Annotated in this window: 55 protein-coding genes and 2 pseudogenes (2 of these 57 cut by a window edge); 24 read left to right on the top strand and 33 right to left on the bottom strand. The window is 43.1% G+C overall.

Translation table 11 applies throughout. The annotated features are described in order from the left end of the window. Nucleotides 1-226: the 5' portion of a hypothetical protein gene (locus AC1TPC_RS15960; protein ID WP_482067813.1), read on the bottom strand. It extends 158 nt beyond the left edge of the window; the window shows 226 of its 384 coding nt (coding positions 1-226); its start codon is at nt 224-226; the stop codon falls past the left edge of the window. Nucleotides 227-342: 116 nt separating this feature from the next. Continuing rightward, nucleotides 343-924 carry a hypothetical protein gene (locus AC1TPC_RS15955; protein WP_482067812.1) on the bottom strand — a complete coding sequence of 194 codons (582 nt, stop codon included), beginning with the start codon at nt 922-924 and terminating at the stop codon, nt 343-345. Nucleotides 925-1346: 422 nt separating this feature from the next. On the opposite strand from AC1TPC_RS15955, the pseudogene AC1TPC_RS15950 reads away from it, so the two are divergent. Next, a pseudogene (locus AC1TPC_RS15950) lies at nt 1347-2528 on the top strand (IS256 family transposase). A gap of 286 nt (nt 2529-2814) precedes the next feature. Here the strand turns inward: AC1TPC_RS15950 and AC1TPC_RS15945 are convergent. Both AC1TPC_RS15945 and AC1TPC_RS15940 read right to left on the bottom strand, forming a co-directional pair. Further along, entirely contained in the window at nt 2815-3048 is a 234-nt protein-coding gene (locus tag AC1TPC_RS15945) for a hypothetical protein (protein ID WP_482067811.1), read from the bottom strand. A gap of 95 nt (nt 3049-3143) precedes the next feature. Beyond that, nucleotides 3144-3911, bottom strand: a pseudogene (locus AC1TPC_RS15940) (Fic family protein); the annotation flags it as partial. 12 nt (nt 3912-3923) lie between these two features. Between AC1TPC_RS15940 and AC1TPC_RS15935 the strand changes: the two are divergent. Next, entirely contained in the window at nt 3924-4331 is a 408-nt protein-coding gene (locus AC1TPC_RS15935) for a site-specific integrase (protein WP_482067810.1), read from the top strand. Between the two features lie 274 nt (nt 4332-4605). Here AC1TPC_RS15935 and AC1TPC_RS15930 read toward each other — a convergent pair whose 3' ends face one another. From AC1TPC_RS15930 to AC1TPC_RS15910, 5 genes are all read right to left on the bottom strand, one after another. Then, a complete protein-coding gene (locus AC1TPC_RS15930; protein ID WP_482067809.1) occupies nt 4606-4890 on the bottom strand; it encodes a hypothetical protein in 285 nt (94 codons plus the stop codon). Nucleotides 4891-4920: 30 nt separating this feature from the next. Continuing rightward, nucleotides 4921-5607 carry an ABC transporter ATP-binding protein gene (locus AC1TPC_RS15925; RefSeq protein ID WP_482067808.1) on the bottom strand — a complete coding sequence of 229 codons (687 nt, stop codon included), beginning with the start codon at nt 5605-5607 and terminating at the stop codon, nt 4921-4923. A 10-nt stretch (nt 5608-5617) separates the two neighbouring features. Next, nucleotides 5618-7189 (bottom strand): hypothetical protein, encoded by a 1572-nt coding sequence (locus AC1TPC_RS15920; protein ID WP_482067807.1) that lies wholly within the window; start codon nt 7187-7189, stop codon nt 5618-5620. Between the two features lie 25 nt (nt 7190-7214). After that, nucleotides 7215-7976, bottom strand: coding sequence for a hypothetical protein (locus AC1TPC_RS15915; protein WP_482067806.1), 762 nt, complete (start codon nt 7974-7976; stop codon nt 7215-7217). A gap of 252 nt (nt 7977-8228) precedes the next feature. Beyond that, nucleotides 8229-8618, bottom strand: a complete 390-nt coding sequence (locus tag AC1TPC_RS15910) for a hypothetical protein (RefSeq protein ID WP_482067805.1) — start codon at nt 8616-8618, stop codon at nt 8229-8231. Between the two features lie 363 nt (nt 8619-8981). On the opposite strand from AC1TPC_RS15910, the gene AC1TPC_RS15905 reads away from it, so the two are divergent. Next, complete coding sequence (locus AC1TPC_RS15905; RefSeq protein WP_482067804.1) at nt 8982-9407, top strand: hypothetical protein; 426 nt, start codon at nt 8982-8984, stop codon at nt 9405-9407. Nucleotides 9408-9974: 567 nt separating this feature from the next. Here AC1TPC_RS15905 and AC1TPC_RS15900 read toward each other — a convergent pair. Genes AC1TPC_RS15900 through AC1TPC_RS15890 form a run of 3 tightly spaced genes read right to left on the bottom strand, consistent with a single transcriptional unit; the run spans nt 9975 to nt 12065 of the window. Further along, nucleotides 9975-10115 (bottom strand): hypothetical protein, encoded by a 141-nt coding sequence (locus tag AC1TPC_RS15900; RefSeq protein WP_482067803.1) that lies wholly within the window; start codon nt 10113-10115, stop codon nt 9975-9977. Then, nucleotides 10097-10900 carry an endo-1,4-beta-xylanase gene (locus AC1TPC_RS15895; protein WP_482067802.1) on the bottom strand — a complete coding sequence of 268 codons (804 nt, stop codon included), beginning with the start codon at nt 10898-10900 and terminating at the stop codon, nt 10097-10099. The genes AC1TPC_RS15900 and AC1TPC_RS15895 overlap by 19 nt, the downstream gene beginning before the upstream one ends. Next, on the bottom strand, nt 10854-12065 hold the full coding sequence (locus AC1TPC_RS15890; RefSeq protein ID WP_482067801.1) for a carbohydrate binding domain-containing protein: 1212 nt from the start codon (nt 12063-12065) through the stop codon (nt 10854-10856). The genes AC1TPC_RS15895 and AC1TPC_RS15890 overlap by 47 nt, the downstream gene beginning before the upstream one ends. 222 nt (nt 12066-12287) lie before the next feature. Between AC1TPC_RS15890 and AC1TPC_RS15885 the strand changes: the two genes are divergently transcribed. The 3 genes from AC1TPC_RS15885 (at nt 12288) to AC1TPC_RS15875 (ending at nt 15850) form a co-directional block, all read left to right on the top strand. Next, nucleotides 12288-13928, top strand: a complete 1641-nt coding sequence (locus AC1TPC_RS15885; RefSeq protein WP_482067800.1) for a helix-turn-helix domain-containing protein — start codon at nt 12288-12290, stop codon at nt 13926-13928. A gap of 129 nt (nt 13929-14057) precedes the next feature. Further along, the gene (locus AC1TPC_RS15880) at nt 14058-15053 is read left to right on the top strand and encodes an ABC transporter substrate-binding protein (RefSeq protein WP_482067799.1); all 996 of its coding nucleotides are present in this window, start codon (nt 14058-14060) and stop codon (nt 15051-15053) included. 14 nt (nt 15054-15067) lie between these two features. After that, nucleotides 15068-15850: a hypothetical protein gene (locus AC1TPC_RS15875; RefSeq protein WP_482067798.1), complete on the top strand. Its 783-nt coding sequence runs from the start codon at nt 15068-15070 to the stop codon at nt 15848-15850. 237 nt (nt 15851-16087) lie between these two features. Here the strand turns inward: AC1TPC_RS15875 and AC1TPC_RS15870 are convergent, their stop codons facing one another. Next, nucleotides 16088-17209: an acyltransferase family protein gene (locus tag AC1TPC_RS15870; RefSeq protein ID WP_482067797.1), complete on the bottom strand. Its 1122-nt coding sequence runs from the start codon at nt 17207-17209 to the stop codon at nt 16088-16090. A 344-nt stretch (nt 17210-17553) separates the two neighbouring features. On the opposite strand from AC1TPC_RS15870, the gene AC1TPC_RS15865 reads away from it, so the two are divergent. Genes AC1TPC_RS15865 through AC1TPC_RS15855 form a run of 3 tightly spaced genes read left to right on the top strand, consistent with a single transcriptional unit; the run spans nt 17554 to nt 19231 of the window. Beyond that, entirely contained in the window at nt 17554-18000 is a 447-nt protein-coding gene (locus tag AC1TPC_RS15865; protein WP_482067796.1) for a hypothetical protein, read from the top strand. Between the two features lies 1 nt (nt 18001). Further along, entirely contained in the window at nt 18002-18220 is a 219-nt protein-coding gene (locus AC1TPC_RS15860) for a helix-turn-helix transcriptional regulator (protein WP_482067795.1), read from the top strand. 36 nt (nt 18221-18256) lie between these two features. Continuing rightward, a complete protein-coding gene (locus AC1TPC_RS15855) occupies nt 18257-19231 on the top strand; it encodes an NAD(P)-dependent alcohol dehydrogenase (RefSeq protein WP_482067794.1) in 975 nt (324 codons plus the stop codon). Between the two features lie 170 nt (nt 19232-19401). On the opposite strand, the gene AC1TPC_RS15850 is transcribed toward AC1TPC_RS15855, so the two are convergent. The 5 genes from AC1TPC_RS15850 to AC1TPC_RS15830 all read right to left on the bottom strand — a co-directional run bounded on the left by AC1TPC_RS15850 (nt 19402) and on the right by AC1TPC_RS15830 (nt 24745). Continuing rightward, nucleotides 19402-21897, bottom strand: coding sequence for an ABC transporter permease (locus AC1TPC_RS15850; protein WP_482067793.1), 2496 nt, complete (start codon nt 21895-21897; stop codon nt 19402-19404). Further along, nucleotides 21894-22658 carry an ABC transporter ATP-binding protein gene (locus AC1TPC_RS15845; protein ID WP_482067792.1) on the bottom strand — a complete coding sequence of 255 codons (765 nt, stop codon included), beginning with the start codon at nt 22656-22658 and terminating at the stop codon, nt 21894-21896. The genes AC1TPC_RS15850 and AC1TPC_RS15845 overlap by 4 nt, the downstream gene beginning before the upstream one ends. A 537-nt stretch (nt 22659-23195) precedes the next feature. Then, nucleotides 23196-23855, bottom strand: a complete 660-nt coding sequence (locus AC1TPC_RS15840; protein WP_482067791.1) for a PspA/IM30 family protein — start codon at nt 23853-23855, stop codon at nt 23196-23198. A 36-nt stretch (nt 23856-23891) separates the two neighbouring features. Beyond that, on the bottom strand, nt 23892-24089 hold the full coding sequence (locus AC1TPC_RS15835; protein WP_482067790.1) for a PspC domain-containing protein: 198 nt from the start codon (nt 24087-24089) through the stop codon (nt 23892-23894). Between the two features lie 347 nt (nt 24090-24436). Further along, entirely contained in the window at nt 24437-24745 is a 309-nt protein-coding gene (locus AC1TPC_RS15830) for a DUF2628 domain-containing protein (RefSeq protein WP_482067789.1), read from the bottom strand. Between the two features lie 366 nt (nt 24746-25111). Between AC1TPC_RS15830 and AC1TPC_RS15825 the strand changes: the two genes are divergently transcribed. The 6 genes from AC1TPC_RS15825 to AC1TPC_RS15800 are packed head-to-tail and all read left to right on the top strand — an operon-like array spanning nt 25112 to nt 29464. Further along, nucleotides 25112-25846 carry a DUF4386 domain-containing protein gene (locus AC1TPC_RS15825; protein WP_482067788.1) on the top strand — a complete coding sequence of 245 codons (735 nt, stop codon included), beginning with the start codon at nt 25112-25114 and terminating at the stop codon, nt 25844-25846. Nucleotides 25847-25881: 35 nt separating this feature from the next. After that, nucleotides 25882-26622, top strand: a complete 741-nt coding sequence (locus AC1TPC_RS15820) for a hypothetical protein (RefSeq protein ID WP_482067787.1) — start codon at nt 25882-25884, stop codon at nt 26620-26622. Between the two features lie 7 nt (nt 26623-26629). Further along, nucleotides 26630-27007 (top strand): GntR family transcriptional regulator, encoded by a 378-nt coding sequence (locus tag AC1TPC_RS15815; protein WP_482067786.1) that lies wholly within the window; start codon nt 26630-26632, stop codon nt 27005-27007. A gap of 1 nt (nt 27008) precedes the next feature. Continuing rightward, nucleotides 27009-27698 carry an ABC transporter ATP-binding protein gene (locus AC1TPC_RS15810; RefSeq protein ID WP_482067785.1) on the top strand — a complete coding sequence of 230 codons (690 nt, stop codon included), beginning with the start codon at nt 27009-27011 and terminating at the stop codon, nt 27696-27698. 49 nt (nt 27699-27747) lie between these two features. After that, nucleotides 27748-28440, top strand: coding sequence for a DUF4386 domain-containing protein (locus AC1TPC_RS15805; RefSeq protein WP_482067784.1), 693 nt, complete (start codon nt 27748-27750; stop codon nt 28438-28440). A 37-nt stretch (nt 28441-28477) separates the two neighbouring features. Next, entirely contained in the window at nt 28478-29464 is a 987-nt protein-coding gene (locus tag AC1TPC_RS15800; protein ID WP_482067783.1) for an NAD(P)-dependent alcohol dehydrogenase, read from the top strand. Between the two features lie 402 nt (nt 29465-29866). Here AC1TPC_RS15800 and AC1TPC_RS15795 read toward each other — a convergent pair whose 3' ends face one another. Further along, the gene (locus tag AC1TPC_RS15795; RefSeq protein ID WP_482067782.1) at nt 29867-30388 is read right to left on the bottom strand and encodes a tubby C-terminal domain-like protein; all 522 of its coding nucleotides are present in this window, start codon (nt 30386-30388) and stop codon (nt 29867-29869) included. A 205-nt stretch (nt 30389-30593) separates the two neighbouring features. On the opposite strand from AC1TPC_RS15795, the gene AC1TPC_RS15790 reads away from it, so the two are divergent. Continuing rightward, nucleotides 30594-30917, top strand: a complete 324-nt coding sequence (locus AC1TPC_RS15790; RefSeq protein WP_482067781.1) for a 2Fe-2S iron-sulfur cluster-binding protein — start codon at nt 30594-30596, stop codon at nt 30915-30917. Nucleotides 30918-31079: 162 nt separating this feature from the next. Here AC1TPC_RS15790 and AC1TPC_RS15785 read toward each other — a convergent pair whose 3' ends face one another. The 4 genes from AC1TPC_RS15785 to AC1TPC_RS15770 form a co-directional block, all read right to left on the bottom strand. Beyond that, on the bottom strand, nt 31080-31535 hold the full coding sequence (locus tag AC1TPC_RS15785) for a hypothetical protein (protein WP_482067780.1): 456 nt from the start codon (nt 31533-31535) through the stop codon (nt 31080-31082). 104 nt (nt 31536-31639) lie between these two features. After that, on the bottom strand, nt 31640-33472 hold the full coding sequence (locus AC1TPC_RS15780; RefSeq protein ID WP_482067779.1) for an ABC transporter substrate-binding protein: 1833 nt from the start codon (nt 33470-33472) through the stop codon (nt 31640-31642). Nucleotides 33473-33596: 124 nt separating this feature from the next. Continuing rightward, a complete protein-coding gene (locus tag AC1TPC_RS15775; RefSeq protein ID WP_482067778.1) occupies nt 33597-35105 on the bottom strand; it encodes an ABC transporter permease in 1509 nt (502 codons plus the stop codon). Between the two features lie 14 nt (nt 35106-35119). Further along, complete coding sequence (locus AC1TPC_RS15770) at nt 35120-36562, bottom strand: ABC transporter permease (protein WP_482067777.1); 1443 nt, start codon at nt 36560-36562, stop codon at nt 35120-35122. Nucleotides 36563-36771: 209 nt separating this feature from the next. On the opposite strand from AC1TPC_RS15770, the gene AC1TPC_RS15765 reads away from it, so the two are divergent. Continuing rightward, complete coding sequence (locus AC1TPC_RS15765) at nt 36772-38508, top strand: ABC transporter ATP-binding protein (RefSeq protein WP_482067776.1); 1737 nt, start codon at nt 36772-36774, stop codon at nt 38506-38508. Between the two features lie 312 nt (nt 38509-38820). Here the strand turns inward: AC1TPC_RS15765 and AC1TPC_RS15760 are convergent, their stop codons facing one another. The 7 genes from AC1TPC_RS15760 to AC1TPC_RS15730 all read right to left on the bottom strand — a co-directional run bounded on the left by AC1TPC_RS15760 (nt 38821) and on the right by AC1TPC_RS15730 (nt 45881). Continuing rightward, the gene (locus AC1TPC_RS15760) at nt 38821-39828 is read right to left on the bottom strand and encodes a FecCD family ABC transporter permease (RefSeq protein ID WP_482067870.1); all 1008 of its coding nucleotides are present in this window, start codon (nt 39826-39828) and stop codon (nt 38821-38823) included. Next, nucleotides 39828-40832: a FecCD family ABC transporter permease gene (locus AC1TPC_RS15755; RefSeq protein WP_482067775.1), complete on the bottom strand. Its 1005-nt coding sequence runs from the start codon at nt 40830-40832 to the stop codon at nt 39828-39830. Before AC1TPC_RS15755 ends, AC1TPC_RS15760 begins: the two co-directional genes overlap by 1 nt. Nucleotides 40833-40942: 110 nt before the next feature. Next, the gene (locus tag AC1TPC_RS15750) at nt 40943-41902 is read right to left on the bottom strand and encodes an ABC transporter substrate-binding protein (protein WP_482067774.1); all 960 of its coding nucleotides are present in this window, start codon (nt 41900-41902) and stop codon (nt 40943-40945) included. 369 nt (nt 41903-42271) lie between these two features. Next, entirely contained in the window at nt 42272-44227 is a 1956-nt protein-coding gene (locus tag AC1TPC_RS15745; protein WP_482067773.1) for a M56 family metallopeptidase, read from the bottom strand. Nucleotides 44228-44231: 4 nt separating this feature from the next. Next, nucleotides 44232-44597: a BlaI/MecI/CopY family transcriptional regulator gene (locus AC1TPC_RS15740; RefSeq protein WP_482067772.1), complete on the bottom strand. Its 366-nt coding sequence runs from the start codon at nt 44595-44597 to the stop codon at nt 44232-44234. A gap of 89 nt (nt 44598-44686) precedes the next feature. Further along, the gene (locus AC1TPC_RS15735) at nt 44687-45613 is read right to left on the bottom strand and encodes a hypothetical protein (protein WP_482067771.1); all 927 of its coding nucleotides are present in this window, start codon (nt 45611-45613) and stop codon (nt 44687-44689) included. Next, nucleotides 45603-45881 (bottom strand): hypothetical protein, encoded by a 279-nt coding sequence (locus AC1TPC_RS15730; RefSeq protein ID WP_482067770.1) that lies wholly within the window; start codon nt 45879-45881, stop codon nt 45603-45605. Before AC1TPC_RS15730 ends, AC1TPC_RS15735 begins: the two co-directional genes overlap by 11 nt. A 124-nt stretch (nt 45882-46005) precedes the next feature. Between AC1TPC_RS15730 and AC1TPC_RS15725 the strand changes: the two genes are divergently transcribed. The 4 genes from AC1TPC_RS15725 (at nt 46006) to AC1TPC_RS15710 (ending at nt 51037) form a co-directional block, all read left to right on the top strand. Continuing rightward, on the top strand, nt 46006-46941 hold the full coding sequence (locus tag AC1TPC_RS15725) for a LytTR family DNA-binding domain-containing protein (protein WP_482067769.1): 936 nt from the start codon (nt 46006-46008) through the stop codon (nt 46939-46941). 138 nt (nt 46942-47079) lie between these two features. Beyond that, nucleotides 47080-47925, top strand: a complete 846-nt coding sequence (locus AC1TPC_RS15720) for an ABC transporter ATP-binding protein (protein WP_482067768.1) — start codon at nt 47080-47082, stop codon at nt 47923-47925. Beyond that, nucleotides 47922-48632, top strand: a complete 711-nt coding sequence (locus AC1TPC_RS15715) for an ABC transporter permease (protein ID WP_482067767.1) — start codon at nt 47922-47924, stop codon at nt 48630-48632. The genes AC1TPC_RS15720 and AC1TPC_RS15715 overlap by 4 nt, the downstream gene beginning before the upstream one ends. A gap of 128 nt (nt 48633-48760) precedes the next feature. Beyond that, nucleotides 48761-51037, top strand: coding sequence for a preprotein translocase subunit SecA (locus AC1TPC_RS15710; RefSeq protein ID WP_482067766.1), 2277 nt, complete (start codon nt 48761-48763; stop codon nt 51035-51037). 236 nt (nt 51038-51273) lie between these two features. Here AC1TPC_RS15710 and AC1TPC_RS15705 read toward each other — a convergent pair whose 3' ends face one another. After that, complete coding sequence (locus tag AC1TPC_RS15705) at nt 51274-51408, bottom strand: hypothetical protein (protein WP_482067765.1); 135 nt, start codon at nt 51406-51408, stop codon at nt 51274-51276. Between the two features lie 480 nt (nt 51409-51888). Then, a complete protein-coding gene (locus AC1TPC_RS15700) occupies nt 51889-52644 on the bottom strand; it encodes a hypothetical protein (RefSeq protein WP_482067764.1) in 756 nt (251 codons plus the stop codon). Between the two features lie 137 nt (nt 52645-52781). Between AC1TPC_RS15700 and AC1TPC_RS15695 the strand changes: the two genes are divergently transcribed. From AC1TPC_RS15695 to AC1TPC_RS15685, 3 genes are read left to right on the top strand one after another with little or no spacing between them, the layout of a single operon-like run. Beyond that, a complete protein-coding gene (locus AC1TPC_RS15695; RefSeq protein ID WP_482067763.1) occupies nt 52782-54047 on the top strand; it encodes a hypothetical protein in 1266 nt (421 codons plus the stop codon). Beyond that, a complete protein-coding gene (locus tag AC1TPC_RS15690; RefSeq protein ID WP_482067762.1) occupies nt 54028-54564 on the top strand; it encodes a hypothetical protein in 537 nt (178 codons plus the stop codon). The genes AC1TPC_RS15695 and AC1TPC_RS15690 overlap by 20 nt, the downstream gene beginning before the upstream one ends. After that, a complete protein-coding gene (locus AC1TPC_RS15685) occupies nt 54552-56468 on the top strand; it encodes a hypothetical protein (RefSeq protein WP_482067761.1) in 1917 nt (638 codons plus the stop codon). Before AC1TPC_RS15690 ends, AC1TPC_RS15685 begins: the two co-directional genes overlap by 13 nt. 556 nt (nt 56469-57024) lie before the next feature. Here the strand turns inward: AC1TPC_RS15685 and AC1TPC_RS15680 are convergent. Further along, nucleotides 57025-57671, bottom strand: partial view of an ExeA family protein gene (locus AC1TPC_RS15680; protein ID WP_482067760.1) — the 3' portion only. The gene runs 154 nt beyond the window's last position; only the last 647 of its 801 coding nucleotides appear in the window; its start codon lies beyond the right edge, outside the window; its stop codon occupies nt 57025-57027.

The following is a 57671-nucleotide window of genomic DNA, read 5'->3' as shown; positions in this document are numbered from 1 at the left end:
ACACGCCAGAACGTACTTTTCCGCCAAAAAAAATGCGAATATTCGTAGAACCTACGCCAAGCTTGAGCAGCATGCTAAGAACACGGTTGTTTTTGTCGCAGTTTTGTTCCTTAGAGCCATTACTGCCCTGACTGCGGCTTTCTGTTTTTTTACTTCCATGACTCTGGTTCTTAGGTTTCCCATGGCCCCTCTTTCCAGAGCTTTTGCATCCTCCTCTGTTAGTCATTCCTACCATCTCCCTTTTATTAAGAATTGCTATTATTGTATGGAGAATGATAGATTTCGGTGTGTATATTTTTACTAGATTGCTAGATTAAATATAAGGCTGCATAGCCCTCCAAGTTAGCTTATCCCAGTTGCAGTGGCTTTGGTCACTTGCCATTTCCCATCCGCGTATTCAACAACGACTCTTGTACCGACCCCGCCCTTGGCCGATTTATAAACAAAACCCCTAACGACGACTTTATTGTCTGTGACTTCTGTACTCTTCACTCTAAGCAGCACACCTTTAATAGAACTCGCCTCACCCACTCGTCCTTCTTGCTCCAATTGCTCTAAAGTGGTATCTAATACGTCAACGCCATACTTGTTAAAATCGTTCAAAATGTCCTCTTTATCTTCAGCGGAGATACCCTCTAAGTTGTTTAACTCCAAGGCGAGATATTTCATGTGATGCGTAAGTCCGTCACCAAGCGGCATAAACGCATCCAAAGCGAGTCTGTAGACGTCGTTCATGTCTTGCTTCGCATTTTGCCTCGAAACATGCAGCAAATCAGGCTCCTCCAGCTTTAACTTTTCCGTGCTGCTCGCTTGGGTGGTTTTATAGCTTAATTGATCCGCAGGTTTGCTTTCACTGTCTTTTTCAGCTGTACATCCGGCAAGCAGTGCAATACTCAGAACGATGAGCAGCAGGTTGACTTTCATATGATGCCTCCTTCTGAAATCCCATTATTATACTTGGAGACGGCAGAAAGGGCAGTAATGTTGCGCTGGCTTATCTAGTTATGGGTTAGGTCTTAATTACTCGTGTTTCGGCACATAAAAAAAGGGGCTGTCTCAAAAGTGTTCGCACGGATTGGGAAAATCCAAGTTTGAAATAAAAGGCTATCTCAAATCATTTCAGTTTTATGGAATTAACAGGAAAAAATCCATCTATTTTCCTAATAAGACGCCTGTTCGTTCATGTAGCTGGAAAAACTCCCGTTAATCGGAGCACTTTCACCGAAATAGGGTCAAAAGCGGATGACGTACAATTAGTTGTGTACCAAGTTTTGGAGTCTATCCAAAACATAAAAAAGTAGGGTATCCTCGGGATTGCTGACATCACCAAGAAGGAGCCCTACTCGATGACTAATATACCCGAAAATGCGTTCAATGATCTACTTGAAAATACTGTAACGAAACTGCTTCAAGAAAAGTTGGAGCTGTTATTGCGTGAAGAAATTAATAATTACCTGACGGTGGAGCAGCCCGCCCAGCGCAACAGTCGCAACGGCCATTACAAGCGGTCATTTCAAACGCGATACGGAACGATCAATGAACTCCAAGTGCCTCGCGATCGTAAAGGTTCGTTTCAAACGCGATTATTCCAGCCTTATCAGCGCAGGGAAGGTTGGCTGGAAGAAGCCATTATCCACATGTACAAAGGCGGAATGAGCACACGCGAGGTTGCCAAGTTCGTGGAAAGCATGTTCGGCACACACTACTCCCCAACTACCATTAGCAATATTACGCAGACGGTTATGGAGGACATTGAGCAGTGGCAGAACCGTCCGCTGGAGAAACGCTACTCGGTCATCTACTTGGATGGACTATACGTCAAACTCAAGCGTAACTCGGTGAGCAGTGAGGCCGTCTATTTGGTCATGGGAATTGACGAGAAGGGTATTCGCCAAATCCTTGGCTTTTATGTCGGCGGTCACGAAAGCTCGAATGGCTGGCGGGAGGTACTTAAAGACCTCAAGCATCGTGGCGCTACGGACGCTCCTTGGCGTGTTTGACGGCTTGCCTGGCCTTGAAGAAGCGTTTCGCGAAATCTATCCGAAGGCCGATGTCCAGCATTGCGTCGTTCACAAGGTACGAGCTACTTTCCCGAAAATCCGTGTGTCGGATAAAACCGAATTTCTAGAAGACTTGAAACAGGTATACACGGCAATTGACGGAGACGTCGCACGGGCTGTATTTGATGGTTTAAAGACAAATGGAGCAAACAGTACCCGAAAGAGGTAAAGTCTTGGGAAATGCAGCTCCCGACGCTTTTGACTTTCTACAAGTTCCCGCCGTTGACCTGGCCTGCTATCTATACAACAAATCCGATTGAGCGGATGAACAAAGAATTGCGTAAACGATTGAAGCCAATGAACAGTCTGACTAACATTGAAGTTGCAGAGAAGATCATTTACTTGCAAGCACTGGACTACAACGAAAATTGGTGCGGTAGAGCCATACGTGGCTTTGTAGATCAAGATACAAAGACTGTATTTGAAGAGATGTACATCGAGCGTTATGGCCCACAACAGAAGTCTTAATGAACCTTTGCAGGGGCTATGCCCCTTGCAATTCAACAACAAATAACATCCATTAACCTGATGGATAATCTTACTACACAAACTACTTGACGCTACCGTAGTATTCTACGGCTTCGTTCACTTTGGGCTCATACGCGTTTTTATTTGGTAAGCCTATTTGGTCAACATCAATCCAAAATGCAACAGTCTGGGCGTTATTTTCTAAAGAAAATATCTTACTTTCAAGTTTTGCGACCTTTTTCTCGAGTTTTGGCTTGATCGTTTGTAGTTCACTTAAAGCATTTTTTTAGATAGCACTTGATCTGATTTCTAATTTCTTATCTGCAGCGTGCTCTAAATGAATTGCAAATATTCCGATTTCACCTTCAACTATGCTCATTGGTAGATCTAATACTGGAACGCCGATGACATATACTTCTTTTCCTAGCAGTTCATCATTACTCAGATTTTTTGCTAGTTTATTATAAATTTTCTCCCTTACTATTACAGTGTAGTGAATGGGATCCGAGTCACTAATCATTATTGCTCTCAACTGTTGGTGAGTATTTTTCATGCTTTTACAATCAATCTCAAGGCACATTATAATTTTGTCGTTTATTTTTTTCTGGAAATGCCTTTGATCTCACCGATGGCTGTCCGATCTCCCATACCCAGCAGTATAATGATTTCCGTTGTCGTAATTTCATCTTGTCTAAATACCAATTGCCTAAATAACTGCCGCTGCTGAATATCCAGTTGCCTAATGAGTTCCGGTTCTACCCGTAGCAGCTCTGTATTCTTCTCTTGAACAATTTGCACTGCCTGCGTGTAAACCTCTGCCAGACCATTCAAGAAGTATTCCAACCAAACCGATAAATCCGCATCATGACGGCCAAAGTAGTAGTTATGTGACAATCCCATTTGAAGCGCCTTGTAATAATCGTTTAGATTTCGATCATAGAAGTTTTCGAGCACGAATTATCCCTTTAATTCGAAGCTCCCCCGCCGCAAAATGCAGGTCGCAATCATCCTGGCCGTCTGTCCATTACCGTCCATATAAGGATGAATGGTTAATAACTGCCTCATGCCGATGCCCGCCCGAATAGGTACCGGCAGTCCATACGTATCCGGAGAATTGAGCCATGCTACAAAGTCCTCCATTAAGACAGGAACATCCGTATACTCTGGCGGCATGTAAAACCCTGATTGATTTCGATTCCCTACCCTGTTTTGCTCTATGCGGTATTCGCTCAACCTTGGCCGCCTTCCATGTGAAATACGGATAATCGCATGAAGCTTTTTAATCCATTCTTCTGTAATTGGTAGGCTTCTACGCTCTGAATCCTCTAAGAACTCAATAGCTTTCATTAGGTTATATACTTCTTGCTCTGCATCGCTTTCGTTGGGAGTGTTGTTGTGGGAGTACAAGAAGTAATTCTTAATGAAAATATAAAGAGATATATGCTGTTGGATGAGGTAGGTATTCCAGTTGTTCCTGTGATGAAGTATTTAAAGCACCTGGATCAGACAGGTAAAAGCAACAATACACTGAAGACTTATTGCTATGCATTAAAACAGTATTTCACTTATCTTGAAGAAAGGAAGATAGATTACAAAGAAGTAGGAGTTAAGGATCTTGCTGACTTTGTAGGGTGGTTGCGTAATCCGTTTGAAAGCGGAAAAGTTACTCCATTACAACAGATTGAAGCGAAAAGAACGGAAAAATCAGTGAATCTAATAATCACAGTGGTAACAAGCCTATATGATTACTTTTTCCGTATTCAAGAGATCCAAAACGATATGGTAGGTAAACTGGTAAGATAGGTATTTAGAGGTGGTCATAGTAAATATAAGGAATTCCTACATCATGTCAATGAAGGAAAACCGACGAATAAGAACATTTTAAATTAAAACACAAATGGACGGGTGAGCCATACCGGCACATCTTCCGTCCATCTAAAGCTTTCTTATACCCCTATTCATCTTGAGCAGGAGTTGTTTTCTTTTCAGCATTTTTCTTCCTTGCTTCTTCTAATTGAACAGCTTCTGACGGCCAATCTGATTCAATAAAAAATCCGATTACTTCTCTTCAGAGGAGTTACCGGGTTTTTATTTCAGCCTGAAGATCATTCCAGGAATCAATATCATTAATGAAATTGTAGGCAGTTCCTTTGTAATCACCATCTCCAAATTCTCCGTATTCAAACAATTCATAGCCTTGCCGTTTAAACCAGTTAATTACATCCACCTTCCGCTTATAACCCTTTTCTGCAAGGACGGCTTCAACGACATGTCGATCTGCTGCTAGATGGCCAATTTTAAAATCATTCATACAGAGTTTGCAGATCCCAACATTACCTTCCTGAAAAAAATGATGCGCCATTTCGTCATATCCAATAGATTACCATATTCTTTATTTAACTGACATTTGAAGATACTCCTGTTTAATCTCATCCGTTAGTTTTTCAAGGGTAGAATCAATAATAATGTAAGATTCATTACACAACTCTTCAATATCGGAATGATTATGACTTGTTAACAAAATTGTATGTCCTTTTTCTTGTAGCTGCCTGATTATATTTTTGATATCTTTATATGTTTTCAAATCCAACGCGTTAAATGGCTCGTCCAAAATAATGATGTTCTGATCCTCCATAATCGCTTGAGCAAAGCCAAGTTTTTGCTTCATTCCCATAGAGTAGTTTCTAACCTTTGTGCGATCATCAGGACTTAATCCAACCAGATGCATCGTGCTTTCAATTTTATTATTATCAATTTTATTTTTGATTCCAGCGAGGAATTGTAAATTTTTAAATCCGTTATAAATTTCAATGAAACCTGGCTTGTTAATTAAAACACCCATATTCTCCGGAAAATCAAAATCTTTACCTAACTTTTTACCGCGAACATATATTTCTCCACTATCCGGTCGGGTGAATCCAGCAATGAGTTTGAACAAAACTGATTTTCCACTCCCATTTGACCCGACTATGCCTACCGTTTGCCCCTTCAGTATATTCAAATTAACCTTTTGTAAGATCGGTCGTCCTTTATAACTTTTAGATACAGCTTTTAGCTCAATTTCGTATTCTTGTTCCATACTTAGCACCTCAATCAAAGATTTTTTTGTATTCCCCGCCACGTAGAATAACATATAAGCCACCAGTTGAAACTAGCAAAACACTCAATATCAGAGTGTAGGATATTCCATCATTTCCTGAAAATTCACTAAATCTTGATAGGGACGATATCCCGGTCGGAATATATTTCACAATTGGAGAATCTGACAAACAAATCATGTATGAACCTATAAGAAAGATAAAGCCTATTGTCACTCCTCGAGTCCAACAAAAAAGTAGTAACATAAAAAGAAAGCTGAACGATAATTCAAGTATTTTGCTACTAATTATCATGAAAAGTAAGTCAACGATCGATACTTCAGGCAAACCTTTGGCTTGAAATAACTGATTTGTATAATTGTAACTATTGAAATCTAACCCGGTTATCCACCCTAACAAAAGACATAATACTAAAACTAGAATAATATACGAAAAGATAAAAATGAGAGAGGTATTTATTATTGAAGCAAACCATATTTTTTTTTGTCGTAATCGAATGGTAACAAATGAGCTTCTTTCAACGCTCTCCCTCTCCAAAAAAAAGCCTAATAAATATATAGGGGTGCCATTAAAAATAATTAGCTGTATCATATCCTGGACGTTCAAGTGTCCTGTTCTATGTCCATAGAACAGGAGGACAAGTAAATCATTAAAAGTAATACTGTCATGCTTCACAACTAGTGACACAACCATAAGTAAAGATACCACACTAATAATCCAAAAGTTTCTTTTCGAGAACAACTTAGTTAGTGCCCATGTGCCTAAAAGACTTTTATTACTATCTCGTTTCCATGAGACTTCAAACGTCCTATACCAATATTTTTTGATCACAAACAGTATCCCTCCAAGTAGGATTACTTCTGTAATCAATACTATATAATACTGTCGTTCAAAGATTTCTAGGGCATGATGTAAAATAATATAGTTATTGATAAATATTAAAGGATATATTGAATCAAGATCCGAACGGATACTTAATAGCATTAAAAAATATAAAATTATAGTAATAAAGAGAACAAGTCTCTGATTAAAAAATCTACTTAAAAACGCAATGATTGTGGCAAAAAAAGTGCAGCCGATTATCAAGTAGAAGACTATAAAGCATATTGCCAGCAATGGAATTGAATAGTTTTGTCGCAATACATCCAAAATAAATCCTCTTGTATTACCGGTTAATACAACAGAAAAATTATGTTCCATCGGAAGACTAAATCCGGCTGATAAAGCAATAATAAAATGTATCAATACTATTATAGAAGATGAGATAAAAAAAGAAGTGATTTGTGAGATGAAATAACGAATGTATGTATTTGAACGCACCCAGATCAAGTGCTCATCTTCTCGAATAATGGAGAATACATAAAATACGAGTGAGAGGATCAATACATATAAAATGTAATAATGATCGGTAAGTGATAGTACGACAAACTCCCAATAATTTATTTGAAAATCTGAAAGATTAATTCTCAAATAAGCCACATACAACGAGTAGATTACTATTATTATTGCATACTTACCGGTTAATAATTGATCTATATTTTTTTTAATTACACTAGGCAACATGATACTTGGCAACCTCTCTTATCATCTATATCTGATAGACACTTTCTTTCTTCGGTATGACAAAAAAGATAAGTAATATAGCAATAAAAATAATCAACAATATCGGTCCTACAATTAATCTTCCTAGAGAAATAGCATCCGGTGTTAGGGTACTCAAATCAAATGATGTAGACAACCTGAAATATGGCATACTAATAACGGACAATATGAAATTCTCTAAAACACTGTAGACAAAAGGGCCTGTTAATATAATGAAGATGTTATTCACGAATAAAGACAATACAAATCCTAGTGAAGCAATCAAAAATCCAATAAAGCCTTTCCATAAACTCAGAATAAACCCGTACATAAAAGGAGTCTCAACAAAATAATAACCGGCAAAATTATTAGCGGCGAAATTATTTATTGAAGGGTTAATTTTAGGAATGAAATATAAACAAACAATAAGTCCCATTAACGAAACCAAAAAAACAATTAGTGCACCACCAATGGAGGAAACTAACCATTTAGTAACAATATATTTTTTTGGTTCAACTCTGTTAATGGAATAGGTTACAAAATTATTTTTCCTTTCATAAAACATGAGCCAGCAAGTAGGTATAGTCGCAAAGAGTGGGAAAAAAAATGTGAAAGTCCCCCCTGACTCTATCCATACTTCAAGATTATAGTTGTATTGATAACCTGAAAGTACGGAGTTAATCGATATTGCGCAATATATTAATGATAATAATATGCATATAATATAAGGGAATCTTAATTTTCGAATTTCTAATCGAACTAATTGCATCTTTATGATTACCTCCCTCAGTTGTTACCGCTGTATAATCGAGTGTTTTCAAAAAGCACAAAATGCCTTAGGTTGCTTTGACACCAAAGGTACTGCGTATGATATATGATATGTCCTCCTAACTTCCATGTACGATTGAGTCTAAGAATTCATAAAACCTATAGTTAAAGTTAGAAGAAGCTCGTTAAGAATTTAATTATAAGGAGCACCTGACTCCCTAAAGTTAGATAATCAGGTGCTCCCTTTAGATGTTTAATTACTTTTCCAAGTTCCAGTCACTTGAACATCAACAATAGTGTTAAAGTCATTTGAAAACTCTAATCGAACACTGCTGCCAGATGTTAGCGAAGTCGTTCCATCTACAAGATAGGTCGTTGAATCCGTAACATTACGAGTCCAGCTTCCGGAACCTGTGCCATTCCACAATTGTTGTCTAACATCCACCACATAATCTCCACCTACAGAAGTCGAACTAAGATTTGCAGCGGATCCTACAGTTGACTTTGTTTGGTTAGCAGAATAACCACTGCCATCCCAGGCACCTACAGTTGTGCTATAGTTCTCATGAGTAGTACCTGCGTACGCACTGACTGATGCCGCTAGGGCAATCACTGCACCCAATGCTACAATTTTCTTCTTCATCTTACATCATCCCCAATCGATTAGTTTTGATATTGATAGATTGTGATTAGACCTATTCACCTAGATAATCCTACCATTACATAATTCTGGGAACATCGTCCTGAGGACATGTTTTTTTCGTATTTTTTATGAATTTTTTTGGTTGAATGTTTCATTATGTCGTATGCTGTCGCTTTTCGCCTCAATTGATTTTCAATTTAAGTGACCTAAAATATAATCGAATCAAAGTAACCTAAATTCGAGGGGGTACACCAAGCCATCTCCACTTGACCGTCGAAATCAAGGTGCACGGCAGCCAGTAGGCTGGGGCCGTCCGTCGCTTGGATCCACAAAAAAAGTCTCGCTGACATTGACTGAAGACGAATGGGCAGAAATCGAAGCCTCCGATCTCACCGTCGCCGCATTTCTGAAAGAGAAAATGAAAGAAGCCCGGTTGCCGAAGCCACGACGGTCGCATCCGCTAGCGATTCGAGCGAGACGGTCAACTACTCGCGTCGTTATGTCGAAGAGCGTTGGGACTTGTATCTGAGTAATCTGCGCATAGAAAGCGAGGAATTCCATCCGGACGATATCATCGAAACCGCAAAAGCCTCCATGTTCGACATTATATACCTGAAAGACGCGGAAAACGCAGTTGTCCGGACGCACCTGCAATACGAGTGCCCATTCACCGGCAATCGCTACGGTTCTATGGACAAACTCGTTCGGACGGCTATTCCACATCTCATTGCGAGCAAGATCGCTTACAAATATCACCAAACCGAACTGGCCGCGATCCGCGATCCGTGAGCGCGAGAAGGCCACCAAATACCTCATGGACATGCGGTAAACTCCCGCGCCTACGCAAGAACCTGACGCAGCGTGAGAACAGGGGGCCACGGACGCAAAATATCCCCCCGGCCCCCCTGTGGAAAAGATTTAAAGCCTACCGCGCCTTCGGCTTGCTTCACCGTGCTCGAATAGGACCGATCAAAAACCGATCCTCCTATTCTCCGCCGGTCACTGTTCTCCAATCTCTCTTCGTCGCTGTCCGATCAGTCCGTTTTTTCTTCTTGCTACACTGACCTAATCAGTTAGGCTAGTGCTGTGGACAACCTCTAGCCCCAAGGCCGCTAGAGAAGGTAGGTTCGCTACGCGAACCCCAAGGCATTGAAATCATCCTACCCGCCCCCGCCCCTTCATTTGTCTGCTTCGCTTTGGAACTTTTTTCAGGTTTAGTCTTTTTTTAAAAGGTGGAAAGCCGAGGATATCCGAGGCATATCGCTCGGGGAATCGCTTGCTTCGCTTTCAAACGGTGATTTTTTTCTTTTGACCATCTCTATTTGATGGATCCGTCTTATGACATGCATAAGATGGTTACTCATTATCAGTAGCCGGCTTCGCTTCTAATTGTTCCTTCAGGGCTTTATCCAATTCTACCGCCTCTTTTTCAAGAAGCTCCCTATAATACTCTTCTTTGTTATCTTCAATAAATATCATCAGCTCATTAAATTCCATAGTAACACCCCTCCATCCTTCACAAACAATTCGACCTTATCGCCAGCTAGCTTCGATTTGTCTGCCACAATTGCTTTCACATAAAGCTGTTCTTCGTCCCACAATATTTTCATCCCAGCTTCCAAGACGCCGCTCTTCTCAAGCGGAATAGCCGGAACGGTATTCCAAAAGAGATCATCTATGCTGCTAAGATTCGGACTTCCATGAACAGCGTTTGCTGTTTTCTTAATGGCCGTCAGCTTCGATGCGTCAACCATCCCCCAATAAGCAGGCTTGGCTTGAAAATTCCGATCGAATGCAATTGGCGTATCTTGACGAGTGACCGGACGGTTATGAAGCCAGGTATGGTCATCGGCAATCCCCCAAAAGGTTACTTTGCTTATCCACCCCTCAGGATTATCGGCCGTCCTGCGCGTTTCAGTAAAGGCGACTTTAATAAAGTCCTCGCCGGTTAGCTGATACCAAAGGCTATCGCGCATCCCATTCGGTCTGCCTTCGTCAATAACCTCGTTCACAACGTCCCAATCCGTCGCCACATCTGCATATCTCGGCACGACTATGCCAAGATAATCCTTAAGCCGCTGAAGCACGAGCTCTTTATTTGCCGGGCTTGGCGTTAGCGCTGAGCCATCATCCGCCAAGAACATCCAGTCTGCTGCTTGCTGATGCCACACGAGCGTATGGAAGCGCATGTTCACTTTGTTGTCCCGGGCAAACTTAGCAAGCCGGTCCGCGCTCTCAAAATGGTATGTCCCTTTGACCGAGTAAATGGAACCCGGTTTCATCGCATTCTCTGCTCTTTCCTTCCAGCTGGTTCGGCTCCAAAGCGGCTCCAATTTTGAAATAGTTATCATAAACTTCTCGCAGCTTTGCGAGATCCGTTTGAACCGGAGGCGATGTTGCCGGAAGCTCTGTCATCTTCAACCGTACATCGTCAATATAGTAGGAATCCGCTGCGTTCGCGCTTTCAATATAGAAGCTTAAATCGGTCAGATTCGAGTTGAAGCTGAAGGTCCCCTTAAGTTCTACCCAATCTGCCGTCGATACTGCTGCCGAGGCAACACTCACCCAGCTTTTGGAGCCGCTAGCGTCCAGCTCTGTTGAAATTTTAAACGAATGGGTCGAAGTAGGAGCATCTACAAGCTTAACGAAAGCGCTCACCTCATACTTCGCGTTTTTCGTCAGCTTATCGAATACGTTGATCGTTGGCCCATGCCAATCGCTCGATCGTCCTGTCGTCTTTAAGCTGTATGAGCCCGATCTTTTCTGTTCCTCAGATACCGCTACGACAACTCCGTCACCTCTTGGTCCCCAGCCCTCTGCCGTACCGCCATCAAATGTGTAGCCAAATTCCGATGGTCCTAGCGAAGGTGTTCCCGGTTCTTCCGTTCCATCCGGCGGCGTATTATCCACGATCAGAACATCGTCGATAAATACATCAGCAGTTGATGCTGCTGTCTCTATATACATCGTCAGCGAGGTTGTTCCTGCCGGCCTTGTATATGAGGTTTTCGAAAAAGTGGTCCACCCTTGATCATTAATGCTTTGGTTGCCCATAATCCAAGCATAGTTGTTGCTTTGATTTGTCATTTTCATCGTGACATGCGCTTGGTCAGAGCCTGCTCCCAGCTTTGCCTTAAACGAGATATCATAGCTATGCCCTTCTTGAAGCAAGCCGTTTAAATCTATGCTCGGACTACAGCTCACGGCGCTTCTGCCGGATAACTGCAAGGAGCCGGTTCCCGTTGCTGCATGGTCTGTAGATACTGCCGCCTTAGCTGTCCCCCCGCTGCAATTAAAAGGCTGCCAATTCCCTACAAGCCCATCTTCAAATCCGTTCTGAAGCACGGCAGCCGCTGCCGCTTGCACAGTGTTTCCGTACCTTCCGAGTGGGATCAACAATCCGAACAATAGTAAAAAAGCTAACATTAGACTCAACTTGCTTCGCATATCCATCCTCCTTAAATCTATTGAAATGAAAACGATTACAAATAATTCTAGCAAGACGCCAAGGAATAAAATACCTATGGAAATATAGATTGTACTCTAAAAACAATAGATGATTATCTATCGTTAGGATTACGTCGCAAGTGTCACATCTCATTGAAATTGCGAAGAGTATCATTGTGGTCTAAAATGTTCCTTAGCTAGTCATAAGGGCGGTGAGCTTGCTTGTTTGATATAAATAAGAATATAAAAAATAACGATTACACCTCACTCGAAGGCATGTGTTTTAAGCTTCGGGAAATGGAGCATATCCAGAACCACACGAATGAATGGGAGCTGCGCCTTCAATTTATCGAGTCCCACATGATTCTTGTTGCTGCAAGCGGTCAAGGCTGGCTGACCATCGATGGGCAATTCACCGAACTCCGACAAGGCAGCGTGTACGTTTGTTTGCCCGGCCAACTCGTAGAAGCAGCCGCTCATTCCTTTGATGAACGCGGGTTTTATCATATGCGGTTCGATGTTATGGAGGCTGACGGATCATCTGTGCATGCGATGCAGATCATCAAGCGGAATAGCCCGTTTCCGGTAAAAGGGGAAGTTATCGTTATATCTCCGGTTTCCATTCATGCCATGTGCGAAACCATTTACTATTGCTTGCAGAATGAGGATCGCCTAAAACGATTTCGCGGCCAAATTCAGTTTCAAGAGATTCTGCATACCATTCTACATGATGCACTTCATGTACAAGGGGACGATTCAAAAACGGTACTGGAAAATGTGCGGGGCTATATCGAGCAGCATTATCAGCAAGAGCTGACGATCGATCATTTGGCGAAGGTGGCAGGGATTAGCACTCGTCATTTTATGAGGTTGTTTAAAAAGAGGTATGGCTGCGGCGCGATCGACTATTTGGCGACCTTCCGAATTAAGCAGGCGCAGCAGCTTATGCGAATAGGCGGGCAAAATCGTCTCAGGGATATCGCAAGGCATGTAGGCTACCACGACGATATCTATTTTCGACGCAAATTCAAACAGATATCGGGTATGCCTCCAGCGGCATTTATGAAGAACAGCAAGCAAAAAATAGTGGCTTACCATGCCTCCAACATTGGACAACTGATTGCGCTGCAAGTTAATCCTTACGCTGCACCTGCCGATCACCCCTGGACCGATTATTACAAACGAAAGTATCACATGAACACACTGCTGCCTCTAAGCACGAATGCGTTAATAAAGAGAGAAGAGATTCGGCTTGCTAACCCGGATTTCATTATTGGGGTTGATATTCTTGTGCCTGCGGAGGAACAGGCCATGCTCAAGGAAATCGCACCTGCATACTTTGTGCCATGGATGGAGAACGATTGGCGTATGCATTTGCGCCTAGTTGCACAGTTTCTGGACAAGACTGCAACTGCAGAAGCTTGGCTTGAAAATTATGATCGAAAGGCCCTCTTTGTAAGAGAACAGGTGAAACAAGCCTTCAAGGATGACAGTCTTCTCATTCTGAGAATCACTAGAGACCGGTTCCATGTTTTGAGCAACAGAAGCTTGGACACGGTGTTTTATGATGATCTACAGGTTGTTCCCGCGCGTGGCGTCGATCGATTGAAGCCGGATCAGCAGGTGACACCAGATCAGCTAGCGGATTTTGATGCGGATCGTTTATTGCTCATCGTGGATGAGGATGCCCTATCACAAGCGAGCTGGCGAACACTCATGAACGCTGAGCAATGGCTCGGACTGAAAGCCGTTAGAAACAGCCGGGTGGACTTCATCCCTTCCTATCCTTGGGTCGAATATACGGCTTTCATCCATGAGCTTATGCTTGATGAAGCACTGAAAATTTGGCGGGATCGTGCATAAAAATTTGTCGTTATCGTCACTATTCCAAAGCCTTTAATTCATCTATACTCCTGATATGTGATAATGATAATCAATTTTAATAGAAGATTGTCATTTGTAAAATTAGATTTTCAGGAGGGTCATCAGAGAATGAAGCAGCAAGGACGTTTGATTGCAGGATTTGTTATCGTATTATTAGTCATGTTAAGTACTGCCTGTGGAGCTGATAAAACGGAGACGAATAAGGCGGGCACTACCGTTGAGAATGCCATCAACACAAACACAGAAGCAACCGATAAACAGCGTGTGATTACAACTTTAAAAGGTGACATCAGTATCCCCGCTGATCCCCAAAGGGTCATTGGACTTTCCGTCGTCTACCCGGAGTTTTTGTTTGCGCTTGGCGTTACGCCGATTGCCGTACAAAACTATCATCAGGATTTCCCGTCCTATCTCAAGGAGCCTTTTAAAGATACCGTAAAGATGGGAATTGCCCAAACGCCTAATTTTGAAGCTATTCTGGCCGCTGCGCCTGATTTAATTATTGCCCCTACGTGGTGGTCTGATAAGGATTATGATCAGCTTTCAAAAATCGCACCAACCGTGCTTTTGCCGCAGCGGGACAATTGGCGTGATGAGCTGCGGGATATTGGCGATGTTCTTGGCAAGGTAGATCTGGCTGAGACGATTATTCAAGATTTGCAAACCAAAGAGGGCGAAGCCAAGACGAAGCTCGATTCCCTTGTTCACGACGAGACGGTCATGTATATGATGATTATGGCGAAGGAAATCGTTATTTACGGAGAAAATATCGATCGGGGCAAATTCATTCATAAGACGCTAGGTTTAACGCCGGTTAAAGAATTCCCGCAGAGCGAGCTCAGCCTTTCGATTTCACTCGAAAAAATACCGGAATATAACCCTGACCATATTATTTTGCAGCTGGATGATGAGTCCAGTGAAGAAGTGAAGAGCAGATACGACGAAATGATCAATAGCTCTTTGTGGAAAAACATGACGGCCGTCAAGAAAAATCAGATTTACATGATGGGAGGCAAGGAATGGTTTAGTCTGGGCATGTCTCCTCTGGCAGACATTCATGCGATTGACGACGTCGTTCATGCTTTTGAAAATAAACAAAAATAATGGGAGGGTTTGCAGTGGGCACGGTTGATTTTCAGCAATTGGAGGAGAAATTTTTCATTACTTTGCATGAGCTCGAAAACACTGTGCTTACCATCCCTGCTTCCGATCTATTAATAGAAGAAAATATGAGACTCTTAATCGATACCTACGGACCGCTTATCAAGGCACGAGAACGGTCTACGACCGCCGCTTTTTTTATGAGTTGGTATGCGGGAGTATGCGGTGCGATGCATCATATGCTTTTTCGCGGCGATGGGCTGCTATTGGATTTATCATTATCTAATTTATCCGTGCAGCTATATGCAGGTGAACACTATCCCCTCTTCTCCTTTAAAATCAACGAAGCGCGGTTTTGCAGCATTCCAATAAAGGACAGTGATGATTGGTGCAAGAAATCACTCGACTCCTTTTATAGGGAGCACATAACGCCCTTCATTCAAATGCTGTCTAAGCTTGCCCAAATAAACGCCATACATCTGTGGGGACAGATCGTTAATGCGTTATTCGCTCAAATGGAAGAGAATTTAGCCGAAGCGCAGGATGAAGAAAGCAGAACCAGGATCATTAATCATGTTAAATTGCTTACGCATGGCGTTCATGCAAGCGCATTTGGACTCCGCAAAAACCCGTTTGATATTAAACTGAACTTCACTCAGCACCCCAACAACCCTGCTCACAAAATGTTAGTAAAAACAGCTTGTTGCCTCGCTTATTGCTTGGATAGCGCATTTGGCTACTGTTACGAATGCCCGCGACTGAAAGAAAAGGATCGAGCAGCAATGAGAACTGGATTTTAAGAGAGGTTGGCTCCATCGAAGCATTAGTCAAACAATGCTCGCGAGACGAAGAAAACCATACAATAGCAGAAAGCCTTCGTCTGATCAGACGAAGGCTTTCTGCTGCCTCAACAAGAGTATCCCTGTATTTTGCCAACCCAAGGATCACGCTTTATTACAAACCGCTGTCTGACCCTACTCAGACGAAAAAAAGAGACAAAGCGAAGCAACCAAAGTCCAGAAGCTGTCTATACACTGTCACAAAATCCTATCTGCATAAGGGATCTTGTAAATAACCTGTGAAGCGGCAAAGGTGAGCAACACGGAAACAGGTGCGACGATAATAAGCTTCAGTAGTGGTGCCAAATCTGCTTGACGCATAATCAGCGTGCAACTTACGACGACTAAAGGGTGAATGATATAGGCCGTGTAAGCTAAGCTCGATAGCCTCTCCATAAGTTTGGAAGCCTTGTTCATCTTGCGTTGAAATAAAACCAACAGCCCCAGGCAGATGCCGAAGCAAATAAAAGGTTCCCACATTGCGTAAAGGAAGGCTTGAAGATGAAGTCCTCCACTATACGAGAGGTTCCCGTTTAATGCTCCCGTCAATATGAGCAGAAGGGGGAAGATCGGTATTAGAATGAGTGCAATTCGCAACCACATTTTTGAAAGCAAGGCTGGGATTTGCTCTAGCCAGTTATAGCGAAAGGCCAAAGTACCTGTAATGAACAGCAGAATGTATAAAGGAAAATAACCTAGCTGCAGTTCCAGCGGTCCTGTGCCAATCGGATATACGAAACGAATAAGGAAAGCGATAATGCCGCTTCCAAGCGCAAATGCTAGAAGCCTTGTTCCTGTCGGGAATGCGATGGGTTTTGCCTTGGCATCTTCTCTCTTTTTGAAAGCCATACGGTAAAGCACATAAAGAATAGTAAAATAAATTAACGCCTCCACGAACCAAAGGGGTCCGAAATTAATGATCTTAAAGTTCAAAATAGATTCCCTGAAAAATACAGCATACGTTTGTTCATCCCGATACTTGGCAAGATAAATAGTAGAAGGGCCTAGCCATAACATATAAAACACCAAGGGAATGCCTAACCGCAGCAAGCGATCAGATAAAAATCGCAAAGGCCCTTTGCGATCATACGATTTTGGCATAAAATATCCGGATACAAAAAAGAAAAGCGCCATAAAGAAAGCTTGGCAAACTGCAGTAAAAATAGTCAGGACGACGATCGTCGCATTCATTTGGGATTTATCTACATCCTCATAATACCAAGACCCTGATGCGCCATAGGCAATAGACGTATGGAAGACGATGACCAGCATAGTCAGAAAAACACGAAGATTATCCAAATAATATAGCCTTTTCACCATAATCCTCCTATTGGAGCAGTTATACTAAACCATTTTACCTCAACGCTTGCTGATATGTAAATAATTAGAAATAAATTGAATTTTGAATATTTAAAAAAAGCTCTTCCTTCTTAATGGTCTGGAAAAAATTTGTAAACCACATCAATGGATCAAAATTCCAATCTACTATCTCGGCTTATTTCCTATTTTCACAAACTACATAGGTATTCATACATGAATCAAGGCTAATTAGAAATTTTTCTCAATGTTATGTAAAGAATAATTGACATAGTGTATGTTATGTATTACATTATGTATATAAAACCTTACCTAAGGTAAAGGTTAACGTACAGGGGGAATAAAATATGTCTTTTCAAGAAAAAAAGAATATCGTATCTTTAATTGGCACCACATTGATTTTTAGCTTCTATTGCATGTATGTGTTTCGAAAGTATCAAGATGCAGGGTTCGATCAGGCAGATACCTTCAGCTTTTGGGGGGCCGCGATCTTGATCTTAATCCCGGTGTCGATTGTAGCCAAAATTATCATTCATATTGTATTCAGCATCATCAACACAGTAGCAACAAATGAAAAAGAGCCTTCATTTACTGATGAGCTGGATAAAATAATTGAATTGAAAGCCACAAGGACTTCTCATTATGTGTTTACAATCGGCTTTCTACTAGCGATGGTTTCGCTGGTCATGGATATGTCCCCCTCAGTAATGTTCATCATATTTATTTTCTCAGGCTTTGTGTCAGAGTTGGCTGGAATATTCACACAGCTCTATCATTATCGGAAAGGAGTCTAAGATGGCCAAATGTCATATCAGCAACAACATTCGAAGCTTACGTTTTAACCATGATGAAATGACCCAACAACAATTGGCTGACAAAGTCGGCGTGACCAGGCAAACAATCGTAGCTATCGAAAAAGAAAAATACTCCCCTTCTCTGGAATTGGCTTTTCGCATCGCTCTCGTCTTCAACTTAAAATTGGAAGAGATTTTCTCTTTTGAAGAACAGGTATAAAGCAGTGATTTACAAGCCCATTCAGGAGGAATGCTTATGAAAGCTATTATTCGCGAAAAATACGGATCTCCGGATGTTCTTCAGTTTAAAGAGGTCGAGAAACCTGCTCCCAAGGAAAACGAAGTACGGATAAGAATTTATGCAGCAGTCGTAACACCAGCGGATTGTGCCTTTCGAAAGGCTGACCCGTTTATGATTCGATTTATTTATGGCCTTACAAAACCCATACTTACCAAACAAGGCGTCGAGTTTGCCGGGGAAATTGATGCAGTAGGCAAAGACGTGAAGTCATTTAAGAAAGGTGACCAGGTGTTTGGTATAAGTCCACATAGCTTTGGAGCACATGCCGAGTACATGTGTCTGCCCGAAGATAAAGCGGTGATAATAAAACCGTCCAATGCAACTTACGAGGAAGCCGTCGGCGTCTGTGATGGAGCAACAACCGCATTGGTTTTCCTTAGAGATAAAGCGAATATTCAGAGTGGACAAAAAGTTCTTATCAATGGCGCTTCTGGTTCGGTAGGCGCTTATGCTGTACAGCTTGCCAAATCCTTTGGGGCGGAAGTTACTGGAGTGTGCGGTACTACGAATGTAGAATTAGTGAAATCGCTCGGAGCCGACAAAGCAATAGATTATACGAAAGAGGACTTTGCCAAAAGCGGTCAGACCTATGACGTTATTTTCGACGCGGTAGGCAAAAGCTCATTTTCACATTGTAAAAGCTCGCTAAAGCAAAGAGGAATCTATCTCTCCACCGTTCCTGCACTCGGAACTATGCTTCAAATGTTGTGGACTTCAAAGATCGGCAGCAAAAGAGCCATATTTACGCCTGCGGGCTTACAGCAAAATAAAGAAAATTTAGCTTTCCTCAAACAGCTTTTTGAGGCGGGAAAAATAAAAGCAGTCATAGATAGACGCTATCCGTTGGAACAGACTGCCGAGGCTCACAGATATGTTGAGAAAGGGCATAAAAAAGGAAATGTAATCATCACCTTCGAACAGAATTTGTAGCTTGCATGTACGTGCATACTTCGAATTGAGAATGAACTAAACTTCAGACCGGTAGTGCTCAAACGAGTGGTCGTCTACCGGTCTTTATTATGTACGCATAGCCTAGGGCGAATCAACCCAGACTGGCCACCCTCCGTTAATAACTTTCAAATCCCTTAAAAGCTTATCATTTATTTATTATCGTAGGTCAGTTCCGAAGTTAAGCTGCTCTTTTTGATTTTATTGGCAAATGGAATAATGACAACGCATGCTATTCCAATCATTATGATTGAAGTCATTGTTACTAATTTGAAATCAAATCGTGGTTCACCGCTGTCAATTAGGCCGATAATATAAGTTGATAGAGTACCCAGCCCTAAACCAAGTACGATACCAATCGTTAAATATAGAATAACCTGGGTCAGTATAATTTTAAGTAATCCTATTTCTGTTACAGATATTGTCCTTAGAACGGCGAATTCCCGTCGTTTGGAATGTACGTTATGAATAAGCATATTGCAAACGCCCATCATTACGCTGATCAAAATAATTATTAATACTGCAACATAGATCGACCAACGTTGAGCATAACTTTCATTAGATTGTTCAAGAGCCTGTTCATAACTGCTCACTTGTAATTGACCTGGGTATAGACGCTTCAATTCTTCCAGTTGCGTTAGTGTTCGCTTCTGATCACTAGAGCTCAGAAACGCTTTTTCGAATACGTTAGACGTTCTATCTACACCTGTATAGCTCCAGTCCATAACAGCATCGTGATATGAACCCTGCATTTGATCCGTAATGGCTGTTACAACTACAGTTCCGATCGGTACCGTTGCTTGTTCAGACTCCGAATAAACCTCCAATTCAATTGGATCGTCAATGCTTATTTGGTATCGATCTGCTATTGCTCTAGTTATGACGATGCTATCGCTTAAGTCTTCATGGGATCGTAATTGAAAAAAACCTTGCTCTTCCATCTTCTTCAAATCCACTAATCTATAGCTAAAAGAAACAGCGTGTTTAGGCCTTTTTAGATAGGCTGAAGAAGCAGTACTCATAGAACTTATTTCTTCTATATTGGTTAACTCAGTTATTGATTTCTTTAAATCGTCATTGTTTATAGTAGAATCGTGTCCTTGTCGGCTTTTTATCACAATATTTGTTGGGAACTGTACCTTCAAGTATTGCTCTTCATTCGATTGAACAGTTTTGAACATGGCAGAGCCCAAAACTGTAATCATAATCATCAAGCTAATCGTCAAAATAATAAAGGTATTCTTTCTTATCTGAGGAATAACATTTTTGATTGAAACATATGACAGGCTGCCTAATAGGTTTTTTAGTATGGGTGCGATTCTACCCATGAGGGATGGTAAGTAGACAGGAAAAAGCCTGAATACCCCAAGAGTTAGCAAGAAAGCTGTAAGCAAGAAGTAGGCAGCCTCTGTTCCACTTGCTGTTTTAACAAATGCAGTTAGCAACATAATCACACCACTGATTAATAAGGCGTAACCAAGTCGTTTGCCTAACTTCTTACTTGAGAAATCATTATTTTCATTATCTTCTATTATTTTTAAAGGCAGTATTTTCGAACCACGATAAGAAGGAATAATCATAAATAATTGAATGATGGCAACTGCACCTATCATTGCGTAAAACGCAATTTCAAATTGAAAGTGAGCATTACTGCTTTTATATGAAAACAGTGATGCCACCCAACTCTGCGATATACGATTGCCAATAAACGCCAAAACAAAACCCAAACCTGAACCAACGACATTAATTATACTAGATTGGATCCATACAACCTTAAATACTTGCCCTCTTGTTGCTCCTAGTGATCTCATAATGGCCATTTGATTTTTATATTTATACATAAAGGCTTCCGAATTCGAAACTACAAATAGCGATGATACGATAAGAACAAGCACTGACATTACAATCATAAATATATTTAAAGATTGCAAATTGACTTTATAAAATTCTTCCTCCTCAGCCAAGTCGATTCTTAACATCCTATCAATCTCATGTAACTCATTTACTAGCAAGGGGATTACTGATTTTTCTATTGTTTTGATGAGTATATAGGTTGCTTCATTTTCCACGCCAGTCTTTTCATAGACCAAGCGCTTCACTTGTTCTCTTGCTAAAAGAATGATGTCAGTTGTTGCACCGGATGAGTCAAGATCATCCAAGATTTCGATTAAATTATAGTTTATATTCTCTATGTGCACATCATCGCCGACAGTCAAACTTAACGCATCTGCAAGTGATTCATTTACAATAACATCTTGATTGGTTATATTTTTCGTAAAATGATACCGGCTCTTTACGAGAGCATCACTTTCAGCACCAATTGTGTAGATATCTGCGTCCAGTTGATTTAATGTAAGTCGAGTAATGATAACACCGGAGGACTCCTTGACTGTGTTAGAGGAAGTTAACTTTTGAAATAATGCTTTATCCATGATCTTATTTTGTTCTATGTTATAGCCGACTGATAGATCCATGTTGCCGTATATTTTCTTCATATTGTCTTCAAGAGATTGCTTAGCATTACTTGAAAATACCACCATAGTGATGATTATAAACACAGATAACATAATGCTAATAATAGATGACAGGGCCAGAAACCGATTCGCTCGAAAAAATCTAAAAGCTATGCCATTTATTGATTTGATCATAATGCTTTCTCCAAAATCCCTTTAAATTTCTGCAGAATATGATTCATATCTTGCTCATTATGATCGCACACATATTCATCAACAATCTGTCCATCATGGAAAAAGAAGACACGATCCGCGAATGTGGCCACAAAGGGATCATGCGTAACCAAGATAATGCTTTGATTAAATTTAGTTTTCAAGTTTACCAGTACTTGAAGAATATCGTTTGATGTATTAAAATCCAGATTTCCAGTAGGCTCATCAGCTAAAATGATTGGCGGAGAGGTAATTAAAGCCCTTCCAATGGCAACTCTTTGCTGCTGTCCTCCAGAAAGTTGTACTGGCCTATGCTTTCTCCATTTCTCCAAACCAACTAATTCAAGCATATGCGATACTGACCTATCGATTTCATCTGGATTCACATCCTTCAAAATCAAGGGCAACGCTATATTTTCTTCAACGGACAAATCCTTTAACAGATTATAGGATTGAAATATAAATCCAATATTCTTACTTCGGAAATGAGTAGCCTCAGGCTCAATAAACATATTCTTATTCATATAGCCATTCAGAGCGATCGTACCTTCATCGGGACTGTCTAATGCTCCTATTAGATTCAACAATGTACTCTTTCCTGACCCGCTAGTACCCATCACTGCAATAAATTCGCCTTTATGTAAGTCAAATGTTGTTTTTCTTAGTGCTTTTACTTTATAGCCGAATCCAATGTATGTTTTAGAGAGATCCCTTATTGTAAGCACTACATCATTGCTTTGCATAGCTCGTCCTCCTCAGTATTTGTGTTTTTATTCTCATACAGTTGCAATTGAGATATATACATCTCATAATATAACCCTTTATGGTCAATAAGTGTTTGAAAATCTCCTTGTTCAACTCATAGGCAATCTATTCTTTATTAAAAGAATTTTATAAAAAGACTTTAATTTACATTTTAATAGTATAAAAACCACTTCCGAAAAGTCAATTATCATTTTCCGAAAGAGGATCTGCGTACCGCAAAATACGAAATCGAGTATACGCCTCCATACTCTGTATTTCATATCGCTGGATCGATATACTCCTCTAGTTCTTTTCTTCAATCTCAATCATTACTGGGTTCTTCGGACCGAACTCCACTCTCTCCAACTGTCGTTTGAGCATAGCTTTCAGAAACAGGAAATTATGTCTGTTCAGAGCATAGGAATGCCCGAGCTTCATTGACCGCCCTCATACTTCAACAAAAACCTCAGTCTGCTCAGACTGAGGTTTTTACTGTATCCATTCTATTCGAACAACCCTTTGGTTAGCCAGCTAGGCTACTTTTGCAGAAGACGTTTCAGTTCTTCATCCACACGTGCGCTGCGCTGCTCTTGTTGCTGATCGCCGCCATATCTACCTGTGTCTACGCCGTAAGAACCTTTGGCAAGCTCGCTTTGCGCTTCCCATTCCATTACCTTCATTTCGATCCGCTCGAAGCCTCTTGCGGCTGAGCTTCCATGAAAGGATTCCGCTGATCTATGGCCCTGTGTTCCAGCAGTAGTCTGCTGTACACGGGAAATTAGCTCTGTACGCTTTCCTTGAAGGCGGACTTTCTCTTCCTTCAACGTCTGAACATGCTGTTCAAGGTCAAGCACGGCTTGCTTGGCAAGCTGCTGCAGCCTCATCGACTCTTCGGCTTGCTCCTGATAGAGGAACTTAGCCTCAAGCGCCATACGGGCATCAACCTCGCGGTCCGTAGCTGCTGCTTGCTCTGCTTTGCTTCCGTAGTAACCAACTTGCTCGTTCAAATCATTGAGCTTTGCTTGGAGCATGCGCTCCTGTACTTGCTGTTGTTCCATCGTGCGTTCCGCTTTTGCAATTTCCTCGTCTAAATCTCTCAAATAATGATTAAGCATCATAACCGGATTCTCGATTTTGTCCAACATCTCGTTGGCCGCTGCCTTCGTCATGCTAACTACACGCTGTAAAATTCCCATTTTTTCATCTCTCCTCGAGTTGTATTAAGTCGCAGTCTAATAGCTGAAATGATTTGCCTTTGGCACAAACAACGTAGTGATAAAGTACCCCAGTATTACTGCTCCACAGCTAAAGAGCGCCGCAATAACGACCAGCAGTCTGATAATAGTTGGATCAACACCTAACCATTGACCGATACCTCCACAAAGACCTGTAAGCTTGCTATCCGTTGTTGAACGAAACAATTTTCTCATATTCAATCGCCCTTTCTTGTTCCTCGTCTATAGCTTTATTCTAGAGATAATCTTGTGTATGGGTAACGGTCCCCGGTCTGTTTTGCGAACTAGGCTTTTGGCGGGGACGATCTGCGACATCTGACGGGGAAGCGAAGAATGGATTTACCACGAGTTGTAGAAATGAAGGCTGTAAAGTTGCTTAACGGCTTAATAAAATGAAAGACTGCCTTGCAGCAAATCGCTTACATACTTGATTGCAGGTTGTTGCCCATATAAAAAAACCGCCCTGTTGCTGGGCGGTTACTAAAAATACAAATATGTATTCGGGATTCGGTAAAACTAGAAATTGCCCGAGAAAAGGTGATCTAAGCAGCAATGATTCCATTAGTACGCAGTGCAGATTGAGCATGTTCATCCGCTGGATGGTATCCTTTTTTCAACAATTCTTTAATATATATTTTGTTATATATAAAGGAAAATACGATTCCTGGGATCCATGCTCCCAATCCCGACGTGAATACTCCAACTGCTGCCGAGATAATAAACATAATTACAGCCCACTTCAAATCGCCCCTGAATAGAGCTGGGAAAAACCCAAATAAGAGCGTAGTCCAACTGAACCCGACTTTCACTTCTTTCAATCCACCCGCAGAATTCATCAATCTTACATGCATAAGTATAATCCCCCCTATTAATAAATGATTTCCCAATTCTATCATAATTGTAGGTATAAAGCATCGTTTTTTTCGACACATTTTTTAAAAAATAGGAAAATAAGCATAGGACGTTAATTTGAAACTGCCAAGCTTAGATTCTGGACAATTATGTTAATTTCCATTGACATGGATTAATGGATTAGTGTACTATTTCACTAGTACAATATTTCATTATTTAAATTCAGTTTAAGGGGAGATTTTAATGTCCGCACAGGCAGCCTTATTCAGAAAGGATTTTCAATTGACAAGAACTGTTTTTTTCATAGGGCTTGTCATTAACTTCTTGGTTTTATTATTAACGTTGTACGCAGAGGAGATAAAAAAATGATTTCAAACAGAAAAACCGCAATCATTGTCGGGGTGTTATTTATACTAGCGGCCGTTTCGTCAATTGTAGGTCTCCTTTTATATGATCCTATTCTAAATGGTCCGGATTACCTGACTGCAGGCTTTGAAAATAAAAACCAGGTGCTGCTGGGAGCTCTTTTTGAGTTAATTCTTGTCTGCTCAGCTATAGGCACTTCAATTATGCTGTTTCCCCTATTAAGAAAACAAAATGAAAGCATAGCTCTTGGGTATGTCTGCTTTAGGTTTCTTGAAGCCATTATTATTACGGTTGGCATTGTCAGCGTACTATCCCTATTGACCTTAAGTCAGCAATTTGTAGAAACAGCCGCATCGAATGCTTCCTCTTTTCAAACCTCAGGTACATTATTAAAGGCCGTACATGACTGGACCTTTATGCTTGGACCTAATTTTATGCTTGGCATAAACACGATGATGTGCAGTTATTTGCTCTATAAATCAAAACTCGTTCCCCGATTTATATCCGTCATGGGTCTTACTGGAGCGACACTCATTTTTATCGCAGCCTTGTTAGAAATGTTCGGTATTATTCTTCAACTTTCAACATGGGGAGCCATTTTGGCGATTCCAGTAGCTTCTTATGAAATGACTTTAGCGGTATGGCTCATCGTTAAAGGATTCAATTTATCTGCCTTCGCTTCTGAGTCGTCAAAAACGAGCAAGCAAATAGTAGTAAACCAAGAAATACAATAATTCGTTATTCAAATTCAAATTAAGGGGAGATTTAAATGTCCGCACGGACAGCCTTATTCAAAAAAGATTTTCAATTGACAAGAACTGTTTTTTTCATTGGGCTTGTCATTAACTTCTTGGTTTTATTGTTAACGTTATACGTGGATATGAATACGGGTGACAACCTATACCTATTCATCCCCTTGTTAGCTGCTATTGTGCTCCATGTTTTTTATCTTCCGATTATCTTGTTTATCAGCTTGAAAACAGAGGCCGATAAGCTGCATCTCTGGCTGCATAATCCCCGACCGGCAGCCGCCCTGCTCCTGAGTAAAATTTTGAATGGAATGGCCATGATGGCTGTATCTTTAGTTACTCTATATTTGATGGCGGGATTGCTGATTATTTCAAAGTTCCATTTAATTGAAGCGTATTGGACGGATACCTTGAAGGCGGCATTGTTGGTTTTTGCTCATCTTTTTATAATCTCTATTATGATCAGTACCTTCGTGATCCTCTTATGGTCCATATACCACGCACTTAAATATAGAATTGGACGTTGGACCTGGTTAGCGCTTCTTGGCGCGGTCATCATACCTAGCTGGGTAGGTGCCTTATTCGATTCCTCTAAACCATATCAATTATTAACGCAGTGGATAAGCTTGGAGATGAATTTTCCGACATTCTCTATAGAGCCTATACCCGCCTATGCGGGAGAATATCTGTATCACTTTATTTTTACCATTGGACTATTTTATTTGAGTGCCTGGATCATTGACAGGAAAGTTGAGGTGTAACGATGGAATGGATGAATTTAATACTTCAAAACCAATCTATCTGCAATTGGCAGATCGGATCAATCGACTAATAGTTAGCCAAGAATTAAAAGCAGGCGATAAGCTTCAATCTGTTCGCGATATGGCGTTATCCTACAACGTCAACCCGAACACCATTCAGCGTACTTACAGCGAGCTGGAGCGTGAGGGCATTTTGGAAACAAGAAGAGGTCAAGGAACTTTCGTAACAGAAAATGAGGATCGACTGATCAAGCTGCGCGGGAATTTGAAAGAAGAACAGATTCTAACGTTTGTTCAGGTCATGCAGGAAATGGGATACAGCTCACATGAAATGATCTCAGGACTACAGAACCATTTAAACAAAATGGATAAAGGAGATGCGTAATGTGATTGAATTGACTAATGTTTCAAAGACGTTTATGAATCGTCCTGCAATTAGGAACATTTCATTGAAGCTCCCCTTGGGTAAAATCATAGGCATTGTGGGCGAAAACGGCAGTGGAAAATCAACACTTTTGAAGCTTATTGCAGGACTTTCGCAGCCGTCGAGCGGTACCATAACCGTTAATGGAGAAATGGCGAATCGAAGAATCAGCAGGCTCGTTTCTTACTTGTCAGGGCATGATTCCTTCTATTCCATATTCACAGTAAGAGAAGCGCTGGCCTTTGAGGCTTCGCAGTTCACGGATTTCAATATGGCTAAGGCTGAAGAAATCATGAAATATATGCAGCTAGACCCAGATAAGAAAATCAAAGAGCTTTCAAAAGGAAATCGCAGCCGATTAAAAATCGTGCTTACGCTAGCCAGAGAAGTACCTTACCTTTTAATGGATGAACCGTTATCTGGACTTGATCCGATGGTGCGTCAATCGATCGTGAAGGGAATGATATCGTATATTGATTTGGAATCTCAGACATTAGTCATGACCAGCCATGAGATAACGGAAATCGAATCCATATTAGATAGCTTTATTGCCATCAAAGACGGGTCATTGATTAGAATGACTGACGTTGAGGAATTACATGAATCAGAGGGTCTCGGCATAACGGAGTGGATGAAGAAGACTTATGTCTAATAATACCGTGAAACTTATCACTATCGTTCAAGAAACGGAGAGATAATCAATGAAAGCAAACAAAAATATTGCAAGAATTGTGGGCGTATTATTCATAATTGGGACGCTTGCGGGTATTTTAAGTGTTGTTTTTACAGGAACTATTCTAGATGCTCCGGATTATCTGATTGAAGTTTCTGCAAATGAAAACCGAGTGATCATAGGAGCTCTCTTTCTGTTAGTTATGGGATTTTCGCTTGCTATGATTCCAGTTATGATGTTTCCAATCTTAAAAAAACATAATGAAGCCTTGGCTCTTGGGTATGTTGTGTTCAGAGGGGGGCTTGAAACCGTCACCTATATTGCCATTGCAATCAACTGGCTATTACTAATATCAGTTAGTCAGGAATATGTAAGCGCAGGGTCACCGGATGCTCCATATTTTCAAACTTTAGGCACTTTATTACTAGAAGCAGTTGATTGGATTAATTATAATTTGAAAATCGTTTTTATTCTAGGTGCTCTGATCTTCTACTATTTATTGTATCAAACAAAACTCATTCCTCGATGGTTGTCAGGTTGGGGTCTCATTGCAGCCCTATTGTATTTAGCCGCAGGCTTGTTAATCAGTCCTGATTCGATGAGCCAGGCTGTTTTGATGCTTCCGTTAGGCTTGCAAGAAATGGTTCTAGCGGTATGGCTGATCGTTAATGGATTCCATTTAACTGCAATCCGTTCGGAGTCGGTAGAATCGAAGCAATGAGCTAATAGCAACACACCTATCATAAGGAGGTCCTAAAATGAGAGCAATTGTAGCAACAAAATACGGATCACCTGAGGTTCTTCAGCTCAAAGAGGTCGAAAAACCTACGCCTAAAGACAATGAATTATTAATAAAAGTCTATGCGACAACTGTAAACGTCGGGGACTGTAGAATGCGAAGCTTTAACGTCCCTCCCATGTTCTGGCTTCCCGGTCGAATTGCTTTAGGCTTTAGAAAACCAAGAAATCCGATATTCGGAATGGAGCTTGCCGGTGAAGTTGCAGCAGTCGGCAAGGATGTAACACAGTTCAAGCCAGGTGACCCGATTTTTGCATCGACCTTCAAGGTGAAATTTGGTGCTCACGCCGAGTATAAATGTCTGCCCGAGGATGGGGCTATGGTAAAAAAGCCGAACAATATGACCTATGATGAAGCTGCTACTCTTTCTGTTGGAGCACTTACCGCTCTGTATTTCCTCAAAAAAGGCAACATCCAGCCCGGAAAGAAAGTCTTGATCAATGGCGCATCGGGAAGTGTAGGCACTTTTGCGGTGCAGCTTGCCAAGTACTTTGGGGCAGAAGTCACCGGTGTATGCAGTACCCCGAATATAGAACTGGTAAAGTCTCTAGGAGCAGATAAGGTCATTGACTACGAGCAAGAGGATTTCGCGAAAAACGGCGAGACCTACGATATTATTTTTGACGCGGCAGGCAAGACTACCTTCTCACCATGCAAAGGCTCGCTGAAGAACAAAGGCTATTATCTGCATACGGCAATGGCGGGGTCAGAGCTTAAAGCGCTGTGGTATTCGATGACAACAGACAAGAAAATCATCGGCGGGACAGCAGTCCCAAGCAAAGAAGATCTTGTATTTCTCAAGGAGCTTTCGGAAACGGGCCACCTGAAAACCGTTATTGACCGCTGCTATCCGCTGGAGCAAATCGTAGAGGCGCATCGGTATGTCGATCAGGGCCGCAAAAAAGGAAATGTAGTTGTTACTTTGAGACATAATAATAAGATCTAACATTTTCTGCGTGTGTATGGTGAGATACGTTTTATTTATACACTTAATAGGCCGGTAGCTGCTCGAAAGAGTGAGTGTACCGGCCTTCTTTGTGTCATGTTATTGTCCCGTAAGTTTTTACTCCATTTAATTCTCAATGAACTCACTCCTTTTTTTTGTATTTGTCTCGTAATGCAAAAAAGACTATAAACAAAGAAACAACAGATATTACTATTGCAAGTATTTTCTTCAAAAGAACAATTTCATTAAAGATATTGCTAAACGAATCTAGCAACAAAAAAATAGAAACAATAAACAATATAATTTTAACCGGTTTATTCAACATTTCTCCCTCCTAAACCATTTTTTTGCCCTTACCTCAAGACAGCGAACCTTTTTTCTTCATCTGTCCTTCTATGTTCATTATTTAGGTGAATGAAGATACGTATGAAAGATGCCTAATAAAAGCAGATCGTATTTTTCATGCGAGGGATCGACTAACTTAAAATTCGCTTTTGGCGGGATTGTTAATGTTTCTTTCCATTCCGCCACTACTTTGCCATCCAGTGTAATCTTTCCCCAATCCATCAGAGGTTTGTTTAGCTGATAGCTTTTACTTTCGAATTCAAAGCTCGTTTTTTCCCCCAGATCAAATCGTTTCTTATCTATTAAATGGATTTGGGACGAATCGTTATCATGATAATATCTAATTAAATACTGTCTTCTCTTTATAAAAGACCTAACCTGTTTGGCCTCAACTTTTAAGTTTCCTTCAGCATCAGTAACTCTGTAATCGGCAAAAAGATTCCCTTCCATAAAAATATCAAGAATTTTCATTACAGGGTTCGGATACGTTCTTCGAATGCAGCCAACAATTTGCCCATGCTCATTCGAAACTTCTGCCTCCTGCGTGGAGGAACGATTATATAGTCTGTAATTATACACCTCGTATCAATTCCTTTTATATTAATAATTTCATTTTACTTTATCTTTCTTTATCAATGCCATTTTATTTGGTCCAAAGAAAACTTCAACTATAGGATTCTTTTTAACAAAATGACTATCGAATTGGACTTATTCACGAAAGTAATGGTTTAATATAAGCGGGCTAGGAAAATATGAGGATGAACAATTCGAGGAGGAATAGCCAATGCCGACGGTTCAAGTAGAAGGAAGAGACGCGATTCAGGCAGTTGAAGGTACGAAGCTCGTGCTTGCTTTGGAGGATAGCGGGATCGACATCCTGCACAGATGCGGCGGCAATGTTAAGTGCACGACATGCGCCGTAGAGGTGCTTTCTGGGAATCCGGGAGAGATGGAAGAGGCAGAAGCGACAGTCCTCCGCAACAAAGGAATCGAGGACGCCGCTATCCGGCTATCTTGCCAAATTCGGCTACATAGTGACGTAACGGTCCGGCTTATCAAGACAGCGACTTCTACAGGCTTGGAGCCTGGAACTCGTCCCCAAGAGTGATCGATCCACTTCTTTGTAGCGATATACGGTATTGGAGAAAAAAACGGACCAGATGCAGTAAATACTGCATCTGGTTTTTTTTTTGAGAATTTAAACTCACTGTTTTTACTAGATACGACTTTTTTGGTTTTACTCTTCTCCCCTAGCCACCGGTGCAGCCTTTTATGCTCTTGTAGGCGCGACCCTATACGAGGCTCTTCCGTCCGAGTCTTGTGTCCCCTCGTGAGGCGATAAGCCCCATCCGAATGAAAGGACGGAAGCTAAACGCTGCGCTTCAGCTTCAGACAAGCAGGCGATGACCGTTTCGTTGTCCGGCTCCAGCATAAGCTCCGCTTCTTGCTTCAGCGCGACGAGTATCCAGCTGTGAATGCCGCGGATCGTGTTGTACTTGATTTGGTAGCCGTTCTTCACAGCTTGCGCGAAGGTGTCCGCGTTCTCGTTCGCCAAAGCGGTTAAAGCGGCGTAATCGAAATGGAACTTGCTTTCATCCGTAGGCAGATTGCCGGCCTGAACTCTGCTAATGAGCTCATCATTGGACCAGTCGTATCCCTTCAGCGACTCCAACATCAGGGCATCCCATTGCGATAATTTCGTATCGGGCTTGAATCTGTCAGCCATTCGTGATCTCTCCTTTGTGCTCCGCATGTGAGCAGCTCGATATGCAAAAGACTGCCCCGGTCATCATCGATAACCGGAGGCAGTCTCTTGCCATTATTAAAAAATTACTTGCTCGCTTTGTAGGCGTTTAGGAATTCTTTCACTTTCGCCGGATCGGCTTTCAGCTCCAGGCCTGTGTCGACAAGCGGGCTAAGCGTGGAAACAGCTTTGAATTTATTGCCGTTGTAGAAAGACAAGATCTCGTCCTGATTGATGGAGTAGAGAACGGCCTTCCTAAGGTCGGCGCTTTCCGCGACAGGGCGGCTTTTCGTATTGAACAGCAAGTAAGAAACAGCGTTGCTCTGTACCGTTTGAAGCCCCAGCTTGCTGTCGCCCTTCACGACGTCGAATTTTGTCTCGGATACGCCGTAGTAGATATGAATCTCGCTGCTGCGAAGCGCGGACAAGCTGCTGTCTGCGTCTTTGATGAAGCGGATCTTAATATTGGCGATATTCGGCTCATGGTCCGTGCCAGTCATATAAGCTGGGTTTTTGTGGAAGATCGCCTCGTAATCGTTTTTGGAGGACAGGATGTAAGGACCGCTCGTATACAATGTATTGTTGTACGCGCTGCCTTCCGTTACCGTGTTTTGGTCGCCGTAAGGAATATCTTTGTTCACGTCGAATTTAGCCACGTCGTACGTATTGATGCTCTCTACCTGTTTCTTGGACACGATGCCTGCCGATTGGTGAGCCAAATAGTTCAGCACTTGAGGGAAAGGCTCTGTCGTCGTAAGCTTAACGACTTGGTATTTGCCCTCTTTGTTGTTCGCTTGCTTCTTGTCCGATACGAGCTCGGATATTTTTGTTCCAAGGCCTTGCTCAAGAGCGGATTTCACGCTGTCGCTGCCGCCGGAGAGCTTAACGGCTTCCAGTGCTGCGGCATCCGTAACCAGCTCCACGTTTTTGATATGCTCGTGAAGAGTGAACGTACGGTGGTCAGGCACGGAGTTTTTGTCCTTCGCGCGGTTCAGCGAGAAGATGACATCGTCAGCACCAACGCGTTCGCCTGTATCTGCTGCTAGCTTGTTTTTGATTTGGGCAAAATTGATATTGTCTCTTAGGATGAAGTAATAGTCGGAATTGCCTTCGGCAATGGCATGATTGTATGACAAGGAGCCTTCCGAAGTGATTTTATCATCATCTGTCAGGTTCACTAACCGAACGTACATATTGGTATTGATAATATTGATGGAGCCGTCGTTGCCTTTGATCGGATCAAGCGACGTCAGCGTTGGCATAGTCGACTGAAGCACTTGCGCATCCTTACCGCGCTTCGCTGTGTCTTTAAAGTCGACGTCTTCCCACGGAAGGGAACGGGACTTCGAGATGCGTACGGAGTCCTTGTTCAGTACGTCCTGGTTCAAAGCCTGTGCTTTAAGCGAGTTGTACAGCGGCACGATATAAGCTTTGTCGAAGACCAGCTTCTGATCGAATTGCTTGTAAGTTTCCGTGTACTTTTCTGGCGTTTGAGCACCGGCGGCATCAATCAAAGTATCGATCTCTGGATCGGCAAGGATGCTGTAGTCTCCGCCTGTCTTGAAAAGCGAGCGAACCGCGTAGTCGGGATTTCCGGTAACGGTAGTCCAGCTGGACAAGGCGATGTCATAATTGCCGGCGTCCTGCTGCGATTTGAAGCTGCCGTAATCGGCCTGTACATTCAATTTAACGTTAAATCCGTTTTTTGCAAGCTGGTCGCGAACGATGTTAAGGTCAGCCTCGTTGGAGCTCATGCCAAGCAGCTCTATGTCCACCGGATTGCTGTCGACGACAGCTTCCGTTCCTTGCGTTGGCGATGGCGATTCCGCCACGTCGTTTTTAGTCGTTAATTTGCAGCCGCTGAGCATAATCGAAAGGCTGATTAGCAACAAAGCGGCGAATTTTCCTTTGTTCTTCATGGTATTCTCCTCCTGGGTTATCGTTATCTTGTATGTTAACTCACATTCAGTTATCGTCCGTTCATGTCTCGCAACGTAGAAGTCGATGGAATATGAATGAGGTTAAAAAAAAGGGATTGAAGCATTAATCCAGCTTCGGATCAAGCGCGTCGCGCAAGCCGTCGCCAAGGAAATTGAACGAGAGCACCAGCGCGATAATCGCAAGTCCCGGATAAACGGCCGTAAAGGCATGCGTCTCGAGATAGGCGCTTCCGAGCTTTAAAATGTTGCCCCATTCTGGAATATGCGGCTCTACTCCGAGCCCCAAATAGCTCAAGCTGCTGGTAGAAATAACCGCGGTGCCAATCGTCAGCGTAGATTTTACGATCATGGGTGCGATGGAGTTGGGTACGATATGCTTGAACAAAATGGTCCGGTCGCTTGCGCCGAACGCCCTGGCGGCCTGTACATATTCCAGAGTGGATACGAGCATGACATTCGCTCTCATCGTCCGGGCATACGTCGGTATCGCGCCTACGCTCAATGCCAAAATCAAATTGACGGTGCTTGCGCCGAATGCCGCAATAATGGCAATGGCAAGCAGAATGCCCGGTATCGCATAGAGGATATCGAGTATTCTCATAATGATGTTGTCCGTGTGCCGCCCGTAATAGCCGGAGACCGCTCCCAGCACGCCCCCGATCAGGACGGGTATGAGCGTTGACAACAGACCGACGGCCAATGAAATGCGTGCTCCGAAGACGATACGCGAGAACAGGTCTCTTCCGAAGTTATCCGTTCCAAGCGGATAGGCCAGCTCAGGAGATTGAAGAAATAAGCTGTAGTTGTTCTCGATCGCAAGCCCGTAATCGAAGGTCAGATAACTGGTTATGGACAACGTGAGCAGGAACAAGATGAAGAGCAGTCCCAGCATGGAAGTCGAGCTTCTCGACAGCCGCTCCACGACCTCCCCCAGCTTGGAACCGGATGTATAGCCCTTATCCCGCAGCTTGGCAATCAGCAATAGTCCAAGGAATAAAGCGAACAAATTGCCGGACACCGAAGTTAAAATAAGAATGCCGGCAACTAATCCCATCCAGCGCGGCATAACCGCTTTCTCCGCGTACTTGGCAACCAGGAGCAAAGCTGCAAGCTGCAGGATCGCGGCAACGATCAGCAGGAACATGCCTATTAGGAAGCCGTTAGCCACATAGGGCTTGAACAGGTTGAGGGCAGACACCGCGAATACGAGCAAGGTCGTAAGCAGCGAGTAAACGGCTAGCGTGTAGGCCGCGCTTTTTTTCTGCTTAATGAGCTGGAATGCAGTAGTTGCAACGAACACGTTCGCGGTTAGAATGCTTAACAGCAGCACATAACCTAGCAACCTTGTGGAACGTCTAATCGCGCCGAACCGGATAAGATCTCTTCGAATGTGCGCCCATACCGCCAGCTCAAGCAGCGCGAAGGCGAAATACGCAATGCTTACGATGAGTACTGCTGGCTTAAATGACCCGTCGCCGGGAACATAACTGTTTAGCAGAAGAACAAGCGCCAGAGCCAGGGATACGATGCCGGCGAAGCTCGCTTGGCCGTATTCTTGGCTTGATTTCAGCCTGAACCTGACTTCTTGCTTGGTGATAGTAGAATTCGTCAAGAGTAGCACCTGCTTTAGTATTGTTTCATTTTCGAACGGATTCTAGGATCAAAAAACGCATACAGCAAATCGACGATAACGTTCACGATCGAAATGGTAATGGCTGTATAGACGACCCCGCCCATCACGCTAGGAATGTCAGGAATGAATTGTTTGTCCACGATATAACTGCCTATACCGCTAATATTGAAAACTTTCTCCGTAACCGCCGCTCCGCCGAGCATACCGCCGAACTGCAGGCCGATGACCGTGATAATCGGGATTAGCGCATTGCCTACGGCATGCTTCCATATCACATGCTTTCGGGCAAGCCCTTTGGCCCTGGCGGTCGTAATGTAATCCTCATGGATGACCTCCAGCGTCGATGAACGTGTCATGCGGGCTACGGCAGCCGTTAGACCAGTACCGAGAACGACGATCGGCATAATCGCGGACAGCCAGTTTTCGGGGTTATACGTTGCAGGCAGCCATGGCAGCTTAATCGAGAAATTCAAAATAAAAATAAGAGCCTGCCAAAAATTCGGGATCGATAATCCGAGCAAGGCAATGAACATAAAGCTATAGTCAAAAAAAGAATTAGGCCTCGTAGCCGAAACAATGCCGATTGGCAGAGCGATTAAAACGGCGATCAGCGTCGAGATAACCGTTAACGTCAGCGTCACCGGAAATTTACTCGCGATAGCTGCGGTCACGTTCTCGTTGCCTGCGAAAGACTTGCCAAGATCGAAAGTAAGGATGCCTTTAAGCGTGTCCCACAGCTGGACAAGATAAGGTTGATCCAGACCGTACAGATGGTTGAACGCTGCGATTTGCTCGGCGGTCGCTGTCTCGCCTAATAGATTAGCCGCTGGATTCATCGGCGATATATATAGGATCGTAAAAACGAGAAACGCAACTCCGAAGATGACGAATATAGCCATCACCAATCGTTCCGCAACGTATTTCAAGTAAGGCATAGAGTAGATTGCCATCAATAGATACATAGGGAAACCGATAATTATCGATAATGCAAAAAAGGCCGGATTCAAGGCTAACGCTTGATATGTATCGCCAAACGAAAACTTCAGTCCGCTCTCGCCGGCAAGCCGTTTCTCCAGCTCATGGCTGAACGTTTCATTGAATTTGATCTCAGCCATCCGACTCGCTTCCAGCTCGGTCTGCTCTGCGCTGACGGTTTGCCCGAAGAAACGGTGCTTGCGGATAAGCTGCTCCTTAGCCTCAAGCACCAGCTTATCCCGGTACCCGGTCGCAAGCAGCTTGTTCCTCGTCTCCTCGGCGATAGCTTTGTAGCCGTACTTGGATTTACGATATTGATGAACGCCATACACGATTACGGATACGGGTGCTCCTAGCAGCAATATGAGCAGACTGTAGGCCGGATGTAGTAACATTTTGCGGTAGATGGCGGCAATATGATCAACAAAGCCATTACCCGTTGCAGTTGCATGCCCTTTCAAGCTAGTCCGCTTCCTTTCATTCTAGTAATTTTAAATTGCATTATCCCGATCAATATAGTAGATTTTATTTTAAGTATTGGAATATGTCAATAACTTATAAATTGTCCACTTACTTTTTTTCATTATACATGATATAAGGAGTATGAAGTAAAAACAAGCATTATACTCATTTAAAATTATTGGAAAACCACAGAATTGCAGGTGCATATATGGATATATTATTGCAAGTTAACGATTTATCTGTTTCTTTTTTTACACGTGACAAAGAAATAGAAGCAGTCCGTCATGTCAGCTTTGAAGTCCGTAAAGGCGAGACACTGGGAATCGTAGGCGAATCCGGAAGCGGCAAAAGCGTTACCGCTCGTACGATTATGAGACTCCTGCCCTCTCCTCCTTCCATGGTGAAAAACGGCGAGGTGCTTTTTCAGGGCCAAAACCTTGCCTTTAAAACCGACAAAGAAATGGAGGCCATACGCGGAAGGGATATCGGGATGATCTTTCAAGATCCCATGTCCTCCCTTAATCCGACGATGCGAATCGGCAATCAAATTGAAGAAAGCTTGATCAAGCATCGAAAGCTGGACAAGAAGCAAGCCCGGACGGAAGCGATTGAGATGCTGAAGCTCGTAGGCATTCCGAACAGCGAAGCCCGCTATCATCAGTATCCTCATGAATTCTCTGGCGGGATGCGTCAGCGGGTCATGATCGCTATTGCGTTAGCGTGCCGCCCATCGCTGCTTATTGCGGACGAGCCGACAACGTCACTTGACGTTACCATACAAACACAGATTCTTAACCAGATGAAGGATATTCAGAAGCAGCTCGGTACCTCCATCATTTTAATTACGCATGACCTCGGTGTCGTGGCCGGCATGTGCGACCGCGTCGTCGTGATGAAGGACGGGGAAATCGTCGAGACGGGGTCAACGGAGCAAATTTTTGCAAATCCGCAGCATCCATACACCGTTAAGCTTCTCAACGCATTGCCGCGCCTCGACGAGAAGAAAAAACCGAAGACCGTGCCTGCTATCGTTCAGCGGGAAGAAGGTGTGCCTCTGCTGCAGGTTCGCGCCTTGAAGCAATATTTTGACATGGGAAAAGGACAGATTGTTAAGGCGGTTAATGATATCAGCTTCGATATACAGGCAGGCGAGACGCTTGGCGTGGTAGGTGAATCGGGCAGCGGCAAGACGACGACCGGCCGCTCGATTCTCCGCTTAAATGAAGCGACGGGCGGCGAGGTGCTCTTCAAAGGCATTCCGCTCCAGCAATTAACCCGCTCGGAGATGAAGACGATAAGACGGCATATGGGTATCATCTTCCAAGACCCGTACGCATCCCTGAATCCAAGACTCCGCATCATTGATATTATTGGCGAGGCGCTTGACGTGCATGAAATAACGACCACCAAGCGGGAGCGTCAGAGGCGTGTCGAGGAGCTGCTGGAGATGGTTGGGCTAGACCCGTCTCATGCCATGCGGTACCCGCATGAATTTTCCGGCGGACAGCGACAGCGGATTGGCATTGCGCGAACGCTGGCCGTGGAGCCGGAATTTATCGTATGCGACGAGCCGTTGTCCGCCCTCGACGTGTCGATTCAAGCCCAGATCGTGAAGCTGCTGGAGGAGCTCCAGCAAAGGCTCGGCCTGACGTACCTGTTCATCGCCCATGATCTATCTATGGTGAAGCATATTAGCGACCGCGTCGCGGTGATGTACAAAGGGAAGATCGTCGAGCTGGCCGAAAGCGAGGAGCTTTACGCCAACCCGATCCATGCCTATACGAAGTCGTTGCTGGCAGCCATTCCGGTACCCGATCCCAAGGTTGAATCGCAGAAGAAGCTAGTGCCCCATGAGGAAGCTTCCAAAGCTGATCCCTATGGTCTCGAACACTCCGAATTCGTGGAAGTGAGAAAGGGGCACTGGGTAGCCGTTGCAACCGGCTAAGCAGGCAATTCTATTTAGAGCAAAAAAGAACCGAGACCCGCAAGATGTACTCCATCTTGCGGGTCTCGGTTTTATATAGGTGGGCTATGAAGCTACAACCACCATTACTCTCACCCAAGGCTAGTAACCAGATGCGATGTATTCAAATCTTGCATACTGCAATACACCTTTCGGCTCGCACTCTTCCCCCACCGCAACCGGATTCCCCTCATCAGAACTCCAATCACTCCAGCTGGCAACTAACTTTGCAATTGACCCAGAGCACTTCTAAATCGCCCAATGATACCATCCCCAAATAAAGCATCACCGCGATTACTTCTTCAGCAGAAGATACAGGAAGTAAGGTCCTCCTATGATCGCGACCATAATGCCAGCTGGAATGCCTGCCGGATCGACGAGATTACGCCCAACGGTATCGGCGAACAGTAGCAGCCAACCTCCCATCAGGACAGCGAGAGGGACGAAATATTGGTGGCGGCGCCCTACGATCGCCTTGGCGATATGGGGAGCCATCAGGCCTACGAATGCAATTCCCCCCGTGACGGATACCGCCGCAGCGGCAAGTGCAACGGCACTCCCGAGCAACAACAGCCGGTCCCGGTTGATGGAGACGCCCGCCCCCACGGCAACCACATCGTCCATTGCCAGCAGGTTAAGGGCGTTCGACTTGTATAGCGTGTAAGGAAGCAGGATCGCAAGCCACGGCAGCAGCGACCATACGAATGGCCAATCCGCTCCCCAAATGTTGCCCGCCAACCATTTCGCAATAAAATCGACCTTCCTGTAATCGGCCGAGGAGATCAGGACAATCATCAAGCCGGACAATGCCAGCGCGAAGCCTATTCCGACGAGTACGAGCTTAACAGGCTGCAGCCCTGTTGTTCTGGAATAAGAGAACAAGTAGATTAAAGCGGCCGTCGCCAGCGCTCCTCCGAACGCGACAAGCGGAAGCACATAAGCGAACGTCTGTGGATCGAGTGGAAAATAAAGAAAAAATGCCGAAATCGCCACGCCGGCTCCCGCGTTAATGCCGATGATGCCGGGATCGGCCAAGTCGTTCCGCGTAATACCTTGTAGGATTGCCCCCGACAGAGCCAGCGCCATGCCAGCCAACAACGTCACGGCAATACGCGGCATACGGATAGAGAACAACACGAGATTTTCCTTAGTCGTGCCATGTCCAAGCAGCGCCTGGAATAACCGTTCGAAGGAAACCGAACCGGAGCCGATGCTTATTCCAACAACGATCGTCACGGCTATGAGCAGCAGCATGGCAATGAAGACGACAACTTGCTTTTGCACCTTCGCGTTCTTCAACATCATAGCGACTTCACTCCTTTACGCACGACGAATAAGAAGAACGGGAGTCCGAGCACCGCCATAATTGCCACGACCGGCGTCTCGAACGGCGCATTGAGCGTTCGGCCAAGAGTATCCGCCATTAGCATGAAAGTCGCTCCCCAAATGGCCGACATCGGAATGAGCGCGCGATAATCGGTCCCAAACAGTGCTCTTACCATGTGAGGAATCATCAACCCAATGAATGCCATGTTTCCAACGAGCGCGACGGCCGCACCGGCCAGCAATATAATTAGAATGTAAAATATAGCCTTCACGTATGCCGTTCGAAGCCCCAAGCCGACGGCGGCTTCTTCGTTCAAGCTTAAAATCGTGAGCTGCTTAGACAAAACCATAGCAACAAGAAGGGAACCGACGATGATGGGGCTAATCGCTTGAATCTGCCCCCACGTCGTGCCGATCAGCCCACCCGCTGTCCACATCGTCACGTCTTTGGACGTTTTGAACAAGAGACCGATTCCATCCGATATGGCATACAGAAATGCAGACACCGCCGAGCCGGCCAGCACGATCCGAAACGGAGACAAGCCGCCTTTCTTTACCGCTCCGATGCCGATTACGAGAAACATGCCAAGCGCAGCTCCGACGAAGCAGACGAGCATGATGCCGTAATAATCCATCGCTGGCAACAAAGCAACCGCGAGAGAGAGCGCCGCTTTCGCTCCCGCGGTTAGTCCGAGAAGCCCGGGGTCGGCTAGCGGATTGCGCGTCAAACCTTGCATGATTGCGCCAGCTACCGCAAGTGCAGCGCCGACAAGCACGGCCGCCACTTCCCTCGGGTAACGGATTTCCCGGAGCATCGCGATTTTATCGTCCCCGCCTTGGTTAGTAAAGACAAACCAAAGCTCGCGCAAGGAAACATCCTTCGCGCCGAGCAGCATAGCGAGCGAGAACATGACCCCGAGCGCTGCCAAGCTGACTACGAATTTGATAGCAAAAGACTTGGGATGCCGACTGACAAGCATGTTGCACCTCCTCCTTCAAGGTCGTAACGGGCAAGAAGAAGACCGAGATAGCCTCTATTTTCACTGAGGTATCTCGGCCTTCTCTACCTGCCCATGCGTTACGTGAATGATTATTGCAGGAAACCCTCTTTGAAGATATTTAGCAAATATTCGAGTGTCGTCGGGTCGCTGTAAGTAGCAGCTTCCGTGTCAATCTCGATGACATGATTGTTTTGGACAGCGGGGATTTTCTTCCAAGTATCCGACTCCATGAAGGAATTGTCTCCCGTTGCGCTTCTGCTGAGAACGAGATAATCGCCGGCATAGTCGCTGAGAACTTCAGTGGAGAGCGTATAGTAGCCTGGTCCGAGAGCGTCCGTTTTGACTTTCTCCGGCATGTTCAGACCCATTGCCTGAAACAGCAGCTCGGTTCCGCGCGCCCAGTTGTTGCCGAACACGTAGAAGTTTTTGGAGTCGGTTTCGAAGACCGATACTGTCGCGTTCTCGCCGATCTTCGCTTTGATTTCTTGGCCGATTGCTTCAGCGCGTTGTGTGAAATCATCAATCCAAGCTTTTGCTTCCTGCTCTTTATTCAGCAGCTTGCCGATTTCGAGCTGCTGCGCCAAGTAGTCCAGCTTGCCCCACGTATAGGCGACAGTAGGCGCGATCTCCTTCAGCTTATCAATATTTTTGCTGTTTGCATCGGTGATGATTAGATCCGGTTCTACCTCGACAATCTTCTCGAGATTGTCTTCGGATATAACTTCTACCCCAGACAGCTTCTCTGTGAAGAGCGGATTCTTGTTCGTCCACTCATCTACACCGACGAGCATTCCGTCTAGCGAAAGGACGTTCGGCGCGTTCGTTAGAGCAACAATACGCTTCGGACTTGCCGGCACTTCTACTGGACCGAGCTCGGATTGATACGTAATCGTGCCTGTATTGGCTGCAGGCTCAGTGGCTGCCGGTTCGCTCGCTCCCGGGCTGGCGCTTGGAGACGATGCTTCATTGGTCGAGGCATTGTTTCCGCAAGCGCTGACGAAAATAACAGACAACATAAGAAAGATGGACAGAAGAAATTTTTTATTCATTCTCAAACCCCTTTTATTGATATTGATTCTCAATTTCACTCGAAAATTATTATATCTATCTATAAGCATGCTGTCAACGAAATAAATCGATGTATTTTCTTGAAGACGTTCCGCTATAGAGCTCCCCCTCCCCTCCCCCGTACTTTGAGTACATCTAGCGCATCCAGCAACCAGTTGCCCGCGAAGCGTTCAGTTCAGATCAAGCGAAGCCTTGTGTTCGCCTTCATCTATGAGGGTGTGACGAATACAAACCTGCCACAAATTTCAGTGACAGGTTTGTTTTTAGGATATATGCAGCAGCAGAATGCCAAAGTAACGTTAATTGAATAATCACTATTTCCTCAGTCGCTCTTCCTATTTGCTTCCAGTTCATTCATTAGTTTCAGCATTTAATAAGATCTGTCCATTTGCATAAACAATATCCGATATATAATCGGTTCTCTCCGTGGAAAAATTAGCAAAGTCCGCCATGTTTGAGATGACCGCCGCATATAGGGACAGACTGCCGTCATGATTATCCACGAGGATCATATCCTCATTAAAATGTGTGTATGGTAAAGTTATAATTTCTTTGGCTGCCGGACTAAAATAAGCCACATGAGAACGATGAAGGCCGGAGCCCCATGAATATGTAAAATACAATTCCGATTTCCCGTCACTGTCCATATCGGCTAGAGCCATGCTAGTTACGCCAAGGCCGCCGAACCACTCACCGAGCGGATATACCTCTCCCTCAAATAGCAAATATGATGCGGAGGATTTGTCATATTTGAAAATTGTATAATCAGAGTTTTCTTTAATAGATTCCGGTGTGATGTTATAGCACTTGTCTGATTCATAGACTGATTTGAAATCCTTATGCAAAGCTAGAAAAGCATCGACACCGTCTTGAGTTCCCACGATAGCAGCATTTTCAAGCATTCCCTCATCAAGCTTCGAAATTTTATAAATACTCCAAATATATTCGCTCTTTAGGGTATTGACGTTATCCTTGTGCATTTTCGCGAGCCATACCTCATTGTCCAGCAGATAAAGACGATAACCAGGATCAACGGCCGAATGATTAAGTACGTACTGATAGCGTTCCTTATATCCGGAAATATCAGGAACATTCATGCTAGGCATCATAAAGCTTTCTTTAAAACTCTGCTCATCTAAAGCTTTCCGTTCATAGACAGCCGCCATTTTCTGTTGATTGCCGGCTTCGTCGGTTATGATAAGCGAGTTTTCGGTAAATGTGTAGTACTCCTTAAATCCTTCAAAGGCCCTAAACGAGCTCAGTAGATTCATATACACCTGATCCTCAAAGCGATAGCTGCCGTACGGCTCTCCAGCCTCTTCCAATACCCCATTCACGATTGGATTCGTGGCACAGACGGCAACAGTTAGTATACAGGCAGCGGCAGAGAAGGCAATCACCCGTTTTTTCGGCGCTCTAAACCGAAGGATATTTTTTACGCGCTCCCGGATGCCCGTCTCTCCGAAGGCCAGCGGGCTTGCTGATGGAAAGCGGCGGTTTGCCGCAAAGGAGAGCAAAGACGTGCAATATTCCTTCACGATGCCCGAACCGGCCTCCGACAGCACCTTTTCATCGCAGCTCATCTCCATGTCTTTTGCCATCAATGCGAAGGCAAGCCACGCAAGTGGATTAAACCAGTGAAAGGCAAGAACTACGAAGGCGAGCGGCTTGATTAAGTGATCTTTTCTTTTTAAATGATAGGCCTCATGCTTCAGGATGTAGACGCGTTCCTGCTCCCGAAGCCCAAAGGGGATATAAATTCGCGGCTTGATAAAACCAAGAATAAACGGTGATCGAATGCTGTCGGACTCAAAAATATGGTTATCCAGACGGACTGCTGTGACCATGCGACGTTTCAAGCATAAGTAGGACACGATGCCGTAAATAAGCAATGCAGCGACGCCTGAACACCACAAGATTGTACCGATCTGAATCCATATTTGCAGAGGATTCGCGCTAGCAGCCGGGGTAGCCCGAGGCAGGCTGTCGCTAATCATGACGTTCATGGTCGGTATGCCCACCGTCATCCCCGGATTGTTCATATAGCCGATATCCGCAGGGACATAGCTCAGCGCCGCTTCGCCGCTCTTTTGTGCTGCGGTCATATCAAAGGGTGGAGCATTAAAGATACTGAACTCCGAAGAAATGGACACTGGACATACAAGGCGGAACAGAACAATAGCCCACAACAAATAGGAATATTTCTTCGGAGCTCGTTTCAGCAGCAGACGGATGAGAAGCACGGCGACGATCACATAAGTTGCTGTGAGGGTCATATTGAGTATTTTTAGAAACAACGTTTCCATATACTCACCCCTCCTTATGTTCGTCAATCAGGCGCTTTAGCTCATCAGCTTCCTTATTGGAGAGTGCTTTATTGCCAAAAAAAGATACAAGAAACTGGGGCAGCGAGCCCTCGAAGGTCCGCTCGATAAAATGTTCACTCTCATAAGCCTGTATCTGCTCCTTTGGGATAATGGAGCTTACAATTGTATCCTCATTTTTTAGAAGTCCTTTTTCACACATTTTCCGAAGCACAGTATAGGTGGTGGGCTTTTTCCAGCCAAGTTTTTCTGAACATAGAGTTACCAGCCTTCCCGACGCCACCGGCTCACTCTCCCACACGACAAGCATAAAGCGATAATCACTTTCACATAGCTTCAAGTTGCTCATCATAACCTCCCCTATCTGGTTTAGAGCTATAAACCAATATAACGAGTTTATAACTATAAACCTGAACAGTCAATGAAAATAGGAGAGCAAGGTTAAAGCAATTCTTCAACCGACACCAGGTACAACAAATTGCCTTCACTGAACAGCACACGATTCTCTCGAAAATCTTGTGTTAGCGGTACAAGCGGATCGGCTTTTTCATTCAGAAAACGGATACTGTGCCCTGCGGACAAGCTCCCCGGTTTTTCATTTTTCTTGAGAATATAGGTTCCGCTTTTTCCGTAACCGCCCTCAAACAAAAAGTGATATCCATCTGTACAAAACCCCGAAGAGCCAGAAATCTCAGGATTCATAAAGGTGACATTGGGCTGCGCGAGTCCGCCTGAAATGCAGCCCAGCAAAAAGTCCGTATAATAATAAAACCAAACCTCCTCTTCATTAACTGCATTCAACGCATAACAATCGGCAATATCCGACACTTGATCTTCATATAATTTGTTGCCATGCTCATCCCAAGCCAGAAGGCCCTGCGTGCCGATCGGCTTACCCCAACCATTGTTTCCGAACACGCCTTCGTCGAAGTAACTGGTCCAGATGGTCCATTTCTCAGTCACCTGCACACTCTGAATACCATCTCCAAGCAGAAATTCTCGAATCGTATTTCCTTTAAAGTCACATACTTTAGCGTTCAGATCATACTTGCCTACACCATAATAAGAACAGCGCGCTCCGACTAACAGTAGATGTTTATGAAGCGGCTGGACAAAATGATAATTGAAATGCTGATCCCCAATCACCACTTCATCAATATAATTTTCGTCTACGAGTAATACCTTGTAGGTATACGTTTTCTTAAGAACCGTTGGGACGAACATGCCTCGTTCCCGCACTGGGATTTGGTTAATGAGCAAGACATACATACAGCCATCTGAACCAATTTGCACCGAGACGATCTCGAAACCCTCCGTATACGCAGAAATATCGGCAAAAGGTTGAAGCGCCACCGCTTTAATAAACATGCAGGGTTCCCCGTGAATCTACCACCTTATGTCCATTAAATCTGAACATGAAATCGTATTCTTGTATATAAACTATTCCTAGCATATCTGTAAAAGTTACACGCAAGACTTGTCTAACTTCCTCGCTCTTGATGTCGTGCTGAACTCCTGGTACTACAATAAAAAACAAACTAGTATTATTGGGCTGGATAAAAAAAGAGGACATGTCTTTACTATTTCCTTTTGAAATTGAAATACCATCCTTATATTCACCAAACGACTCAATCATAACCTGTACTGCTGGACCAAAACGAAGACATGCCGTTATATTTTTCAATAGAAACTGACAAAAAAGTATCCCAACATTATAATTGTATAATATATCCTATAGCGGCACTGACCAGGAGGACGGCATGCAATTTCAACCAGTGTATTATGATGGGAAATTATTTCTACCGGAGATCGAATTAAATATGACATCGAACCAATCGATTGGCATTATAACGGACTTGAAGCGAAAGCAGTTTTTAATGAATCAATTAGTGGAGCATTCCCACTATTATATATTTCGAGCTCAACAAAACGAGTATATGCGTTTAACGGTGGAAGAGCTCATCGCTTTTCTAATCAAAGTAACGGAGAGGAATGACCGTGTCGCTTCGTTAATGGATTATTTCGATTTAAAAGAAGAACGGAAGGTAAGAATCAAGGATCTCAGCTCATCGAAAAGGATGTATGTGACATTGCTGCGTGTCTTTTTTGCGCATCAGCCTACTCTTGTACTGGAGGAACCCTATTTTTACTTGGAAGAGCAAGATCGTCGTCAATTTAAACGGATTTTAGATGACCTTTCGAAAGAAAAACAGATTTTAATTTTAACTTCGAATTTAGAGGATGCCCTTATTTCCTGTGATGAAATTTATCGATTGAACGAGTTCGGATTTCATCAATTGGATATTCGGGACTCAGAAGAGAATAAGCAGGAAGTGCAGGAACAAGATCGAGCCAATATAACCCTGCAGAAGATTTCTACTAAAAGAAATGATAAAGTGATTTTATTTAATCCTCCTGAAATCGATTTTATAGAAAGTATAAATGGTTCGGTCCTTGTTCATGTGGGTGGACAAAATTATGACTGTGCTTTGACGCTAACCGAGCTCGAGAAGAGATTGTTAAATTTCGGGTTTTATAGGTGCCATCGATCATACATCGTTAATCTGCAAAAAGTTAGAGAGATTATTACATGGACGAAGAATAGCTACAGCTTGCGATTAAATACAGATAAAGATGCCGTGGTTCCGTTATCTCGTTCAAAATTGCATGAATTAAAAGCACTCCTTAACATTTAATTTCCGGAGTAATGCTGAACCAATCAAGCATTTGATGATACCATTCAGGCGATAACAGCTACATTTCGGCGGGTTTTGATGGCTGCAAGCATGTAATCTATATATATTTAAGTCATCAATTCTAAGGAAGTGGTATTTGTGGATGTTATACAAGTAGAACGTATTCGAAAGAGATTTGGAAATAAGGATGCGTTAGCAGATGTGTCTTTTTCAATTCCGAAAGGTGAAATTTTTGGTTTCCTGGGTCCAAGTGGTTCAGGAAAAACAACATTAATCAAGATTTTAACGGCGCAGTTAAATCCGACAAGTGGACAGGCAAGTGTATTCAACCAGCCAGCGGAGATGATGCAGCAGTCTGAACAGAAGATGCGCTTTGGCATTTTGACGGATAACAGTGGTCTATATGAGAGATTATCAATTGAAGAGAATCTGGAGCTGTATCGCAAGTTATATGATCTTCCTAGATCTTCGATCGATAAGGTGCTGCAGTTTGTAAATTTAAGCGGAGAGCGCAAAAAGAAAGTCATTCTCTTATCGAGAGGGATGCGTCAGCGTGTCATGTTGGCATGCGCGATTATCCATGAGCCAGAATTATTATTTTTAGATGAACCTACTTCGGCTTTAGATCCAGTAAACTCAGCACATATTTATAAAGGATTACGCTATTTAAATGAGAATGGAACAACGATTTTTTTAACTACACATGATATGGCTGAGGCAGAATTGATATGTAACCGTGTAGCGATTCTGTATCAAGGACAAATTCAAACAATCGGCTCACCAAGGGAACTAAAAAAACAGCATCGGGAAAACGTAGTTTGTGTTGACTTAATTAATGGGGAAGCATACGAGCTCCCGATCTGTGAGGAAACAGCTGATCAAATAGCTGATTGGATGAAACGAGGGTTCATTGATCGAATAGAAACGAAAGAGCCAAGTCTGGGTGATATCTTTATTAAAATGACAGGAAGTGAGTTACTATGAGTATCTCATTAAATCGTGTCCGGGCGATATTTGTGAAGGATTATAAAGAGTTTTCACGCAATTATGCGGTCTCCATTATGTTGATTTTCCCAATTATTCTCGCACTTCTTTTTCGGGAGGCAGGTTCGTCTTTGCCTGGAGCCAGCGGTTTTCTTTTTAATACTTCGTTTGTAATACTAACATGTTTCGCACAAGCATGTTTGATTGCGGAAGAAAAGGAGCGTAACACTTTACGGTCGTTAATGATGACTCCGGCCACGGCCATGGATGTCCTAATCGGTAAAAGTTCTTTAGTCTTTGTAATGTCTGCTGTTGTTCTGACTATTGCTACGTTTATATTTGGCTATGTGCCAGCTAGTATATGGGCGTTTGTGCCAACAATCATTCTTTCGATTATTCTCTATACAGCAGCCGGGACGATATGTGGTTTATTCTCCAAGACGTTGCTTGAAGCATCATTATCTATACTTCCTGTGGCGTTCGTATTCATGGGGGCACCTTGGGGAGCGTTACTGGTGAAGGATTATCCGGTCTTCAAAGTGCTGGATTACATGCCAAGCAGTCAGCTTATGCATTTGCTAGATATAAGCAATTCAGGCTTTACGACAGGAGATTTATTAAAACCCCTCCTCATTACTTTTGTATGGACGGTTGTATTAACCATTGTGTCTGTTGTTTTGTATCGACGACGGTTAAAGGATGAGTAGGAAAAAATTACAAAAGAACGGCTGCACCTACTTCGTCTTTTATTCCAAATCTTGCTATTTTTATAGAGTTTGATTATACTCTAGCCACTATAGAATCGCGTATTTCTACCGAGGAGGGACCAATTCCGATGAATTTAGCCGTCAAGTTGATGCAAAAATTCAAAGACCGCGATACCCAGAATAAGCTGAAAGTCTATCAGGACAAAGTGGAGCTCATCAGGAAACGGAATTTGGAAGCATGGGACGATGGGCAGCTTCAAGCGGAATCCCTCCGGCTGCAAAAAGAAGCAAAATCGGGTACGCCTTTGGATGAGCTGCTTGTCGATGCTTATGCGTTAGTCTGCGAGGCAGCGAAGAGAAAGCTCGGATTACAGCCTTACGATGTCCAGATCATGGCTGCCATCGCTCTGCACGAGAGAGTTGTGATCGAGCAGCATACCGGTGAAGGAAAAACACTCTCTGCTGTTATGCCTGCTTATCTAAATGCGCTGACCGGCGAAGGCGTTCATGTGCTGACTTTTAACGATTATTTGGCAAATCGAGATGCGGAGTGGATGGGCCCGATCTATCGTTTCCTTGGGTTAACAGTAAACTCGGTTCAAGCGGGTTTGAGCCTGTTTGAGAAACGGGAAGCGTACGCCAAGGATATAACTTATGTTACGGCTAAAGAGGCGGGATTCGATTATTTGCGCGACACGATCGCACTAAACGAAGCCGATACCGTGCATCGTCCTTTCCACTACGTCATCGTCGACGAAGCGGATTCACTGCTTCTCGACGAAGCGCGGGTGCCGCTAGTCATCACCGACGAGTCGGGCTCTTCCAGCGACGATCGCATTCGTTTCGCAGAAGTGGCTCGGCAGCTTGAGCAAGCAGAGCATTACGACTTCGATGAGTTCCAGCGGAACGTGTACTTGAATGAAGCAGGCTCAGCGAAAGCGGAGACACTGCTGGGATGCGGCAATCTGTACGATAGCCATAACAGTCATTTGTTAACGTCATTGAATTGCGCGCTGCATGTGGAATCGTTATTAAAAAAAGACGTTGATTACATCGTCCGGGACGGTAAAATCGAGCTGATCGAAGAATATACCGGACGCGTGGCGGAGAACAGGTATTTGCCGGACGGGCTGCAAGCCGCGCTTGCGGCCAAAGAAGGACTGCAGTCGAAAGCTGGCGGGAAAATTCTCGGGATGATCACCCTTCAACACTTCATTAGTCTGTATCCGAAGATTTGCGGAATGACGGCCACCGCGCACGTTTCCGCAATGGAATTCGAAGATATTTATGCGCTGCAGGTCGTGCAAATTCCGCCGAACCGGCCAAAAATACGGATCGACCATCCGCACCGGATTTATACCCATAAAGAAGCCAAACTTAAGGCGCTTGTACAAGAAATCTTGTCCGTCCATACAACGGGACGTCCGATTCTCGTCGGTACGTCAAGCGTCGAGGAGTCATACACGCTGGCGGAGGAGCTAGAGGTTGCCGGCGTACCTTGCCATGTTCTGAATGCGAAGAACGACGCAAAAGAAGCAGAGATCATCGCCAAAGCGGGCGAAATCGGCGCCGTGACGGTGTCTACGAATATGGCGGGACGCGGCGTCGACATTCGGCTCGGCGGCGGTGACCTCGCGCAAGCAGAAGCTGTCGCCAAGCTGGGTGGGTTGTATGTGATTGGTACACATGTAAACGAAAGCGTTCGGATCGACGACCAGCTGCGCGGGCGTTCTGGCCGCCAAGGTGACCCGGGCGCTTCCGTATTTTTCGTAAGCTTGGAGGACGAGTTGATGCTTCAGTTCGGCATCAATAAAGCGATTCGCGCTCCTAGACAGGATGAGGCTCTCGAAGAGTCGGTGCTCCGCAGCAAAATTACGCATATTCAGCGCGTTATTATGGGCCAAAACTTCCATATCCGCCAGGAACTGAACAGTTATTCGGATATGGTGGAGGATCAGAGGCGAATTTTATACGCGGATAGACTCGGAATTTTGAAAGGCGAGAAGCCGATGAGCCCTTCGGAGCAGCGGGTACGGCTTTTTTATATCGACGAGTTCTGGGCTGACCATCTTGCATACGTTTCTTACATTCGCGAAGGCATCCACTTGGAGAGCCTTGTCAGCGGCAATCCGATCGACGAATTTCATGCACAAATCACCCAAGCATACGAGCAAATTCCAGCTAAAATAAATAGCGAGTCAGCGAATATGCTTGTAAGGCTCGGAGGTTCGAATGATCCGGCGAAGTGGGAAGAGTTCGGTCTGAAGAGCCCTACTTCCACTCGAACTTATATAATCAACGATCAATACCTCCAGAATAAGCGCGGCTCATGGTCCGCAATGACTGTATTTGCTTTTGGGATTCGCAAGATTTTGAGGCCGATATTCAAACTATCAGAATTTTGATGCAGCGTAGCTTTTTAAATGGTGATCGCTGTCGCCCATTTGCTGTACGAAATAATGGCTACTTCTCGACAATATCTGAATACCCACTCGACGATTACAACACTTGACTAATTTTAACAAAGCTATTTATCTGCTACCTTGTCCGCTTGGATTTCTTAATATTAAATCAGAATACTAAACTGATCTCGCCGCCAAAGCTTTGGCGGCTTTTTTGCATCCATTTTGAGAGGAGCACTTCATATGCCCACGGCAACAGCAACACGCAAACGGTTGACTTCCGCCGTAATCACCTTAAATCTCCATTTTGTTGACTCCATGTTGAATGAATACTTTTGGCTGTTGAGTTGTTGACTTGGCTTGATCGATTCCATGTAGCACCCCACCCATAAAGGCTGGCAACCGCTTCAAGAACGGGAACTTTCGGCCTTCTTTGTTTGCATTCATGGCGCTAAACGATGTGTGAAAGCCCAAAGAGTGGCACGCGACCCACACCCAATCCGGGATTCCCTGAAAATGTTTACATAACATGGACGTTGAATCCGCGTTAGACCACCTCATTATCTAACATCTTAATACTAAAACATAAGTTAGAATTTTTGTTCTCTTGCCCCTTCAACAATCTCATAGTAAAATCTAGTAATAGATGATTACACATATTGTTAAAAAAGTGAGGGGCTAATATGTCGCAAAGTAAGAAACCTATTAAAGTAACGGAATCGGTGGATAAACCAATTGTTACTCCACCTGTTAAGAGGAAATAACCAATGAATCCAAATAAAACAAGTAGGCCATACGGCGAAGAGCGGTCTGTTGATAAGCCTACAATTTCACCGCCACCTCCAAAAAAGTAATTACTTTTTCTTTTTACCACGTGGGGGAAATATCTCTTCTGCTTCAGTCCCCCAATGCCTTTTTAGAGCCTCCACAGCAATTTCAACATTAAAGATTTTGACATACGACCCAGATTTCATATCATAAAATTGACCTTCAATCGGAATCTTATTATCCTCAATAAATTCAGCATTCAAATCAGATAAATGTTTAATATACAGGTGGCGTTCGGGCTCAAAAGGTCGGGACGCTTTTTCAATACATCCATAAATAACTGGTCCTTCCTTTTTATCAATTCTGCCTACCTCAACAATTTGCACTTCGTTCATTAAAAAAATTTCGTCCCATACCGAAGTATTTTTCGACAATTTTGCTAGGCCGCGACTAGAACGAACTTTATTAACGAGCCTCCCAAAGACCTGAAAATGCATCCACCTGCACCAAACATAGCCGATAAGAAAACTGATTATCGTACTAGCTGCCATATATGCTATCAAATAACTAATGCTGTCTGATGCATCTTGTAATTGTCTTAATGTCCATATCTTTTTAAATGTAGCTATGATATCTGAAAAAGGATAGAATTCGTTATAGATAACTAACCAATTCAGCACAAAAATACTTGTGGTCGATACAGGAAACCACAAAAGTATTGTTATCGCTGTGAATTCAGCTGGTGTATGCTTCACAACTGGATTAACACCAAAATACTGTACCCAAATGTATAACATTAATCCTGGCAAAAGAAAGATTATCGTCCCAATTATATTGTCCACTGAGCCACCCCATTCTATTTCAAACATTTTTTATCTAATAATATACAATAATAGACCAAATGCAGGAAATTACTATATTGCAATCGAATTATGTAGAAATAAGTTGAATAAACTTTTCGGAAAAGGATGACCTCATTTTGATTATCCCAATTATCAATCGCGAAGCTGGCGATAAAAATAAAGGTTCTAGACTACAAAAACTCCGCGCTATTTATCACATATTGGAAAATATGTCTGATTCCAAAAATGTCGCTATTTATGCCGCTACGGAATTATACGATGATGTTTATCTTAAGAAAATTAAAACAGACGGGACAAGTAACATCACTATTGAGGGAGACAAGAACTACAATCCCGATAGTTCATTTACCCTTCATTCCGAAGAAGTTAAAAATTCCATTATTATTCTGATTGACTGTTGGATGGAAAACCGTATGAGTGACAGTATTCTTTTTTGCTTTTACACAAACGCCAAGTACGGAAAAGAGAAGACTCTGCCAGGAACCCCACATAATACACTTCCTAAAAAGGCTATTCTGAAGCAACTAAAAGAGAATGATTTTAGCGACTCTACATTACTGCCATACATTAAAAAAGTCATCCTTGAGTATTATGAACAAGCTTACAAAAAGCATTTTAAAAAGACAGGGAACACCGGTTATTTAGAATCTATCAAAAAATGGTCAGACAAGATGTGGAAAGACTTCTTAAATCGAATTGATTGGCAATTCGAGAGAGAAAATCATATGGATTTGGAGAAAATTCTACTTACAAAAATCCAAACGTGCAACCCTTTCCCCTCTTCGGATATAAGTGGGAACGAGCAAAGTATTCTTGCTTTACTTGTAGATGAACTGGATAAAAGACAAGATCATACCGATTTTCTTGCTCGACTATTACAAAAAGCCGAAGTAGAAAATGCTTATCTGAAAGCAATAAGATATGTAAAGAAGAAACGGGACCCCGTTCATCAGTTGTGGGGGAAAATACCTTCACCTGTTGACAAGCGTGGATTACCTGGAAAAATAGAATCAATATGCGCAGATTACGACCCAGATGATGTAGAAATCCTTGCAAGAAGATCGTGTGAAGCGGCAAGCGAGTTGGAAGAATTAACGACAGAAGAAAGCAGTACCTATAAATATCGAGTTTATATGGCTTGCAAGGAAATCATTAAGAAAATCGTTCGAAAGAACACAAATGAACCGATTACCTCTGAAATCATTGATGAGTGGATTGAAGAACTGGTTACACATACAAACGGTACGTTTATTGAACGAAGTAAAGATTATCAATATGGATTGACGAACAGGGAGAGTTTAAAGAACACGGTATTGTATTTAATTGATTTATGCTACTTAGCATTTGACGAAGGTGAGAAAAATGGAACCGCAAACGGATAATATAAAAAAACGAATCATGTTCAGTAAAGACGATGATTTTAACTTTATCTCATATAACATCTTAGTGTTCTTGCAGACACTCGGCTTTTGCCAAGAAACCAACAGGTTTCAAGACATCACAAAACTAGCTTATATCGGACCTTTTATTTCTGATGGGGACTTGTTGGATATCCTGGTACGATATCAAACCGGAGAAATCCCCAATCTTGACGAGCGCAATGTCCTTAGTGAGGTTTATATCAAGAACCGCTTACGAGTGAAGTGGATATATGCCATTCTATTCGCATTAGAGCGACAAGGTATCGTCCAATTACAAAAGAACGAAAAGCGGAATTGCATTGACGTTTGGCTCGTATCAAATTGGTTATCAGAAAATGATAATCAATCCTTATTTCTATATGAAGCCCAGAACGCATTACAATTGAAATCCATTGAACCAAAAATAAGGATACTAAGAAACGAAAAGCTCTTAGATAAATTCTTTAAGTCCAAAGGAGTTACCATATGGGAGGTATAGCATTTAAACGAGTCATTTATTCTGGCGATAAATACCACTACACTTCGCCCGAACTAAAAGTGGGCATCAATATTCTTGAAGGCAAGAATGGAACTGGCAAGTCCACGTTCAGTGAGCTGATTTGTTTTGGGTTAGGCATATACTCATATCAATTCGACCCCAAAGAATCTTCAACTCACAAAGAAATTATGGAAGATACGAACAATTACGTACTCTTGGAGATATGGTTAAGCGGTCAGCTCTTCAAAGTGAAACGGTTTTTTAGAAACAATAGCATCATTGTTGAAGACACCAATGGAAATGTTGAAGTACTTCCGATATATAGACGAGAAGGTAAAACCATCTTTTCTGACTGGCTTCTGTCTAAGTTGGGTATTGAAGTTGTAGAAATTTATCAAGGCTCAAAGAAATTCAAAATTAGTATATCAGACTTATTCCGACTTATTCATTATGACCAGGAGTCATTGCCAAGAAGGATATATAAGGAACATCGAAATGACGGGAACTTTATCGCAGACTCCTTGTATATTCGGAAGGTGATATTTGAACTCTTAACCGGTTATCAATTCTCAGAATATTATCATGACCTTGGCGAGCTATATAAGCTTGAACGTGAAAGGGATGCTGCAAAAACTGTAGTTGATAATTATGAAAATATTGTTGTGCAAATGGGTTTTGAAATCCTCCTGAACAAGGAATTAAATCAAACCCAACTTGAAGAGAATCGATACCAATTGGATAAGATATTATCGTACAAAGAAGGATTAAAATCTGGTAGCTACGACTCTACAAAATTGCATCAAGACATTAAAAATATCAGAAGGCAACTCTTCGATATAGAAAGCGAACGCAGCAGATGGATCGCGAAGCGTAGAAAGCTTATTGTTGAGCGTAAGAACCTTCACCGATTGCAAGAGGATACGATACTAGAAGTGACTCAAATCACAAAAATCATTGCTGCCCATAATAAACTCAACCTATTTCAGCCAAACACTTGTCCTTGTTGTCTTCGAAATGTTGATAGACAGAAAAACGAATGTATTTGTGGAGCTGAATTAGATAATTATCAGTATGAACGATTTTTCTATACGTCTGACGAATATACCGATATCTTGAACTCGAAAAATAAGTCACTTGATACGATTAAAATAGCTATTTCTTCGTGTGAAAGAGAAAAAACATCTGTTGAAGAAGAATTAAGAGCGCTTGAAGAACGTTCCTTGAAACTTGAAACGCAACTTCAAACCATTGAAAATGAAATCAAGATATATACAAATGACGTTGAAATGACAAGGGTTAATGATTCTATTCTTGAAATTCAAAGCAAGATAAAGCAATACGAACAACAGCTTGTAGTTTCTTCAAAATACGCAACGCTAGTAAGTGATTGGAAAGGAAAATCCGGCAAATACGATAAGTTAAAAGAAAAAGTAGAAGGTATGGAGCGACAATTAAAGAAAACGGTCAAAGAATCCATACGAAGCTTTAACACCATCTACAATAAATTACTAATCGATTCTTCATCAGATATCACAAGGGCTGAAATTACCGATAATGATTACCTACCTATCATAAATGACGGAGAATATAAACAGGCGAGTTCAAATGTCCCTAAACGATTCATGTATTTCTTGACGTTACTTAAAATGTCGATTGCAAATAAAAAAATGCCGTTCCCAAGATTTTTACTTATCGATACTCCTGAAAATCTGGGAATTGATAATGAAAATTTAGAGAAGGTTATTTCCTCCCTCACACCAACTCCTACAGATGACGGGACAAATGACCATTTGGATTTCCAAGTCATATTAACGACCGGTATTGGAAAGTATCCAAAAGAGTACAAGGAATTTGTTTTCGATACTTTGACGTATGATAATCGGTTATTGAAAATCAAAAAATAACAATTAAAACGATACGCCTATAAATCCATCAATGAACTGTGACACACAAGAAGGACAATTTGAAAAAAATAACCCTCTTATGAGTCACAGTTCAAGTACTGTTGTTGCGTCTTTCAATCAACACAATAATTTTTAAAAGATAATCACTAAGCACTGTTTCCATTATTCAAATCAAGCATACACAAGAGGATATCCTTCCTCTACCTGAATCACAATGTTTTTATTCTCTTAATACACCAACGTGTTATAAATACCTCTCACCCATATCTCAACTTCGTGATTGCTTTCTACTGCTTCTTGTCCCTGAAAAGATTATATTGAAATGATACCGTTGTAACATAAGTAGTATTACGTATGATACTTTTCACCCCAATCTTTTTACACACCTTAAGACGATTAATATCACAATCTTTTCAATTTGCTGACTCTCAATTGACCTTTCTTGCAATCATTGTATTACTGTTACTGCTAAACCATAATGTCCGCCAGTTGACGGCGTAAGTTGTCCTGATGGTGACGGACAAGCTGTCCACGCTAGATGAAGAAAAAGGGAGAATCAAGATAGTTCTCCCTGGATGACGCGCTTGATCATATGATCGTCGATGATCCGATGTTTGTTCTGTGAGCCGTAGATGAGAGCGTGCGTGCAAACCTTGTTGACTAATCGAGCAGATCCACTTGAGAACCGGTAGATGTCGTCGATCGCACTGTCTGTGAAGATGTCATGCTCCTCCCCAGCGAACGTCATGTGGCGACGAATATAATCACCGGTTTGAGCGCGGTCGTAATGCGGTAGCTTGCATTGCAGGTCGATACGCTGCCGAATGGCTGCATAAGCCTGTAAATTCAAGCGATCCCAAAGTTCACTTTGCCCGACAAGGATGAGCGCCATCGGACTCTGCGCATCCATCTTGAAATTAAGTAGGAAGCGTACTTCCTCGAGCATCTCGCGATCCAGCAGATGAGCCTCGTCGACGACGACCACCGGTTGCAACCGATGAATGCCCCGCATGAGTTCAATTTCTCGATGCAGCTGCCGCTTGGCGTCGCCGCGGTAGAACTTGGACTCACAGCCAAGCTGCTCGAGCAGCCCCTTGTAAAAGTGCCTCGGCGTCAGCTTGGAATCTGACAAGTAGAGCACCTTGTACTTGGCTGGGTCAAGCACTTCAGTGAAACGGCGAATCGTCGTCGTCTTTCCTGTGC

It is taken from the genome of Paenibacillus sp. Y280 (assembly GCF_056786335.1).
Note: the sequence above shows the minus strand (reverse complement) of the source record. Positions and strands in the feature narration are given on the sequence as shown.

What these genes read in the sequence shown, in the direction of transcription:
- AC1TPC_RS15740 (WP_482067772.1), bottom strand. Translation starts at nt 44,597, where the DNA reads ATGATGAGCAACTTGAAGCTATGTGAAAGTGATTATCGCTTTATGCTT.
- AC1TPC_RS15805 (WP_482067784.1), top strand. Translation starts at nt 27,748, where the DNA reads ATGAAAGCAAACAAAAATATTGCAAGAATTGTGGGCGTATTATTCATA.
- AC1TPC_RS15735 (WP_482067771.1), bottom strand. Translation starts at nt 45,613, where the DNA reads ATGTTTATTAAAGCGGTGGCGCTTCAACCTTTTGCCGATATTTCTGCG.
- AC1TPC_RS15690 (WP_482067762.1), top strand. Translation starts at nt 54,028, where the DNA reads ATGGAACCGCAAACGGATAATATAAAAAAACGAATCATGTTCAGTAAA.
- AC1TPC_RS15880 (WP_482067799.1), top strand. Translation starts at nt 14,058, where the DNA reads ATGAAGCAGCAAGGACGTTTGATTGCAGGATTTGTTATCGTATTATTA.
- AC1TPC_RS15685 (WP_482067761.1), top strand. Translation starts at nt 54,552, where the DNA reads ATGGGAGGTATAGCATTTAAACGAGTCATTTATTCTGGCGATAAATAC.
- AC1TPC_RS15800 (WP_482067783.1), top strand. Translation starts at nt 28,478, where the DNA reads ATGAGAGCAATTGTAGCAACAAAATACGGATCACCTGAGGTTCTTCAG.
- AC1TPC_RS15905 (WP_482067804.1), top strand. Translation starts at nt 8,982, where the DNA reads ATGGGCAGAAATCGAAGCCTCCGATCTCACCGTCGCCGCATTTCTGAA.
- AC1TPC_RS15725 (WP_482067769.1), top strand. Translation starts at nt 46,006, where the DNA reads ATGCAATTTCAACCAGTGTATTATGATGGGAAATTATTTCTACCGGAG.
- AC1TPC_RS15845 (WP_482067792.1), bottom strand. Translation starts at nt 22,658, where the DNA reads ATGCAAAGCAATGATGTAGTGCTTACAATAAGGGATCTCTCTAAAACA.
- AC1TPC_RS15925 (WP_482067808.1), bottom strand. Translation starts at nt 5,607, where the DNA reads ATGGAACAAGAATACGAAATTGAGCTAAAAGCTGTATCTAAAAGTTAT.
- AC1TPC_RS15920 (WP_482067807.1), bottom strand. Translation starts at nt 7,189, where the DNA reads ATGTTGCCTAGTGTAATTAAAAAAAATATAGATCAATTATTAACCGGT.
- AC1TPC_RS15715 (WP_482067767.1), top strand. Translation starts at nt 47,922, where the DNA reads ATGAGTATCTCATTAAATCGTGTCCGGGCGATATTTGTGAAGGATTAT.
- AC1TPC_RS15930 (WP_482067809.1), bottom strand. Translation starts at nt 4,890, where the DNA reads ATGGCGCATCATTTTTTTCAGGAAGGTAATGTTGGGATCTGCAAACTC.
- AC1TPC_RS15790 (WP_482067781.1), top strand. Translation starts at nt 30,594, where the DNA reads ATGCCGACGGTTCAAGTAGAAGGAAGAGACGCGATTCAGGCAGTTGAA.
- AC1TPC_RS15855 (WP_482067794.1), top strand. Translation starts at nt 18,257, where the DNA reads ATGAAAGCTATTATTCGCGAAAAATACGGATCTCCGGATGTTCTTCAG.
- AC1TPC_RS15705 (WP_482067765.1), bottom strand. Translation starts at nt 51,408, where the DNA reads ATGGAATCGATCAAGCCAAGTCAACAACTCAACAGCCAAAAGTATTCA.
- AC1TPC_RS15780 (WP_482067779.1), bottom strand. Translation starts at nt 33,472, where the DNA reads ATGAAGAACAAAGGAAAATTCGCCGCTTTGTTGCTAATCAGCCTTTCG.
- AC1TPC_RS15835 (WP_482067790.1), bottom strand. Translation starts at nt 24,089, where the DNA reads ATGAGAAAATTGTTTCGTTCAACAACGGATAGCAAGCTTACAGGTCTT.
- AC1TPC_RS15830 (WP_482067789.1), bottom strand. Translation starts at nt 24,745, where the DNA reads ATGCATGTAAGATTGATGAATTCTGCGGGTGGATTGAAAGAAGTGAAA.
- AC1TPC_RS15765 (WP_482067776.1), top strand. Translation starts at nt 36,772, where the DNA reads ATGGATATATTATTGCAAGTTAACGATTTATCTGTTTCTTTTTTTACA.
- AC1TPC_RS15750 (WP_482067774.1), bottom strand. Translation starts at nt 41,902, where the DNA reads ATGAATAAAAAATTTCTTCTGTCCATCTTTCTTATGTTGTCTGTTATT.
- AC1TPC_RS15755 (WP_482067775.1), bottom strand. Translation starts at nt 40,832, where the DNA reads ATGCTTGTCAGTCGGCATCCCAAGTCTTTTGCTATCAAATTCGTAGTC.
- AC1TPC_RS15840 (WP_482067791.1), bottom strand. Translation starts at nt 23,855, where the DNA reads ATGGGAATTTTACAGCGTGTAGTTAGCATGACGAAGGCAGCGGCCAAC.
- AC1TPC_RS15815 (WP_482067786.1), top strand. Translation starts at nt 26,630, where the DNA reads ATGGATGAATTTAATACTTCAAAACCAATCTATCTGCAATTGGCAGAT.
- AC1TPC_RS15865 (WP_482067796.1), top strand. Translation starts at nt 17,554, where the DNA reads ATGTCTTTTCAAGAAAAAAAGAATATCGTATCTTTAATTGGCACCACA.
- AC1TPC_RS15850 (WP_482067793.1), bottom strand. Translation starts at nt 21,897, where the DNA reads ATGATCAAATCAATAAATGGCATAGCTTTTAGATTTTTTCGAGCGAAT.
- AC1TPC_RS15895 (WP_482067802.1), bottom strand. Translation starts at nt 10,900, where the DNA reads ATGAAACCGGGTTCCATTTACTCGGTCAAAGGGACATACCATTTTGAG.
- AC1TPC_RS15900 (WP_482067803.1), bottom strand. Translation starts at nt 10,115, where the DNA reads ATGGAATTTAATGAGCTGATGATATTTATTGAAGATAACAAAGAAGAG.
- AC1TPC_RS15820 (WP_482067787.1), top strand. Translation starts at nt 25,882, where the DNA reads ATGTCCGCACGGACAGCCTTATTCAAAAAAGATTTTCAATTGACAAGA.
- AC1TPC_RS15785 (WP_482067780.1), bottom strand. Translation starts at nt 31,535, where the DNA reads ATGGCTGACAGATTCAAGCCCGATACGAAATTATCGCAATGGGATGCC.
- AC1TPC_RS15870 (WP_482067797.1), bottom strand. Translation starts at nt 17,209, where the DNA reads ATGGTGAAAAGGCTATATTATTTGGATAATCTTCGTGTTTTTCTGACT.
- AC1TPC_RS15910 (WP_482067805.1), bottom strand. Translation starts at nt 8,618, where the DNA reads ATGAAGAAGAAAATTGTAGCATTGGGTGCAGTGATTGCCCTAGCGGCA.
- AC1TPC_RS15860 (WP_482067795.1), top strand. Translation starts at nt 18,002, where the DNA reads ATGGCCAAATGTCATATCAGCAACAACATTCGAAGCTTACGTTTTAAC.
- AC1TPC_RS15915 (WP_482067806.1), bottom strand. Translation starts at nt 7,976, where the DNA reads ATGCAATTAGTTCGATTAGAAATTCGAAAATTAAGATTCCCTTATATT.
- AC1TPC_RS15730 (WP_482067770.1), bottom strand. Translation starts at nt 45,881, where the DNA reads ATGATTGAGTCGTTTGGTGAATATAAGGATGGTATTTCAATTTCAAAA.
- AC1TPC_RS15745 (WP_482067773.1), bottom strand. Translation starts at nt 44,227, where the DNA reads ATGGAAACGTTGTTTCTAAAAATACTCAATATGACCCTCACAGCAACT.
- AC1TPC_RS15955 (WP_482067812.1), bottom strand. Translation starts at nt 924, where the DNA reads ATGAAAGTCAACCTGCTGCTCATCGTTCTGAGTATTGCACTGCTTGCC.
- AC1TPC_RS15760 (WP_482067870.1), bottom strand. Translation starts at nt 39,828, where the DNA reads ATGTTGAAGAACGCGAAGGTGCAAAAGCAAGTTGTCGTCTTCATTGCC.
- AC1TPC_RS15890 (WP_482067801.1), bottom strand. Translation starts at nt 12,065, where the DNA reads ATGCGAAGCAAGTTGAGTCTAATGTTAGCTTTTTTACTATTGTTCGGA.
- AC1TPC_RS15825 (WP_482067788.1), top strand. Translation starts at nt 25,112, where the DNA reads ATGATTTCAAACAGAAAAACCGCAATCATTGTCGGGGTGTTATTTATA.
- AC1TPC_RS15945 (WP_482067811.1), bottom strand. Translation starts at nt 3,048, where the DNA reads ATGATTAGTGACTCGGATCCCATTCACTACACTGTAATAGTAAGGGAG.
- AC1TPC_RS15710 (WP_482067766.1), top strand. Translation starts at nt 48,761, where the DNA reads ATGAATTTAGCCGTCAAGTTGATGCAAAAATTCAAAGACCGCGATACC.